The organism is Pseudomonas sp. V98_8 (assembly GCF_029967975.1).
Classification (GTDB): Bacteria; Pseudomonadota; Gammaproteobacteria; order Pseudomonadales; family Pseudomonadaceae; genus Aquipseudomonas; species Aquipseudomonas umsongensis.
Genome location: NZ_JASCAE010000086.1, coordinates 56725 through 112849 on the forward strand (window position 1 = coordinate 56725; position 56125 = coordinate 112849).

Here is a 56125-nt window from a genome sequence, read left to right on the forward strand (position 1 = left end):
GCTACCCGCGGTTGGTCGCAGCAGAATATTTTCCTGCCTCAGGATCTGACCCGAGCGCTGGCGGCTGAGTGCCGTAAACGTGCGGCCGAAGGTGAGTTGGCCCCGGCTGCCGTGGGTCGAGGGCCTTCATCGGAGATTCGCGAGGGGATTCGCGGCGATCATATCCAGTGGATCGAGCCCGGCCAGGCTGAGGTCTGTGACAGCTATCTGGGGTTGATGGACAGCCTGCGTGAGGCGCTCAACCGTGGCCTGTTCCTGGGGTTGGAGGATTTCGAGAGTCATTTCGCGATGTACCCGCCTGGCGCTTTCTACCTCAAGCATGTCGACCGTTTCCGTGACGACGACCGGCGCATGGTGTCGGCGGTGGTCTATCTCAACGATGCCTGGCTGCCTGAGCAGGGTGGTCAGTTGCGCATGTACCTGGACGAAGGTGCGCAATACGATGTAGTACCCATCGGTGGATGCCTGGTGGTATTCCTGTCGGGAGAGGTCCCCCATGAAGTCCTGCCTGCGAGCCGTGAGCGCCTGTCGTTGACCGGCTGGTTCCGGCGTCGAGGCAATGAGCCATTCTGATCATGCAAAAGATACTGGTAAGCCGCTGCCTGCTGGGTCACCGCGTACGCTATGACGGCGGGGCCGGCGGGCCTTTCGATCAGTTGCAACGGTGGATCGACGAAGGTCGGGTGGTGCCGTTGTGTCCGGAAGTTGCCGGTGGCCTGCCGACGCCACGGGCGGCGGCGGAAATTCCCGGCGGGCAGGGCGGTGATGTACTCGATGGCCAAGCGGCGGTGATCACCATCGAAGGCGAGGATGTCAGTGCGCAGTTTCTGTCAGGGGCTTATCAAGCCCTGGAGCTGGTGCAACAACACGACATACGCATTGCCGTGCTCAAGGCCAATAGCCCCTCGTGCGGCAATCTGTTGACCTATGACGGGACGTTCAGCGGAGTGAAAGTCACGGGCGAAGGGGTCACGGCGGCGCTGCTCAGGCGCCATGGGGTGCGGGTCTTCAGTGAGCTGGAACTCGCCGAAGCGGCTCGGTCACTGGCAGAACTCAATTAACGACCCACACAAAACCACTGTGGGAGCGAGCCTGCTCGCGAAAGTGGTGTGTCAAACAACACTAGCGTCGACTGACACTGCGCATTCGCGAGCAGGCTCGCTCCCACAGGTTTGGCTTGCGACTCAGGGGTTCGGTGCCACTCCGGCATCCGGCCCCAGCCACTTCTTCTCCAGCGCCTCCAGCCGCCCATCCGCCTTGATCCGTTGCAGCGCGCTTTCCAGGCTGGCGTGAAACGCCGGGTTACCCTTCTGGAATGGAATCGACAAGTTCACTGCCTGGATGGCTTTCGGCTTTTGGTCTGTCAACGACTGCACCAGCAATATCGAGCGCGGCTCTTCTTTCTGCGCGATCAATTGCGCATTGGCCTTGATGTAAGGCTCGCTGAAATCGAAACGATCCGACAGCGCCGGGGTCTGTGCAATGTGGTTGATGGCGATGTCGTATTTGCCACTTTCCACGCCGGCCAGCAAATCACTGGCATCTGTCACGACAAAGTCGGCGCGAACCTCCAGTTCGTTGGCCAGCAGTTGGCCCAACTCGACTTCGAAGCCCTTTAGATTGCCGTCCTCCTTGAAACTGAAGGGGGGTGTATTAGCCTCAAGGGCAATACGCAATTCACCGCGATCATTCACGTCGTCAATCAGTTCGGCATGAGCCAACGGGCTCAAAAGGGGTAGCAGGCAGATCAGGCCAGGCAGAAAACGCATGGTCACTCCTTTGAAATCATTATCGCGACGCTCTGGATCAGGCTCGCTTTGCTATGGTTGTCGAGTGCCTTTCGACAACGATTGACCATGAAGTTGTGATGGTCACGCGAATTTTACGTAAAAACTGGAGAAGAGAATGAAAACCTTTATGTCACGTGCTGCTCTGGCTGGTCTGCTGATGGGCGTTTCAGTGTTGGCCAGTGCAGCAACGCCAGCCCCGAAAGGTGCTGAAGTGTCCATTGTTTCTCCCAAAGATGGTGCCACGGTTCCGCAGACGTTCGTGGTGAAGTTCGCTGTCGAGAACATCGCGTTGGCGCCAGCTGGCGATGTCACCAAAAACACGGGCCACCATCACCTGCTGATTGACGTGGACAAACTGCCGGCGGCCGGCCAGCCAATCCCGAACGATGCCAACCACCTGCACTTCGGAAAGGCGCAGACCCAGGCTGAAGTAACGCTGCCGCCGGGCAAGCATACCTTGCAGCTGGAGTTGGGCGACAGCGGTCACATGCCGTTCGACCCACCGATCGTCTCGGAGAAGATCACGGTAAACGTCAAATAAAAAAGGGAGCCCCTTCGCAGGGGCTCCCTTTTTAATGCCGCACGCTGCTCTTAGAACAGAACGCGGCTACGAATGGTGCCGTTGACGTGTTGCAGTTTCTGTTGCGCCAGGTCCGAGTACTCGGCGTCTACGTCGATCACCACGTAGCCGACTTTCTCGTTGGTCTGCAGGAACTGACCGGAAATGTTGATGCCGTTTTCGGCGAAGACCTTGTTGATCTCGCTCATCACGCCCGGAATGTTCTCGTGGATGTGCAGCAGGCGGTGCTTGCCAGGGTGAGCCGGCAGGGCTACTTCCGGGAAGTTCACGGACGATACCGAAGTACCGTTGTCGCTGTACTTGACCAGTTTTTCTGCCACTTCCAGGCCGATGTTGGCCTGCGCTTCGGCGGTGGAACCACCGATGTGCGGCGTCAGGATCACGTTGTCCAGGCCACGCAGCGGGCTTTCGAACTCTTCGTCGTTGGAGCGTGGCTCCACCGGGAACACGTCGATGGCCGCGCCGATCAGGTGCTTGTCCTTGATCGCGTCCGCCAGGGCGTCCAGCTCGACCACGGTGCCGCGAGCGGCGTTGATCAGGATGCCGCCCTTCTTGATGGCGCGGATTTCCTTCTCGCCGATCATCCACTGGGTGGCAGCGGTTTCCGGTACGTGCAGGGTCACGATGTCGGACATGCCCAGCAGTTCGTGCAGGTTGCCGACCTGGGTGGCGTTACCCAGTGGCAGCTTGGTCACGGTGTCATAGAAGTACACCTGCATCCCCAAGCCTTCGGCCAGGACCGACAGTTGAGTACCGATCGAGCCGTAACCGACGATGCCCAGCTTCTTGCCGCGGATCTCGAAGGAGTTGGCCGCGCTCTTGATCCAGCCACCACGGTGGCAGGAAGCGTTCTTCTCAGGGATACCGCGCAGCAACAGGATCGCTTCGGCCAGCACCAGCTCGGCAACGGAGCGGGTGTTGGAGTACGGCGCGTTGAACACGGCGATGCCGCGTTCGCGGGCAGCGCTCAGGTCGACCTGGTTGGTGCCGATGCAGAAACACCCTACAGCCACGAGCTTCTTCGCGTGATCGAAGATCTCTTCGGTCAGTTGAGTGCGCGAGCGAATGCCGATGAAGTGAGCATCAGCGATCTTTTCCTTGAGCTGGGCTTCCGGCAGAGAACCTGTGAGGTACTCGATGCTGGTGTAGCCCGCCGCCTTGAGGACGTCGACAGCCGATTGGTGGACGCCTTCGAGAAGAAGGAACTTGATCTTGCTCTTATCGAGAGAAGTCTTGCTCATCTGCGTAAACCTGTATCCCGGAGAAAAATGGCAGGAAGTGGTCAACAGATGCTGACCCGGACGGCAACTAAACCGTCACCGCAGAACAGCCGTTGGGCACTATGCTGCGGGGTCGGTATGCTAGCATATGCACCCCGCTAAACACTCATTCCTGCGACGTGAAGCGTTCTCAGGATGACCATGAATTGTTCGAGAGTTCTGTCGATGACCAATCCTGCCCTGATTGATGAGCTGAAGACCCTGGTTGAGCCTGGCAAGGTGCTGACCGATGCCGACTCCCTGAATGCTTACGGTAAGGATTGGACCAAGCATTTCGCTCCGGCCCCGACCGCCATCGTGTTCCCCAAGACCACCGAACAGGTCCAGGCCATCGTCCTGTGGGCCAACAAACACAAGGTGGCACTGGTGCCTTCCGGTGGCCGCACCGGCCTTTCCGCCGCTGCAGTGGCAGCTAATGGCGAAGTGGTCGTGTCCTTCGATTACATGAACCAGATCCTCGACGTGAACCTCACCGACCGCACCGCTGTTTGCCAGCCGGGCGTGGTCACCGAACATCTGCAGAACGTGGCCGAAGAAAAGGGCCTGTACTACCCGGTGGACTTCGCTTCGGCAGGTTCGAGCCAGATTGGCGGCAATATCGGCACCAATGCCGGCGGTATCAAGGTGATTCGCTACGGCATGACCCGTAACTGGGTGGCCGGCATGAAAGTCGTCACCGGCAAGGGCGACGTGCTGGAGCTGAACCGCGACCTGATCAAGAACGCCACCGGCTACGACATGCGCCAGCTCTTCATCGGCGCCGAAGGCACCCTCGGTTTCGTGGTGGAAGCGACCATGCGCCTGGATCGCGCGCCGAAAAACCTGACTGCCATGGTCCTCGGCACCGCTGATTTCGACTCGATCATGCCGGTGCTGCATGCCTTCCAGGGCAAGCTCGACCTGACCGCTTTCGAATTCTTCTCCGACAAGGCCCTGGCCAAGGTCATGGGCCGTGGTGATGTGCCGGCTCCGTTCGAAACCGATTGCCCGTTCTACGCGCTGCTGGAATTCGAAGCGACCACCGAAGAAGTGGCCAACCACGCCCTGGAAACGTTCGAGCACTGTGTCGAGCAGGGCTGGGTCCTGGACGGTGTGATGAGCCAGAGCGAAACCCAGTTGCAGAACCTGTGGAAACTGCGCGAATACATCTCCGAAACCATTTCCCACTGGACGCCGTACAAGAACGACATTTCGGTGACCGTGTCGAAAGTGCCGGCATTCCTCAAGGAAATCGACGCGATCGTCGGCGAACACTACCCGGACTTCGAGATTGTCTGGTTTGGTCACATCGGCGACGGCAACCTGCACTTGAACATTCTCAAGCCGGATAACTTGAGCAAGGACGAGTTCTTCGCCAAGTGCGCAACCGTTAACAAGTGGGTGTTCGAAACCGTCGAGAAGTACAACGGCTCGATTTCCGCCGAACACGGCGTGGGCATGACCAAGCGTGATTACCTGACCTACAGCCGTTCCCCGGTTGAGATCGAGTACATGAAAGCGGTCAAGGCGGTGTTCGACCCGAACGGGATCATGAACCCGGGCAAGATTTTCGCTGTTTGACTTTAAAAGCTACGAACTAGGAGTCGGTCCATGAGCTATCAGCACCAGTATGTCGACGGTACGCGTATTCACTTCCCGCTGGGGAAAGTGGTGTGCATCGGCCGTAACTACGCCGAACACGCCAAGGAACTGGACAACCCGGTGCCGACCGAGCCGCTGCTGTTCATCAAGCCGGGCAGTTGTGTGGTGCCGCTGGAAGGCGGCTTCAGCATTCCAACCGAGCGTGGTTCGGTGCATTACGAAGCGGAAATCGCGGTGCTGATTGGCAAGCCGTTGTCGACCAAGCCCAGCGTTGAAGAAGTGCTGGACGCCATCTCCGGCTTCGCCCCGGCCCTGGACCTGACCCTGCGCGACAAGCAGGCCGAGCTGAAATCCAAGGGCCTGCCCTGGGAAATCGCCAAGTCCTTCGACGGCGCAGCAGTGATTGCCCCGTTCGTTTCCGGCAGCACCTTCGCCGACCTGACCGACATCGGCATCCGCCTGACCATCAACGGCGAAGTGCGCCAGGATGGCAACAGCAGTGCGATGCTCAACCCGATCGTGCCGATGATCCAGCACATGGCCGGTTGCTTTTCGCTGCAGGCCGGTGACGTGATCCTCACTGGCACACCGGTGGGCGTAGGCCCGCTGAATGTTGGCGACGAGATCGTCCTGGAACTGCCGGGCGCGAGCCGCTTCACCAGCAGCGTTCGCTAAGGAACACAAACCCTTGTAGGCGCTGGCTTGCCAGCGATAGTGGTCTAACAGCCAACATGGGCGTTGAATGTTAGGGCCTCATCGCTGGCAAGCCAGCTCCTACAGGGTTAGCTGTGCCCATACAGCGTGGTCTCGCCATTTCCCGTTTTTTTCACATCAGGTCTGCATAATTCCACGGCTTTCGGCATCTGAGCCGGGCCCAATTGTGCTATTACCCCAAGCCTGAATTTCTGGAACGCATGCCCTGATGGCCACTCAACCAATCTCGTCGCTCAAACCTGCCCGTCGCTCGCGCTTTGCCTTGCGTTGGTATTCCTGGCTGTTGCTGCTGGTCGCCGCCGCCTACGGTTTGGCGTTTGCCATGCATTGGGATGACCGCGGCGTGCTCTGGGTGCTGGAGCGTTTTGAAAGCCCGGCCGAACGTCAGGGCAGCGTCTGGCTGCCGGACTATCATGCGGTGATCGACGCCAAGCCACTTCCGGGCATGGAAAAGGACGAAGCGTCGGACGTCACCTACGATGCCCAGACCAAAACCCTGTTTTCGGTAATGGGTAAGAACCCGTTCCTGGTCGAGTTGTCGCTGCAAGGCGATGTGCTGCGCAAAATGCCCTTGGTAGGCTGGAGCAATCCTGAAGGGGTAACAGCGCTGGGCAATGGAGTGCTGGCCATTGTCGATGAGCGTGACCACCAGATCTCCCTCGTCAAGGTCGATGCCGGCACTCGCGAGCTGAACATCGCTGATTTCCCCAAGTACGACCTTGGCCCTTCGAAAGACCAGAACAAGGCGTTTGAGGCGGTCGTATGGGATGCACGCAATCAGCAATTGCTGCTCGGCGAAGAGCGTCCACCCGCGCTGTTTGCCTGGAAAGGCGACGGCAAGACGCTCAGCGGCGACAAGCAAAAGCTGGTCAGTGACGAGTTGGACATCCGCAACCTGTCTGCCCTTGCCATCGATCCGCGCACGGGCCACACCCTGGTGTTGTCCGCTGACTCCCACCTGTTGCTGGAGCTGGACGAGAAAGGCGAACAGGTCAGCTTCATGACCTTGCTCGGTGGCTTCAACGGCTTGAAAAAAACCATACCTCGGGCTGAAGGCGTGACCATGGACGAGGCCGGCACGATGTACATCGTGAGTGAGCCAAACCTGTTTTACCGTTTCGAAAAACGGTAGGAGCTGCCGCAGGCTGCGATCTTTTGACTTTGCTTTTAAAAAACAAGATCAAAAGATCGCAGCCTGCGGCAGCTCCTACATTGTCCTACGGGGCCAATGGCCATTAAGCTTCAGTTCAGGCAGGCGTGATATTTCATCCGCCTGTCCTGAAGCCGAGCCCGCCTGAATGCGCCGATTAGCCCGCCCCAAACCTCTGCTGTTGCTCCTGTCGGTGATTGCCCTGAGCGTATTGATCGCATTCGGGCAGCATTTACGCCTGTTCGAGCGCACCTGGTTCAACCTGCGCACGCTCTGGCAGCCGATGAGCACCCAGTCCATCGGCCTGGATCAGTATCGGGTGGTGCTGGAGGGGCGGGTCATTGAAGGGCTGGACGATGATGTTTCAGCCTTGACGTACGACCCGGTGCGCAAAAGCCTGTTCACGGTCACCAATCAAAACTCCGAATTGATCGAGCTGTCGCTCGAGGGCAGGATCTTGCGGCGCATCGCGTTGGTCGGTTTTGGTGATCCTGAAGCTGTCGAGTTCATCAGCGCCGACACCTACGTGATCACGGACGAGCGCCAGCAGCGCCTGATCAAGATCCATCTGGAGCATGACACCACCTTTCTCGACGCGGCGGACGCGGAACAGATGACCCTCGGTGTGCACATGAGCGGCAACAAGGGATTCGAAGGCTTGGCTTACGATTCGGTAGGCAAGCGCTTGTTTGTCGCCAAGGAGCGCGACCCGATGCTGATCTACGAAGTGCACGGCTTTCCGCATTTCAATCCGGAAAAGTCCTACGCGGTACATGTGGTCAACAATCCCAAGCGCGACGCCGGGATGTTTGTGCGGGATTTGTCGAGCCTGCAATACGACGAGCGTAGCGGGCACTTGCTGGCGCTGTCCGACGAGTCGCGGCTGATTCTGGAGCTGGATGTGGATGGGCGACCGCTGAGCACCATGTCACTGAACAAGGGCCGGCAAGGTCTGCAAAAGACCGTGCCGCAAGCGGAAGGTATCGCCATGGACGACGACGGTACGATGTACCTGGTGAGTGAACCGAATCTGTTCTACGTCTTCAAAAAGCCAACACAGCCCTGAGCCACGAACACGAACCTGTAGGAGCTGGCTTGCCAGCGATAGCGGCAGATCATTCAACATCAATGTTGGATTTGATGGCCTAATCGCTGGCAAGCCAGCTCCTACAAGGATTGTGCGTGTTCTTACTGGGCGCGCAGGGTCTTCACACCTTCGCTCGTGCCCAGCAACAGCAGGTCTGCCGGGCGCGCCGCGAACAAGCCGTTGGTGACCACGCCGACGATCGCATTGATCTGCGACTCCAGTTCCACCGGATTGGTGATCTGCAGGTTGTACACGTCGAGGATGATGTTGCCGTTGTCGGTGACTACACCTTCACGGTAGACCGGATCACCGCCGAGTTTCACCAGCTGGCGGGCCACGTGGCTGCGGGCCATCGGGATCACTTCCACGGGCAGCGGGAAGGCGCCGAGGACGGGCACCAGTTTGCTGGCGTCGGCGATGCAGATGAAGGTCTTGGCCACGGCCGCGACGATTTTCTCACGGGTCAGGGCTGCGCCGCCGCCCTTGATCAGGTTCAGGTGCTCGTCGCTCTCGTCGGCGCCGTCGACGTAGAACTCCAGGTCGCTGACCGTATTGAGCTCATAGACCGGGATCCCGTGGCCCTTGAGGCGTGCGGCGGTGGCTTCGGAGCTGGCGACCGCGCCATCGAACGCGCCCTTGTGCTTGGCCAGGGCATCGATGAAGCAGTTGGCGGTGGAGCCGGTGCCGACCCCAACGATGCTCTTGTCGTCGAGTTTCGGGAGGATGAAGTCGACGGCGGCCTGGGCTACTGCCTGTTTGAGTTGATCCTGGGTCATGCGGGCTCCGAAGTGCCGAAGAGAGAACGAAAGGCTGGCATTATAGGCCTCGGGGCAGGGAAGGTCATTGTCCGATTGGCGGTCCGTGACTGTACCCTGTAGGAGCGAGCATGCTCGCGATGGTCGTGAACGATAACGCGTGAAACCAGGCACCCCGCAGCGCCTTTGGGTTTCTCGCGAGCATGCTCGCTCCTACAACAGGTGGTCGTGCGGCTAAAAGCCGGGTTAGACTCCTTGATCCTGCCCAACCCGCTCAGTGATGCTTTCCGATGCTTGAACAGTACGTCAAAAAGATCCTCACCTCGCGCGTTTATGACGTTGCCGTAGAAACCCCATTGCAGACTGCTCGCCAGCTCTCCGAGCGGCTGGGCAACGAGATTTTGCTCAAGCGTGAAGACTTGCAGCCCGTGTTCTCTTTCAAGATTCGCGGCGCCTACAACAAGCTGACGCAGCTGAGCGATGAAGAGCGCGCTCGCGGCGTGGTTACCGCTTCGGCGGGCAATCACGCGCAAGGCCTGGCCCTGGCGGCCAAGGTCCTGGGCGTGAAAGCCACCATCGTCATGCCCAAGACCACGCCCGAGATCAAGGTCGAAGGCGTGCGTTCGCGCGGTGGCAAAGTGGTGCTGCACGGCGATTCGTTTCCGGAGGCCCTGGCCTACTCGCTGAAACTGGTCGACGAAAAAGGCTACGTCTACATTCACCCCTATGACGATCCCCACACCATTGCCGGGCAGGGCACAGTGGCGATGGAGATCTTGCGCCAACACCCGGCGCCCCTGGATGCGATCTTCGTTCCAGTCGGTGGTGGCGGCCTGATCGCCGGTATCGCGGCGTACGTGAAGTACCTGCGGCCGGACATCAAGGTCATCGGCGTCGAGCCGGACGACTCCAATTGCCTGCAAGCCGCCATGGCGGCGGGTGAGCGTGTGGTATTGCCGACCGTGGGCATCTTCGCCGATGGCGTCGCGGTGGCCCAGATCGGCCAGCACACTTTTGATATCTGCAAAGACTACGTCGACGAAGTCATCACCGTCAGTACCGACGAAATCTGTGCGGCGATCAAGGACATCTACGACGATACCCGTTCGATCACCGAACCTGCCGGCGCCTTGGGCGTGGCCGGGATCAAGAAGTACGTCGAGTCCCGCGGCGTCACTGGCCAGACCTTCGTGGCCATCGACTCCGGGGCCAACGTCAATTTCGACCGCCTGCGCCATGTCGCCGAGCGCGCTGAACTGGGCGAAGGCCGTGAAGCCATCATCGCCGTGACCATCCCTGAGCAGCCGGGGAGTTTCAAGGCGTTCTGCGAAGCCATCGGCAAGCGCCAGATCACCGAATTCAACTACCGCTATAACACTGGCAGCGAAGCGCACATCTTTGTCGGGGTTCAGACTCATCCGGAAACCGACCCACGTCGCGCGCTGATCGCCAGCCTGGGCGAGCAGGGCTTTCCGGTCGTCGACCTGACCGACAACGAACTGGCCAAGTTGCACATCCGCCACATGGTCGGCGGTCGCGCGGCGCATGTGGTCGATGAAGTGATCCTGCGCTTCGAATTCCCGGAGCGTCCGGGCGCGTTGTTTAACTTCCTCAACAAGCTCGGCGGGCGCTGGAACATTTCCATGTTCCACTATCGTAACCACGGTGCGGCCGATGGTCGTGTGGTCGCGGGCCTGCAGGTGCCTCACGAGGAGCGTCATTTGGTGCCGGCAGCGCTGGAAGAAATCGGCTACCCGTACTGGGACGAAACCGACAATCCGGCCTATCAGTTGTTTCTCGGCTGAGCGGCTACGCTGATGGGCACGCCCTAAGGAAATCGAACCATGGAAACGTTGACGGCCCTGAAAGCGGCGCACACGGTGGCGACGGTGGTGTTGCTGGTCTGTGCGCTGGGCCTGGGGATCTGGGTCTGGCGGACCCGGCGTAACGGCGACGTGACTGCGGGCAGCCGTACGCTGCAACGGCCTCGGGTGTTCGTCTGGCTGTTGATGGGGCTGGCTTTGCTGAGCATGCCGATTACCGGTTGGTGGATGGTGCACCTGGTGGGCTGGCCGTTGGGGCAGACCTGGTTGCTGGCTTCCAGTGTGCTTTACACCGTTGCGGCGTTGTCGTGGTTCTGGTTGTTGGTAAGGCTGAACAAGGTGCGCAAGACGCCGGGTGGGGTGGGCAGATTTACCTTTGCACTGGCGTTGTTCAGTTTTGTCTGCTTTGTGGCGATTGCGGGATTAATGGGCGCCAAGCCGGTTTAACCGGTTAAACCGTGTTGCCCCATTCGCGAGCCGGCTCGCTCCCACAAGGAAATTGTGTCGTTCACACATCCACTGTGGGAGCGAGCCTGCTCGCGAAAGCAATATCAGCCGCGCAGACTGATGACTGGCCAGCCCCGCTTCTCGGCCTCGGCGCGCAAGTTCGGATCCGGATCGACCGCCACCGGGTTCGCCACCTGCTCCAGCAACGCCAGGTCATTCATCGAGTCGCTATAAAAGTAGCTGTCCTCGAGGTTGTACCCGGTTTCTTCCAGCCAGCGATTGAGCCTTGTCACCTTGCCTTCACGGAAGCACGGTACATCGGTACTGCGCCCGGTGTAGCGGCCGTCCTGCATTTCGCATTCGGTGGCGATCAGGGTCTCGACGCCCAGGCGCGCGGCAATCGGGCCGGTCACGAAGCGGTTGGTGGCGGTGATGATCACCAGTTTGTCACCGGCATCGCGGTGTTGGGCCAGCAACTCGATCGCCTTGGGCAGCAGGATCGGTTCGATGCAGTCGCGCATGTAGTCGCTGTGCCATAGGTCCAGGGTGGCCATCTCGGTACGGCCGAGCACTTCCAGGCAGAAGTTCAGGTAGGCGTCGTTATCGAGCTTGCCAGCCAGGTAGTCCTGGTAGAACTCGTCGTTACGGGCCTTGTAGGCGACGGCGTCGAGGAAGCCGCGTTCACAAAGGTAATCGCCCCAGGCATGGTCACTGTCGCCGCCCAGAAGCGTGTTGTCCAAGTCGAATAAAGCCAGCCGCATCGCAGTTACTCGCTGAAAAGTCTGTAGAAAGGCGTCCAGAATACGGACTTTTCACAAGAGTGCACATAACGTAGGCCGGCGCGTTGCTGCCTTAACAACCTTTGTGGAACAATGCGATGACATGCGTTTGCGAGGTTGTTGCCGTGATCGACCCCGATGGTTTCCGTCCTAATGTCGGGATCATTCTCACGAATGATGCCGGCCAGGTGCTATGGGCTCGCCGTATCAATCAAGATGCCTGGCAGTTTCCTCAAGGCGGGATCAACCCCCAGGAGACGCCGGAAGACGCCTTGTACCGCGAGCTGAACGAAGAAGTGGGCCTGGAGCGCGAAGATGTTGAAATACTCGCCTGCACTCGGGGCTGGTTGCGCTATCGTTTGCCGCAACGTCTGGTCAGGACGCACAGCCAACCGCTGTGCATCGGCCAGAAGCAGAAATGGTTTCTCCTGCGCCTGATCTCCAATGAGCAGCGGGTGCGGATGGATTTGACCGGTAAACCGGAATTCGATGGCTGGCGCTGGGTCAGTTATTGGTATCCGTTGGGCCAGGTGGTGACATTCAAGCGCGAGGTGTATCGACGCGCCCTCAAAGAGCTTGCCCCGCGCCTTTTAGCGCGCGACTGACGACGGAGTTCGACCCCGAGCCATGCTCAATACGCTGCGCAAGATCGTCCAGGAAGTTAACTCCGCCAAGGATCTCAAGGCGGCGTTGGGGATTATTGTGTTGCGCGTCAAAGAGGCCATGGGCAGCCAGGTCTGCTCGGTCTACCTGCTTGACCCCGAGACCAACCGCTTTGTGCTGATGGCCACCGAGGGCTTGAACAAGCGCTCGATTGGCAAGGTCAGCATGGCGCCCAATGAAGGTCTGGTGGGTCTGGTCGGCACGCGTGAAGAACCCCTGAACCTCGAAAACGCCGCGGATCACCCGCGCTACCGCTACTTCGCCGAAACCGGTGAAGAGCGCTACGCTTCGTTCCTCGGGGCGCCAATCATCCACCACCGACGTGTCGTCGGTGTGTTGGTCATCCAGCAAAAAGAGCGCCGCCAGTTCGATGAAGGCGAAGAAGCCTTCCTCGTGACCATGAGCGCGCAACTCGCCGGGGTTATCGCCCACGCCGAGGCCACCGGTTCGATCCGTGGCCTGGGCCGGCAGGGCAAGGGTATCCAGGAAGCCAAGTTCATCGGCGTGCCGGGCTCGCCCGGCGCGGCGGTCGGTACGGCGGTGGTCATGCTGCCGCCGGCCGACCTGGACGTGGTGCCCGACAAGACCATTATCGACATCGAAGCGGAACTGGGGCTGTTCAAGACCGCCATCGAAGGTGTGCGAGCGGACATGCGTGCGTTGTCCGCCAAGCTCGCCACGCAGTTGCGCCCGGAAGAGCGCGCGTTGTTCGACGTCTACCTGATGATGCTCGACGATGCGGCGCTGGGCAGCGAAGTGACCACCGTGATCAAGACCGGGCAGTGGGCCCAGGGCGCGTTGCGCCAAGTGGTCACCGATCACGTCAACCGCTTCGAATTGATGGACGACGCCTACTTGCGTGAGCGTGCGTCGGACGTCAAGGACCTCGGTCGTCGCCTGCTCGCTTATTTGCAGGAAGAGCGCCAGCAAACCCTGGTCTATCCCGACAACACCATCCTGGTCAGCGAGGAACTGACGCCGGCCATGCTCGGCGAGGTTCCGGAAAACAAGCTGGTGGGCCTGGTTTCGGTGCTTGGCTCCGGTAACTCCCACGTTGCGATCCTTGCCCGGGCCATGGGCATTCCAACGGTGATGGGCCTGGTGGACCTGCCGTATTCCAAGGTCGACGGCATTGGCATGATCGTCGACGGTCACCGCGGCGAGGTCTACACCAACCCCAGCGACGTGCTGCGCAAGCAGTTCGCCGAGGTGGTCGAAGAAGAAAAGCAACTGGCCCTCGGGCTGGATGCGCTGCGCGATCTGCCGTGCATCACGGTCGATGGCCATCGCATGCCGCTCTGGGTCAACACCGGCCTGTTGGCGGACGTCGCGCGCGCGCAAAAGCGCGGGGCCGAAGGCGTCGGCCTGTACCGTACCGAAGTGCCGTTCATGATCAACCAGCGCTTCCCGAGTGAAAAGGAACAGCTGGCGATCTACCGCGAGCAGCTGGCCGCGTTTCACCCACAGCCAGTGACCATGCGTACCCTGGACATTGGTGGCGACAAGTCGCTGTCGTACTTCCCGATCAAGGAAGACAACCCGTTCCTCGGCTGGCGCGGCATTCGCGTCACCCTCGACCACCCGGAAATCTTCCTGGTGCAGACCCGCGCCATGCTCAAGGCCAGTGAAGGCTTGAACAACCTGCGGATTCTGCTGCCGATGATCTCCGGCACCCATGAGCTGGAAGAAGCCCTGCACCTGATCCACCGGGCCTGGGGCGAGGTTCGCGACGAAGGTTGCGACGTGCCGATGCCACCGATTGGCGTGATGATCGAGATTCCGGCAGCGGTGTACCAGACCAAGGAACTGGCGCGACAGGTGGACTTCCTGTCGGTTGGTTCCAACGACCTGACCCAATATCTGTTGGCCGTGGACCGTAACAACCCGCGAGTAGCCGACCTGTACGACTACCTGCACCCGGCGGTGCTGCAAGCCCTGCAAACCGTAGTGCGAGACGCCCATGCCGAAGGCAAGCCAGTGAGTATCTGCGGCGAAATGGCCGGTGACCCGGCGGCGGCGGTGCTCTTGATGGCGATGGGTTTCGACAGCTTGTCGATGAACGCCACCAACTTGCCGAAGGTGAAGTGGATGCTGCGCCAGATCAACTTGAGCAAGGCCAAGCAACTGCTCGCCGAACTGATGACCATCGACAACCCGCAGGTTATCCACAGTTCGCTGCAGTTGGCGCTGAAGAACCTTGGGTTGGCACGGATGATCAATCCGGCGGCGATCAAGCCTCTCTGAATTTGCGACACCCCCTTCGCGAGCAGGCTCGCTCCCACATTTAAACGCATTTCAAATGTGGGAGCGGGCTTGCTCGCGAAGAGGGTCGAACGAACAACGCAACACTAAAGCCGAATATCCACTTCCCCAAGATGTCCGCCAAACGGCCCGAAACTCCGTTCGACCAAATGCCGCGAGCCATCCGCCTGCACAATCAACGCCGTACTCGCCCGCGTCCCATAACTCTGGCTGGCAATAAACACACTCGACAGCAGCGTCTCGGTGGCCAACCCCACTCCGGTGTCCGGCAGGTCTGCAAACGGCGCTTGCTGTGAGTCGCCGAGCAAGGCCAGCAAAGACTGCGGTTGCGGATCATCCAGTACCTCGCCCAGTGCCGCCTTGGCCCTGAGCAGTTTCGGCCACGGTGTATCGAGCCCGGCGTTCGACAGGCCGTAGATCCCCGGCGGTAGCATCACCGCTTCCGATTCCCGCGCATTGAAATGCCACAACTCATTGGCGTTGCCGATCAGTAAGTTAAATCCGCCATATTCCGGCGAACGGGCGACAACGTCGTCTAAATAGTCATCAATTGGCACATCTTTGGTGAGGAATCCCGCCACTAACTCACCGCGCGACCGGCGCCCTGGCGGTCGATGCGGGTCGCGGATGTTGGTCAGCGCCGCAAAGCGCCCGTTGGCGCCGAGACCGAGCCAGGTTCCTCCCGCCTCCAGGTCTCGCCCGGCGTGCACCTGGGGGGCCTCGGGCCATTGCGCCAGTGGCAGGCTGGGGCGGGCATAAAATTCGTCGCGGTTAGCCGCCACTATCAGCGGTTGGGCGTGGCCCGGTCGCCAAGCGAAAACAATCAGGCACATAAGGTGATCCTTGTGTGTTTTTTCCCCCACTCTACGCAGTCATCGTGCGGGTATCCATCGCCATCCAGTGGAGCCCGAGGCCATGCATCCGTTACCATGCCGCTCCGATTTTGGGGTTGGGAGGGGAAAAGCATGGAATTTCTGCTCTATCTGGCGCTCGGCGCCTGTGCCGGAGTGCTGGCCGGGCTGTTCGGCGTGGGGGGCGGAATCATCATCGTCCCGGTGCTGGTATTCAGCTTCAAGGCCCAGGGGTTCGATCCGTCGATCCTCACGCACCTGGCCGTAGGCACCTCGCTGGCGACGATTATCTTTACCTCGGTCAACGCCATTCGGGAGCACCATCGCCGTGGAGCGGTACGCTGGCCAATTTTTGCGTGGATGACCCTGGGCATTCTGATCGGTGCGGGTTTTGGCGCGCTGACTGCCGAAGCGATCTCCGGGCCCAACCTGCAAAAGATCATCGGCGTGTTTGCCTTGGTCATTGCTGCGCAGCTGGCGTTGGACCTCAAGCCCAAGGCCAGCCGAACGGTGCCGGGTAAACTCGGTCTGACCGTAGCCGGCAGCGTAATTGGCTGGGCTTCAGCGATTTTCGGGATTGGCGGCGGGTCTTTGACCGTGCCGTTCCTGACCTGGCGCAGCGTGCCGATGCAGCAAGCGGTCGCCACGTCCTCTGCCTGCGGCCTGCCGATTGCGCTGTCCAGTGCATTATTTTTCATGATTCTGGGCTGGCACGATCCGTTGCTTCCGGCCCATAGTCTCGGTTTCATTTATTTGCCGGCGCTGCTGGGCATTGCCCTGACCAGCATGGTCTTCGCCCGGTTCGGCGCGCGACTGGCGCACAATCTGTCGCCAAGGTTGCTCAAAAGACTGTTTGCCGCTTTGCTGTTTGGCGTTGGCCTGAACTTTCTAGTCTGAAGCATCTGCTCTGACGCACGACACAATCCTGGCTTAATCCTGAGGTGACAGCGTCGCCCGGGAATTGATTTGAACTCATGAGGAGTCGCAATGCTGCCTTACCCGCAGATCGACCCGGTGGCCTTGGCCATCGGTCCGCTGAAAATCCACTGGTACGGGTTGATGTACCTGATCGGCATCGGCGGCGCCTGGCTGCTGGCGTCGCGCCGGCTGAACCGTTTCGACCCGACCTGGACCAAGGAGAAGCTCTCCGACATGGTGTTCTGGATGTCGATGGGGGTGATTGTCGGTGGTCGCCTGGGTTATGTGCTGTTCTACGATTTGAGTGCTTATATCGCCAATCCGCTGTTGATCTTTGAAGTGTGGAAGGGCGGGATGTCGTTCCACGGCGGGTTCATCGGCGTGATGTTGGCAGCGTTGTGGTTCGGTAAAAAGAACAACAAGTCGTTTTTCCAGCTGATGGACTTCGTCGCGCCGATGGTGCCGATCGGCCTGGGCGCCGGGCGTATCGGTAACTTCATCAACGCCGAGTTGTGGGGCAAGGCTACCGATGTGCCGTGGGCGATGGTCTTCCCGACTGATCCGGCACAACTGGCACGTCACCCGTCGCAGTTGTATCAGTTTGCGCTCGAAGGCGTCGCGCTGTTCCTGATCCTGTGGCTGTTCTCGCGCAAACCACGGCCGACCATGGCGGTATCGGGGATGTTCGCGCTGTTCTATGGCATCTTCCGTTTCATTGTCGAGTTCGTCCGCGTACCGGATGCGCAACTGGGCTATCTGGCCTGGAACTGGCTAACCATGGGCCAGGTGCTCTGCGTGCCGATGATCGTCGGCGGGCTGTTCCTGATCTGGCTGGCGTATCACCGCGCCCCGGCGACTCCAGCGGCAGCCGTATAAATTTCGAACTCCGCAGCGATGCTGCGGGTTTCAAGGACACAGGTAATTCATGAAGCAATATCTCGAACTGGTCGCCCACGTCATCAAGAACGGCACCAAACAGGCCAACCGCACTGGCGTGAACACCATCAGCTTTCCGGGCGCCATGCTGCGTTACGACCTGCAGGAAGGTTTCCCGGCGATCACCACGCGCAAGATGGCCTTCAAATCCGCCATCGGCGAGATGTGCGGGTTTCTGCGTGGCGTGAACAACGCCGCGCAATTCCGTGCGTTGGGCTGCAAGGTCTGGGACCAGAACGCCAATGAAAACGCCCAGTGGCTGGCCAACCCGTTCCGCCAGGGTGAAGACGACCTCGGCGAGATCTACGGCGTGCAGTGGCGTAAATGGCCGGCGTACAAGCAAATCCCGGTCAGCAACCCGGCCGCCATCGAGCAAACCCTGAAGCAGGGTTATCGCCAGATTGCCGAAGGTGAAGAAGATGGACAGGCCTATGTGGTGTTGTACAAGGCCATCGATCAGGTTCGCCAGTGCGTCGACACCATCATCAAGGACCCGGGCAGCCGCCGTATCCTGTTTCACGGCTGGAACGTCGCGCAGCTCGATGAAATGGCCCTGCCGCCTTGCCACCTGCTGTACCAGTTCCACCCGAATGTCGAGACCCGGGAGATTTCCCTGACCCTCTACATCCGTTCGAACGACTTGGGCCTGGGCACGCCGTTCAACCTCACCGAAGGCGCCGCGCTGCTAAGCCTGATCGGTCGCCTGACCGGCTACACGCCGCGCTGGTTCACCTATTTCATCGGCGACGCCCACGTCTATGAAAACCACCTGGACATGCTCAACGAACAGCTCAAGCGCGAGCCGTTCCCGATGCCCAAGCTGGTGATTTCCGACCGCGTACCGGAGTTTGCCAAGACGGGTGTTTACCAGCCGGAGTGGCTGGAGCTGGTGGAACCGAGTGATTTTTCGCTGGAAGGCTATGAGCACCATGCGCCAATGACCGCGCCAATGGCGGTCTGATTCCTGACGCTTAACCAATGTGGGAGCGGGCTTGCTCGCGAAGGCGGTGTATCAGTCGACATCTCTAATGACTGACACACCGCCTTCGCGAGCAAGCCCGCTCCCACTTTTGGCGTTGCAGTGCTTTCAGTGACCGTGGCTACGGCCCACATGCGAATGCTCAACCTCCGTCGCCACAACCCCGCCACTCACTTCCAGCCTCTGCAAAATCCCGCATTGATCGACATCTGGTCCTTCGCCACAACGCTGGCGCAGGTCGAGCAGTTGCGCCTGCAGGGCCAGCAGCCCATCGATCCGCGCCTTGACGTGATGGATGTGCTCGTCGATCAGCGCATTCACGCTTTCACATTGATCCTGCGGACTGTCGCGAAAGGCCAACAGGCTGCGAATTTCTTCCAGGGTCATGTCGAGGGTGCGGCAGTTGCGGATGAAGGTCAGGCGTTCGGCGTGGGCCTGGGTGTAGACCCGGTAGTTGCCGTCGCTGCGGGCCGGTTCCGGCAGCAGGTTCTCGCGTTCGTAGTAGCGGATGGTTTCCACGGCGCAGTCGGTGAGTTTGGCCAGCTCTCCAATCTTCATGACGGCAATCTCCAAATAGGTGCTTGACCCTATAGTGGCTACAGGGTCTTTACTTGGCAACAGGCACCTTCAAGGACGCGACCCGATGAGCGACTCCCTTCACACCCACAAACCCGAGGCTGATCACGATCACAGCCATAAACTCAAGCCTGTGCACAAACATGCGCATGGCGGCCCCGGGGATTCCTGCTGTTGCGCCAAAGTGGCGGCGCCGTCGCTGATCAAGTTGAACGAAATGCCGACCGCCAACGCGCGGTTGAGCACTTTCCGCATCGAGGCCATGGATTGCCCGACCGAGCAAACGCTGATCCAGAACAAACTCGGCAAGCTGGCGGGTGTGCAGCAGTTGGAATTCAACCTGATCAACCGTGTGCTCGGCGTAACCTACGACCTGCCAGGCACTGCACCGATCATCGACGCCATCAAGTCCCTCGGCATGCAGGCCGAGCCGCTGGAGCAGGGTGTTGAAGCGCCCGCCCCGGCGCCGGTGAAAAAGCCCTGGTGGCCATTGGCGTTGTCGGGTCTGGGTGCGCTGGTGGCCGAAGTGATTCACTTCACCAGTGCTGCACCGAATTGGGTGGTGGCGGTCATCGCTCTGGTCTCGATCCTCAGTGGCGGCCTCGCAACCTACAAGAAGGGCTGGATTGCCCTGAAGAACCTCAACCTGAACATCAACGCCTTGATGAGCATTGCGGTGACCGGTGCAATCCTGATCGGGCAATGGCCGGAAGCGGCGATGGTGATGTTCCTGTTTACCGTGGCCGAGCTGATCGAGGCCAAGTCGCTGGACCGGGCGCGCAATGCAATCAGCGGCCTGATGCAGATGGCGCCGGAGCAGGCCACGGTGTTGCAAGCCGATGGCCGCTGGATTGCGCAAAACGTCAAGTCCATCGAACTCGGCGCGCGGGTGCGGGTACGCCCCGGTGAGCGGATTGGCCTGGACGGTGAAGTGGTGTCCGGCAGTTCGACCATCGATCAGGCACCGATTACGGGTGAAAGCCTGCCGGTGGAGAAAACCGTTGGCGACAAGGTATTCGCAGGCACCATCAATCAGGCCGGCTCCCTGGAATATGCCGTGACTGCTGAAGCGAACCATTCGACGCTGGCGCGGATCATTCACGCCGTCGAACAGGCTCAAGGCGCGCGGGCGCCGACCCAGCGCTTCGTTGACCGCTTCTCGAAAATCTACACCCCGGCGGTGTTTGTCCTGGCCCTGGCGGTGGCGGTGATTCCACCGCTGTTCATGAATGCGCTGTGGTTTGACTGGATCTACCGCGCGCTGGTCCTGCTGGTTGTCGCCTGTCCTTGTGCCTTGGTGATTTCCACGCCGGTGACCATCGTCAGCGGCCTCGCGGCGGCGGCGCGCAAAGGCATTCTGGTGAAGGGCGGTGTCTATCTGGAGGGTGGCTACAAGCTCGACTATCTGGCGCTGGACAAGACCGGCACGATTACCCACGGCAAGCCGGTGCAGACTGATTATCTGGAGCTTGATCCGAAGGCCGATGCCGCGGTGCCGGCAATTGCCGCAGCACTGGCCGGTCGTTCGGATCACCCGGTGTCGTTGGCCATCGCCAATGCCGCTGTGGATAAACAACACCCGCTGATGGTTGTGGATAACTTCGAGGCGCTGGCTGGACGTGGAGTGCGCGGTGACATCAACGGCCAAACCTATCACTTGGGCAACCATCGGCTGGTCGAAGACCTGAACCTGTGCTCGCCGGAGCTGGAAGAGACGCTGTTCGCGCTGGAAAAACAGGGTAAATCCGTAGTGCTGCTACTCGATTCATCCGGCCCATTGGCGCTGTTTGCCGTGGCCGACACAGTGAAGGAGTCCAGTCGCGAAGCGATCCAGCAGCTACATGACCTGGGCATCAAGACCCTGATGCTGACCGGCGACAATTTCTACACCGCCGAGGCGATTGCCGCGCAGGTTGGCATCGACCAGGCACAAGGGGATCTGCTGCCCTCTGATAAGTTGCAAGCCATCGAAGCACTTTATGCTCAGGGCCATAACGTTGGCATGGTCGGTGACGGCATCAACGATGCGCCCGCACTGGCTCGCGCCGAAATTGGTTTCGCCATGGCTGCCGCTGGCACAGACACGGCAATCGAAACCGCCGATGTCGCCCTGATGGACGACGATCTGCGCAAAATTCCGACGTTCATTCGCCTGTCGCGACAAACCTCGAGCATCCTCAAGCAGAACATTGCCCTGGCATTGATCATCAAGGCGATCTTTCTTGGGGTAACCTTCGCCGGACTCGCCACCATGTGGATGGCGGTGTTCGCTGACATGGGCGTGAGCCTGTTGGTGGTGTTCAATGGCTTGCGCCTGCTGCGCAAATAAACGATGAGGGACAGTTGTGCTGAGTGCCGAGCTGAAGGCGTTTTACATGGTCGCCCGCCTGGGCAGCATCACCCTGGCAGCGAAAAAGCTCGGTTTGAGCCAACCCACGGTGACCACCCAGATTCGCAACCTGGAAAGCCAGTACTCAGTTGAGTTGTTCTACCGGGGCGGCCGCCGCCTGAGCGTCAGCGATGAGGGCGCGCGGCTGTTGCCGATGGTCAAGGGACTGCTGCAACAGGAAGCCGACATCGAGTTCTTCCTGCGTAACAGCGGGCAGGTCCAAGGAATGTTGCGCATCGCCGCTACGGCGCCGTACTACATCCTCGACTTGGTGAAAACCTTCCGCGAACGCCTGCCGCAGGTAGAGGTGTCGGTTGAAATCGGCAACTCCCAGCAGGTGCTCGAAGCGTTGGAGGAGTACCGGGTGGATGTCGCGGCATCCTCGCAGTTGCTGGAGGATGCGCGGCTGATTCGACGGGTGCTGGGCAGCGATCCGCTGGTGCTGGCGGTGCATCGCAATCATCCATTGGCGGTATACGATCACGTGCCGCTGGGCGCATTGGCAGGGCACACATTGTTGATGCGAGAGCCGGGTTCGACCACCCGGCGTTTGACCGAAGAGTTGCTCGCCAGCGCCGGTGTCGGTTTCGGGCCGCTGCTGGAGATTGGCAGCCGCGAATCGATCCGTGAGGCGGTGTTGCGCAATATCGGCATCAGCATTATTGCCCGCCAGGAAGTGCCGCATGATCCGCAACTGCGCGTGCTGACCATCGAGAATGCGCCGCAGATTCCGGAGTACCTGTATTGCCTCAAGGAGCGAAAAAACGCGCGGTTGCCGGCGGCGTTTCTGGGATTGGCGCAGGAAATGTCCCCGGCCTGAGATTAGCGGTGACAGTACCGGCCCCTTCGCGAGCAAGCCCGCTCCCACATTGAGTCTGCGTCGAACACAAAATTTGAGTTCACTGAAGATCTAATGTGGGAGCGGGCTTGCTCGCGAAGAGGCCAGACAAGGCACAACAGATCGTGCAGCCTCAACCAAAAATCCCGAATACCACTATCGGCGGTTTTTGCCTCACTGCCACATGACGGACGCATTACAACCCTAGGATGGCCCCATCTGCCAGATGAGGTCCGTCCATGAACAACTCGATCACAACTGCCCTGACCAACCCCGGCGCACCGATGAAGGTGCGCGGTGTACAGAAGCGCTTTGGCGCGTTTACTGCGCTGGATAACGTTTCCCTCGACGTGGCGGCCGGTGAGCTGGTGTGTTTGTTGGGCCCGTCGGGCTGCGGCAAGACCACCTTGCTGCGTTGCATCGCCGGGCTGGAGAAGCAGGACAGCGGCGAGCTCTATCTAGGCGATCGCGACGTTTCCCACCTGGCGCCCCAAGCGCGGGACTACGGCATTCTGTTTCAGTCCTACGCACTGTTTCCCAATCTCACCGTCGAAGCGAACATTGCCTACGGCCTGGCCGGCAGTGGCCGCGAAGAGGTGCGTCAGCGTGTCGGTCAGATGCTGGAACTGGTTGGCCTGAGCGGCAGTGAGAAAAAGTACCCGGGCCAGTTGTCCGGTGGACAGCAGCAACGCGTAGCGCTGGCTCGCGCCTTGGCCCCGGCACCTTCGTTGTTGTTGCTGGACGAACCGATGTCGGCACTCGATGCCCGCGTCCGTGAGCACCTGTGCACCGAACTGCGCCAGCTGCAACGCAGCCTCGGCATCACCACCCTGATGGTTACCCACAACCAGGACGAGGCCATGCTGATGGCCGACCGCATTGCCGTGATGAACAACGGCCAAGTCGAGCAGTACGCCACGCCGCAGGAAATCTACAACCGTCCGGCCACGCCGTTCGTGGCGGAGTTCGTCGGCCAGGGCAACTGGCTGCCTTTCAGCCGCAACAGCGACAGCCACGCCCAAGTCGGCGGGATGAACCTGCGCCTGGCCGACGGCAGCGCAAAAAATGCCTCGGGTCGTTTGTTCTGTCGCCCGGAAGCGATCAACGTCAATCCGCCGGTGCATGAAGAAAACCTGTTTCCGGCCAGGGTTCGTGAAATCACCTTCCTGGGTAATCGCTGTCGGATGAGCTTCGAGCTCGACCATTTGCCTGGCCACGCACTGCTGGCCGAGCTGGCACCCGAAGCCATGCCGCGTCTTGGCGCGCAGCAGATCATGGTGGCCTTGCCGCCACAGAGCTTGCAGGTGTTTGCCTGATGAATTCGAACATCGCGCTGCCGCTGACGCACAAGCAGGTGCGGAAGTATTCCCGTGCCGAACTGGGCGACCGCCTGTTCGTGGTCGGCGGCAAAGTCCTTTTGCTGGTGCTGCTTGGCGTCGCGGTACTGATGCCGTTGCTGGCCATCTTCTGGCGCGGCTTCAGTGCCGAAGCCGGGCAGGGCGGAGGCTGGCTGGCTGCTCAAGAATTGATCGGCAATGCCAATTTTCATTGGTTGCTGGGCAACAGCCTGAAGGTATCTCTCAGCGTCGCCGCCATTGTCGTACCACTGGCCTACCTGTTTGCCTACGCCCTGCAACGCACCCTGATTCCCGGCAAGGGCATCTGGCGGGGGATTTCATTGTTGCCGCTGATGGCGCCTTCGATGCTGCCGGGGATTGCCCTGGTTTATCTGTTCGGCAACCAGGGCCTGTTACGCAGCTTGCTCTCGGATAACATCTACGGCTTCTGGGGCATCGTTCTGGGTGAGGTCATCTACACCTTCCCACATGCCTTGATGATTTTGCTGTCAGCGCTTTCCCTGGCGGATGCGCGCCTGTTCGATGCCGCCTCGAGTATGGGCGCCAGTCCGGCAAAAGCCTTTCGCAGCATCACCTGGCCGGCGACCCGTCAGGCGGTATTTGCTGCGTTCTGTCTGGTGTTCACTCTGACCATCACTGACTTCGGTGTACCCGTGGTCGTCGGTGGCGACTATCAAGTGCTGGCACTGGAAGCCTACAAGGCGGTGGTCGGCCAGCAACAGTTCGGTCGCGGCGCGTTGATCGGCATGGTGCTGTTGCTGCCGGCGCTGTTCAGTTTCGGGGTCGATGCCTGGTTGCGTCGGCGTCATGGCGATTCCATGAGCGGTCGGGCGCAAGTCTTTAAACCAGCGCCGTCGAAGCTGCGCGACGGCTGCTACCTGATGGTGGTTCTGCTGATCTGCGCCGCGTTGCTAATGGTGTTCGGCATGGCGGTGTTTTCATCGCTGGTGAAATTCTGGCCGTACAACCTGTCGCTGTCGCTCAACCACTACCAGTTCAACGACACCGCGGGTGGCGGCTGGCTGGCCTACGGCAACAGCGTGAAGATGGCGTTATGCACGGCGCTGATCGGCAGCCTGTTGATCTTCACCAGTGCCTACCTGATGGAAAAAACCAAGGGCCAGCGTGGGCTGAACCTGACGTTGCGCATGCTCAGTTTCGTACCGATGGCGGTGCCGGGCCTGGTGCTGGGCCTGGGTTACGTTTTCTTTTTCAACCTCACCGGCAACCCGCTGCACGTGCTCTACGGGACCATGACCTTGCTGGTGGTCTGCACCATTGCGCATTATTTGACCACCGCGCAAATGACCGCCACCACCGCGCTTCGCCAACTCGATGCCGAGTTCGAAGCCGCCGCTCTGTCACTCAAGGCGCCGCTTTATCGGCATTACTTGCGGGTCACCGTGCCGATTTGCCTGCCGGCGCTGCTGGATATCGTGCGCTACCTGTTCGTCTCGGCCATGACCACCGTCTCGGCAGCGATCTTCCTCTATAGCCCCGACACCATTCTCGCGGCGGTCGCGGTGCTGAACATGGACGATGCCGGCAATGTCGGTGGTGCGGCGGCGATGTCGACCCTGATTCTGTTCACCTCGGCGGGCGTGTCCTTGCTGCTGGCCTGGGCTTCGCGCGGTTTGCTGCGTCGCTCGCAAGCCTGGCGGCAGACCGCGCCTGGTCACTGATTCACCCTCTCAACTCAACTACAGGAAAAGATCATGTTCAAGCCTATGGCCCTGGCCGCTGCTGTCCTCACCGCTTTCAGCCTGAACGCCTTTGCGGCGAAAACCGAGTTGACGGTGTACACCGCCCTCGAAGCCGAGCAACTCAAGACCTACAAGCAGGCGTTCGAAAAAGCCAACCCGGACGTCGAGATCAAATGGGTGCGCGACTCCACCGGCATCATCACCGCCAAATTGCTCGCCGAAAAAGACCGCCCACAAGCTGACGCCGTATGGGGCTTGGCCGCATCGAGCCTGGCGATCCTCGACCAGCAAGGCATGCTGCAAAGCTACGCGCCCAAAGACCTTGGCAAGATTGGCGGCAACTACCGCGACGCCGCCAACCCGCCAGCCTGGGTCGGCATGGACGTGTGGGCCGCGACCATTTGCTTCAACACCGTCGAAGCCCAAAAGCAGGGCCTGAGCAAGCCTGTGAGCTGGCAAGACCTGACCAAGCCCGAGTACAAAGGCAAGATCGTCATGCCCAACCCGGCGTCTTCCGGCACCGGTTTCCTCGACGTCAGCGCGTGGCTGCAAACCTTCGGCGAGAAGCAGGGCTGGGCCTACATGGACGGCCTGCACCAGAACATCGGCCAGTACGTTCACTCCGGTTCCAAGCCCTGCAAACTGGCGGCGGCGGGTGAGTTCCCGATCGGTATTTCCTTTGAATACCCGGCTGTGCAGCTCAAACGCCAGGGTGCGCCACTGGACATCATCCTGCCGAAGGAAGGCCTGGGCTGGGAGATCGAAGCCACGGCCGTGATCAAGGGTACCCAACATGAAGACGCCGCGAAGAAACTCGCGGACTTCTCGGCCAGCCCCGAGGCGATGGAGCTTTATAAAGAAAACTTCGCCGTACTCGCACAGCCTGGTATCGCCAAGCCGCAGACCGAGTTGCCGGCTGACTATGAGCAGCGTTTGATCAAGAACGACTTCGCTTGGGCGTCGAAGAATCGCGACGAGATTTTGACCGAATGGCGCAAGCGTTATGACGGCAAGTCCGAGAAGGTGGCGGCCAAGTAAATCTTCGCAGCCTGAAAGGGCCTCTTCGCGAGCAGGCTCGCTCCCACCAGGATCGTTGGTGTTCACAGAGTTTGTGTCTCACCCGAAAATCTGTGGGAGCGAGCCTGCTCGCGAAGACGGTCTACTATTCAACGCCAATCCACTTCATCGCGAGACTTCTGATGTGCCCAAACGAACAAGCAGTCGCCAAGGTTTTCGCCCTCTACGAGCGCTTCGGCGATGCCGACTACATCGGCGAGCCGGTGTCGCAGATCGAGCACATGTCCCAGGCGGCGCAGTGCGCGATGGCCGAGGGCTTTGATGACGAAGTGGTGCTCGCCGCTTTTTTCCACGACATCGGGCACATCTGCGCCGAGGGCGCCGAGAACATGGGCGGCTTTGGTGTGGTCAGCCATGAACGGCTGGGCGCCGATTACCTGCGCAGTGTTGGTTTCAGCGAACGCATGGCGCGGTTGGTGGAGTATCACGTGCAGGCCAAGCGTTATCTGACGCTCAAGGAGCCGGGGTACTACGAGCGCTTGAGCGAGGCCAGTCGCCGGACACTGGAGTATCAGGGCGGGGTGATGACGGAAGCCGAGGCGCAAGCTTTTGAGCAGGACCCTTTGTGTGAAGTCAGTTTGCGCATGCGCCAGTGGGATGAGCAGGCCAAGGAGATGCAGGTGCCGGTCATGGACCTGGGTCTTTTGAAGGATAAGGCGTTGCGATTGCTCGCCGCTTAAAACGGGTCAACTGTAGGAGCGAGCCTGCTCGCGATGGACGTCAACGATAACGCTGGCAGCCTGACACCCCGCGACGCTCTCAGATTCATCGCGAGCAGGCTCGCTCCTACAGTTGCTGCGCCAGTTCTTCGATTTGCTCTTGCCGCTCCGCCTGATTCAACTTCGCATGTGCGTTGAGCGACGACCACTGTGGATGCGCCCGGGCCTTGTTCAAGGCTTCGGGGAGTTTGCCTTCGCGCCAGCTCTTGTCCTGGGGTGTAGCCAGCTGAATGCTGTCCATTGCGGCGTGCCCGCGGGCATTGAGCGCTTGCAGCAGTTGGCGCTGGCGCAGGGCCAACAGTCGCAGCACATTGTCATCGACCGTCAGCTCTCGCTGGCCCTTGAGCTTGCCGAGCAAGCGGCTGCCATAACTGCGGGCGGTTTGCAGGGCGCCGCCGGCGATGGCACCGGCCAGTGCGGCCGCACCCAAGGTAATACCGCCGACCAGTAGATCGACGCCGGCGCCGGCGGCAGCACCCGCGGCGATGCCTCCTCCGACCCGCACGCCCAGTTGCTTGAGGGTCTCCGGATTGAACAGGTCATCGCCCCAACGACCGTCGAGCAGCGGCAAATCACTCGCTGTGGCGTCCTGCAGGCGGAAGGCATAAAGCCTGAGCAGGGACTCGACGCAGCGCTGCTCTCGCTGTCGCACGGCTTTGCGCAGTTCGTTGATCGCTTGCCGCTCTTGCTCAGCATCGCTGACCACACTGCGTCGGCAGGCTGCGCAATCGATCAAGAGCTCGGCGATCAAGCGAGCCGCGCTTTGCTCGCGGGCCAGGCGCTGGGCTTGCTGGTCGGCGATCAGTCGTTGCAGTTGCGGCCGGGCATTTTCCAGCAGCAGCGCGAGGCTTTCATAAAGCCGGCGTTCGCCATCCTCCGGCGGTGCGACGCTGTCGAAGCGCACCAGCGCATGCAAACCCAAACGCGCCAGCGCTTCACGCCACGCCGGCTCACGGTGGTTGTCGCTGCTGACAAAATTCAGCACCGGCAGCAGCGGTTTGCCACAACTGGCCAGCACTTCCAGCTCATCGCGATACTTGGCGAGAACCGGTTCCCGGGCGTCGATCACATAGAGCCCGGCGTCCGACGCCAGCAACTGGCGCAACACCTTGGCTTCCTGTTCGAAGCGCTGCCGTGCTTCGCTGCCCTCAAGAAAACGTGCCAGCCGTGCCGGGCCGTCCAGCCGCTCGCCGGGGCGCTCCAGGCGTTCGAGGTAATCGAGCAGGGCGATGGCGTCTTCCAGTCCGGGTGTGTCGTACAGATCAAGCAAAGGTTCGCCATCCACCGACAGTCGCGCGCCTTCGACGTGCCGCGTGGTGCTGGGGCGGTGGGACACTTCGCCGAAACCGACATCACGAGTCAGGGTGCGCAACAACGAGGTTTTGCCGACGTTGGTGTGGCCGACAACCGCGAGTTTCAGAGGCTGCTTCCTGGTGTCAGTCATGGCCCGTCTCCAGCCAGTTCATCGGTGCGCAATCGGCGAACGGCAGCTCAAGCTGTTGCAGCGCCACGTGCCAATCGCCGAGGCGTTCGGCATCCAGCGCTTCACCCGGCGGCGCTTGCAGCAACCAGATGCGGGTCGCGCTGGCGCTGCGGGCCAGTTCGGCAATCAGTGCCAGGCTGCCGCGATCCGGCGAGCGCCGTGGATCGCAAGCGATTGCCAGGCGCGCAGGCGGAAAGCGGCTCAGTTGTTCGAGGAGTTTGTGTCGCGATTCGCGGCTGTCGAGGATGCCGGCGTTGCTGACGTTCTTGGGCAGTTGTGGCGGCCACGGGCGGTCGTCGTCCAATTCGATCGCGACCAATAGCGCGCCATCGCTTTGTTGTTCACTGACGCCGCTTTCCACTCGATGAAGTTGAGCCGGTGCGGCATCGCTGACACCCAGGCGTTCACTGGTAGGCATCAGGCGTTCGCGCAGTTGCGCATAGCCGGGCAGGTTCAAGTCCAGGCGTAAGGCAGACCTGCCGGTTTTCCAGCGCCACAGGCAAAACACTGCAAGCAGCAGGCGCGGCACGACGCCGTAGACCAGCAGTACGCCCACCAGCCAAGCAGCCCAGGCCTGACGGGCGCTTTCGATATTCAGTGCAGCGTCGCCACTGGCGCGGATCATCTGTTCAGTCGGCACACTGAAACCAAGCAAGGCTGGGAGCGCACCCAGGGCCTGGGTCACGGCAATGAATGTGTCGGCACTGAGGATCGTGGTTTCCCAAACGAAGCCGTAGCGCCGGGTTGCCATCAACGTCAGCAGAATCACCAAGGCACTGAGCATCGCCAACAACCACAGGCCATTGACCACAACACCGATGGCCCAGCGATTGAGTTTCTGGCGTTGCAGCAACAGCAGCAGGGCCGGCGCCAGTTGTGCGGCCTTGGCGTCCCGGGCGAGTTTTTCGCTTAGCCACAACCACAAGCGGCCGAGGCTGGCGCCGTGTTCGCCAGCAAACACCAGGCCCAAGGCCCAGCTCAACAATAGGATCAGGTTGATCCCGAGCAGACTGCCCAGCGCCCAGAACACATTCACCGGGTGCAGGCCGTCGCCCATCGCGGCAAAGGCCAAGCCGGCGCCGCTGATCACGGCCAGCACCGCCAATACGATCAGCGCCAATCGTGCGCCCTGCAGCCAGTGTTTGAGTGCCTCGCTCAAGCCATCGCGTTCGGCCAGCCACAGGGCGCGACGTTGAATGCGTGCCGGCAGATCGCCGCCGGCGCTGCGGGCCAGCCGATTGGCTTCCAGATCTTCCAGGGGGCCGGCATGTTCTTCGCGCAGGCGGATGGTTTCTGTCAGCCAGAGATTATTCAGTTCAGTCACGCGGCATCCCGTCGCTTAATTGAACTGTGAGCATAACCGCTGTGGCGCTTATCCGGGTAAGCGCGGCTCTGGTATCCTCGCCGGCATGACTAAATCACTCCCCCTCAGCCTGATCGCAGCCCTCGGTGAAAACCGCGTGATCGGCATCGACAACAGCATGCCCTGGCACCTGCCGGGGGACTTCAAATACTTCAAGGCCACCACCCTGGGCAAGCCGATCATCATGGGGCGCAAGACCTGGGATTCCCTCGGTCGCCCATTGCCAGGTCGCTTGAACATCGTGGTCAGTCGTCAGGCGGATCTGGTGCTCGAAGGCGCGGAGGTCTACCCCTCGCTGGAGGCGGCCGTGGTTCGCGCTGAAGAATGGGCCAAAGAGCAGGGCGTCGATGAGCTGATGCTGATCGGCGGGGCGCAGTTGTATGCGCAGGGGTTGGCGCAGGCAGATCGGCTGTACCTGACCCGTGTGGCACTGAGCCCGGAAGGGGATGCGTGGTTTCCGGAGTTTGATTCGGGGCAGTGGAAGCTGGTGTCCAACATCGAAAACCCGGCTGTGGATGACAAGCCGGCATACAACTTCGAAGTTTGGGAGAAAGGCTAAGAGCTTCGCGAGCAGGCTCGCTCCCACAATGGGTTTGTGTCGCTCACAGATCCAGTGTGGGAGCGAGCCTGCTCGCGAAGAGGCCCGCTCAGCCGCTGAAAGACTTAAGCGTGAGCCAACTCAGAATGCTCATCCGCATCCAGCAATTCTTTATCCGTCTGCTGCATCACCTGGCTGGTAATCGCCCCGGCCGTGATCGAACCACTGACATTCAACGCCGTGCGCCCCATATCAATCAGCGGCTCGACCGAAATCAGCAACGCCACCAATGACACCGGCAAGCCCATCGCCGGCAGCACGATCAACGCGGCAAACGTCGCGCCACCGCCAACGCCAGCCACACCCGCCGAACTCAACGTAACAATTGCCACCAGCGTCGCGATCCACAGCGGGTCCAGCGGGTTGATGCCAACGGTCGGCGCCACCATCACCGCCAACATCGCCGGATACAATCCGGCGCACCCGTTCTGGCCAATGGTCGCGCCGAACGAGGCGGCGAAGCTGGCGATGGATTGCGGGATACCCAGGCGGCTGGTTTGTGCTTCGATGCTCAACGGGATCGTTGCAGCGCTCGAACGGCTGGTGAAGGCAAACGTAAGCACCGGCCAGATCTTGCGGAAGAACCTCAACGGGTTGATCCCGGCGGCAGACACCAGCACGCCATGCACCACAAACATCAAGCCCAGGCCGATGTAGGACACCACCACGAAACTGCCGAGCTTGATGATGTCTTGCAGGTTGGAGCCAGCGACCACTTTGGTCATCAGCGCCAACACACCGTAGGGGGTCAGCTTCATCACCAGGCGCACCAGACGCATCACCCAGGCTTGCAGGGTGTCGATGGCATTGATCACTTTCCGACCTTTTTCCACGTCATCCTTCAGCAGTTGCAGCGCTGCAACCCCGAGGAACGCGGCAAAGATCACCACGCTGATGATCGACGTCGGCTTGGCCCGCGCCAGGTCGGCGAACGGGTTTTGCGGAATGAACGACAGCAGCAACTGCGGCACATTCAGGTCGGCGACCTTGCCGGCATAGTCGCTCTGGATGGTTTGCAGGCGCGCCATTTCCTGGGTGCCGGCCACCAGGCCCTCGGCGGTCAGGCCGAACAGGTTGGTCAGGCCGATGCCGATCAACGCCGCTATGGCGGTGGTGAACAGCAGCGTGCCAATGGTCAGGAAGCTGATTTTGCCCAACGACGAGGCATTGTGCAGACGGGCCACGGCGCTGAGGATCGAAGCAAACACCAGCGGGATCACGATCATTTGCAGCAGCTGCACGTAACCGTTGCCCACCAGATCGAACCAGCCGATCGAGGCTTTCAACACCGGGTTGCCGGCACCGTAGACAGTGTGCAACGCCACACCGAACACCACGCCCAGCACCAGTGCGAGCAGGACTTTTTTCGCCAGGCTAAATGTTGTGTGGCGGGTTTGTGCCAAGCCCAGCAGCAGGGCGAGGAACACCAGCAGATTGAGAATCAGCGGCAGATTCATTGGAACTCCCATTAGACAGGTGCGAACTGCCTTCCGGGGCAGTTGCGAACCGGCAAGCCTAACAGCTTGAAATCTAATGATTTAATATCAAAAACGTCTTGAAAGTGTCGTTTTTGGAATAAGCGCATGTCGCTTTTGAGAATGTGACTGGCGCGAAAGGTACGTTGACGGTCGCTGACGGATGAGGACTGTCACAGGTATTTGTTAGCGTCGATGTCTTTCAATCAGGGAGATATGAGGATGAAGTTCGCACCGAAATTACTGGCTGCAGCTCTTTGCCTTGGCCTCGCCGGCCAGGTATTCGCCACGGATCTGAAACACTGGCCCGCCGATCAGGCCAAGGCACTGGATGCCATGATTGCCGCCAATGCCAACAAAGGTAACTACGCGGTGTTCGACATGGACAACACCAGTTACCGCTACGACCTCGAAGAGTCGTTGCTGCCGTTCATGGAAAACAAAGGCCTGATCACCCGCGACAAACTCGACCCCTCCCTGAAACTGATGCCGTTCAAGGACACCGCCGACCACAAGGAAAGCCTGTTCAGCTACTACTACCGTCTCTGCGAAGTCGACGACATGGTTTGCTATCCATGGGTCGCCCAGGTGTTCTCCGGTTTCACCCTCCAGGAGCTCAAGGGCTACGTGGATGAGTTGATGGCCTCCGGCAAACCGGTGCCCGCCACCTATTACGAAGGCGACGTGGTCAAGAAACTCGACGTCAACCCGCCGAAAATCTTCACCGGCCAGCAAGAGCTCTACAACAAGCTGATGGAGAATGGCATCGAGGTCTATGTGATGACCGCCGCCTCGGAAGAGCTGGTGCGCATGGTCGCGGCCGATCCGAAGTACGGCTACAACGTCAAACCGCAGAACGTGATCGGCGTGTCGATGCTGCTCAAGGACCAGAAGACCGGCGAATTGACCACCGCACGCAAGCAGATCACCGCTGGCAAATATGACGAGAAGGCCAACCTCGGCCTGGAACTGACGCCATACCTGTGGACCCCGGCGACTTGGATGGCCGGCAAGCACGCGGCGATCCTGACCTACATCGATGAGTGGAAAAAACCGGTACTGGTCGGTGGCGATACCCCGACCAGCGACGGCTACATGCTGTTCCACGGCGTTGACGTGGCCAAGGGCGGCATCCACCTGTGGGTCAACCGCAAGGACAAGTACATGACCCAGATCCAAGGCATGATGGCCAAGAACGCCGCGGCCCAGGCCAAGGAAGGGCTGCCGGTGACGGCGGACAAAAATTGGGTGGTCGTCACACCGCAAGAGATTCAGTAAGGACTTTGATTCACTGTAGGAGCGAGCATGCTCGCGATGGTCGTTAACGATGACACGTGCGTTCTGATTTGACGCGGTGTCCTTAAATCCATCGCGAGCAGGCTCGCTCCCATAGTTTGATTGGTGTTGTCCTCCAATCCAGTGTGCAAAGCTGATCCATTGTGGGAGCGAGCCTGCTCGCGATGAGCCAGTCGGTACAATGAAAGCCTCTGATCGATCCACTTCTTCCTACAGTCGAAACCTGCACGTTCTTGCGTAAGGGACTACGATTGATCGTTCCCACGCATGGGAACGATCAGATCAGAAACAAAAAAATACCCCGCACTTGGCGGGGTATTTTTCCTTCAACGCTTAAGCCTTACAGCCCATCAAGCATCGCCTTGTTACGCACAGCACCCTTGTCGGCACTGGTCGCCAGCAGGGCGTAGGCTTTCAAGGCAGTGGTCACTTTACGTGGACGCACTTCCACCGGTTTCCAGCCTTTCTTGTCCTGCTCGACGCGGCGCGCGGCCAGTTCTTCGTCGCTGACCAACAGGTTGATCGAGCGGTTCGGAATGTCGATCAGCACTTTGTCGCCGTCCTGCACCAGGCCGATGGCGCCACCGGCAGCCGCTTCAGGCGAAGCGTGGCCGATGGACAGGCCTGAGGTGCCGCCGGAGAAGCGGCCGTCGGTGAGCAGGGCGCAGGCTTTGCCCAGGCCTTTGGATTTCAGGTACGAAGTCGGGTAGAGCATTTCCTGCATGCCGGGGCCGCCTTTCGGGCCTTCGTAGCGAATGATGACGATGTCGCCTTCCTTCACTTCGTCAGCGAGGATGCCGCGTACGGCGCTGTCCTGGCTTTCGAAGATCTTCGCGTTGCCTTCGAACACGTGGATCGATTCGTCGACACCGGCGGTTTTCACCACGCAGCCGTCCAGGGCGATGTTGCCGTAGAGAACGGCCAGGCCGCCTTCTTGCGAGTAGGCGTGCTCGACGCTGCGGATGCAGCCGTTTTCACGGTCGTCGTCCAGGGTATCCCAACGGGTCGACTGGCTGAACGCGGTTTGCGTCGGGATGCCCGCAGGACCCGCCTTGAAGAAGTGATGCACCGCTTCGTCGTTGGTCTGGGTGATGTCCCACTTGGCGATGGCTTCTTCCATGCTGCGGCTGTGCACGGTCGGCAGCTGGGTGTGCAGCAGGCCGCCACGGGCCAGCGAGCCGAGGATGCTGAAGATCCCGCCGGCGCGGTGCACGTCTTCCATGTGGTATTTCTGGATGTTCGGCGCGACCTTGCACAGTTGCGGCACGTGACGGGACAGGCGGTCGATGTCGCGCAGGTCGAAATCGATCTCGGCTTCCTGGGCCGCGGCCAGCAAGTGCAGGATGGTGTTGGTGGAACCGCCCATGGCGATGTCCAGGGTCATGGCGTTTTCGAACGCCTGGAAGTTGGCGATGTTGCGCGGCAACACCGACTCATCGTTCTCGCCGTAGTAACGCTTGCACAGCTCGACGATGGTGCGGCCGGCCTGCAGGAACAACTGCTCGCGGTCGCTGTGGGTGGCCAGGGTCGAACCGTTGCCCGGCAGTGCCAGGCCCAGGGCTTCGACCAGGCAGTTCATCGAGTTGGCGGTGAACATGCCGGAGCACGAACCGCAGGTAGGGCAGGCGCTACGCTCGTACTCGGCAACCTTCTCGTCAGAAGCGCTGGAGTCGGCGGCGATCACCATGGCGTCGACCAGGTCGAGACCGTGGCTGGCCAGCTTGGTCTTGCCGGCTTCCATTGGGCCGCCGGACACGAAGATCACCGGGATGTTCAGGCGCAGGGACGCCATCAACATGCCAGGAGTGATCTTGTCGCAGTTGGAAATGCAGACGATGGCGTCGGCGCAGTGGGCATTGACCATGTACTCGACGGAGTCGGCGATGATCTCGCGGCTCGGCAGCGAATAGAGCATGCCGTCGTGGCCCATGGCGATGCCGTCGTCGACGGCGATGGTGTTGAATTCTTTTGCCACGCCGCCAGCGCGTTCGATTTCGCGGGCGACCAGTTGCCCCAGATCTTTCAGGTGCACGTGGCCCGGCACGAACTGGGTAAACGAGTTGGCAATGGCGATGATCGGCTTCTTGAAGTCGTCATCTTTCATCCCCGTTGCGCGCCACAGTGCGCGGGCGCCGGCCATGTTGCGGCCATGGGTGGATGTTTTCGAGCGGTAATCAGGCATGAAGCACTCCGGGCGGCTAATCAGGTATCAAAAGGGAAGTGAGCTTCTATTGACGTCTGGAACACTCAGAAATGGCCGGGTGTCCGGAAGTTGCCGATAACTTTGCGGGATCGCCGCGCGCTTCAGCTTGAGCTCATAAACCCGCCGGGGATGACTGGCGATGAATGTTCGCGATTCTACACGGCTGGCGGCTGGAGGGAATGCCTGCACGCATGCAGTCAGCATCCACAAGACGCACGGACAGCCCCTGTAGGAGCGAGCATGCTCGCGAAAAACCTGAGAGCGCTGCTGGCAATGGGGCGGGCAATCGTAGTGCCAGCGGTACAAATCAGCATCGGTATCAGCACGGCTGTGGCAGTGAGCCCGAACTGGCTGGCCAGCCACAGCATGACCAACCCCGATAGCGCGATCAGCCCCAGGCCGACGATGATCTGTGTATTGGCCTGCAGGTGCCGATGCAGAACGCTGGCGACTATCCCGCCAACTATGTAGGCGGCACCGTACAGCAACATGACCCAGGCGAATTCGTAGGGCGTAAGTGCCAGGCGCTCCATGAAAATGATCGGCGAGATGACGATGAACGAGAAATGGCAGGCGAAGGCGAGGGCGGAAATCAGCCAATAGCCCATGAAGCGTGGGTCGGAGCACAGGTGCCAGTAGGCACTGAATAAACGACTGGGGGCCGGGTCGCGAATGCGCGGGGTTTCCTTGAGCAACACGCCAGCCTTTATCCAGACAATGACCGCCAGCCCGATAAAGACATAGAAGCTGCCCTCCCAGCCCAGATGTAATTGCAGCCATGTTCCCAGTAGTGGTGATAGGGAAATGAAGACGCCGCCTGCGGTGGTCATCCAGATTCTCAGGCGCTCCTGTTCCCTGCCGACGAATAGATCCTGAATCAGCGCCTGCGATAGCACGAAGGAACCGCAGCCAACTGCCTGGACAACGCGAAACACCAGGAACCAGCCGTAATCCGGAGTCATCACGCAGCCCGCTGCACCGATTACCGAGATGGCGATACCGATCAGTAGAAGCTGCCTGCGCCCCCATAAATCCGACAGCGGTCCGACCAGCACCACGGATATCCCCAGGCCGATGGCGAACAGGCTGACAGAAAGGGCAATGTCGGACGCTGAGGTCTGGAAGTAGTCAGACAGGGCGGGAAAAGACGGCAGGACGACGTCCAGCGGAAATACGCCCAATAGCGTCATGGTCATCAACAGCAGGATGAGCGACGATTTTTTTGAGGTGTGCGGGGAGGGGCTCATCAACAACGCGCTCGATCCGTGAGGGACGGTCGAGAGTCGACTTGATGTGGGGGGAAGTCAATTGCAGGAGGCGTAGGACAGTTCTGAATCTCTTGTAGGAGTGAGTATGCTCGCGAAAAGCTCGAAAACGCCGCGGGGTGTCAGGCTTCCCGCGTAATCGTTGACGCCCATCGCGAGCATAGCTCGCTCCTACAAGGGATTTGGGTTAGCTGTTTGGCAGCAACCGGCAGGTGATGCTCTTGATGTAGCGGGTTTCCGGGATGGCCGGGTGCACTGGATGATCCGGGCCCTGGCCGCCACGCTCGAGCATCTGGATATTGCGATCCAGGTGGCGGGCGCTGGTCAGCAGGATGTTTTGCAGGTCATCTTCCGGCAGGTGCATCGAGCAGGAGGCGCTGAACAGGATGCCGTCCTTGGTGAGCAGGCGCATGGCTTGTTCGTTCAGGCGGCGGTAGGCGCCTTCGCCGTTTTTCATGTCTTTCTTGCGTTTGATGAAGGCGGGCGGGTCGGCCACGATGACATCGAAGCGCTCTTCGCTGGCCTTGAGCTCTTTCAGGGCATCGAAGACGTCGCCTTCGATGCAGGTCATTTTCTCGGCAAAGCCGTTCAGCGCGGCATTGCGCTCGACGCCGTCGAGGGCGAAGTTCGAGGCGTCGACGCAGAACACTTCGCTGGCGCCGAACGCAGCCGCTTGCACACCCCAGCCGCCGATGTAGCTGTACAGGTCGAGCACGCGCTTGCCCTTGGCGTAGGGTGCCAGGCGTGCGCGGTTCATGCGGTGGTCGTAGAACCAGCCGGTTTTCTGGCCCTGGATGACCGGTGCTTCGAATTTCACCCCGTTCTCTTCCAGCGCAACCCATTCCGGCACCAGGCCGAAGACGGTTTCGACATAGCGGTTGAGGCCTTCCGCATCTCGAGCGGCGGAGTCGTTCTTGAACAGGATGCCGCTTGGCTTGAGCACCTGGGTCAGCGCTGCGATCACGTCGTCTTTATGGGCTTCCATGGTCGCCGAGGCGATCTGCACCACCAGGATGTCGCCGAAACGGTCGACCACCAGGCCTGGCAGCAAGTCGGAATCGCCGTAGACCAGGCGATAGAACGGCTTGTCGAACAGGCGCTCGCGCAGCGACAGGGCTACGTTCAGGCGATGCACCAGCAGCGACTTGTCGAGAGGCAGCTTGATGTCGCGCGACAGCAGGCGCGCGCAGATCAGGTTGTTCGGGCTCATGGCGACGATGCCCAGCGGCTTGCCACCGGCGGCTTCGAGGATCGCCTGGTCGCCGGCCTTGAAACCGTGCAAAGGTGTAGCGGCTACATCGATTTCGTTGCTGTAGACCCACAAGTGGCCGTTGCGCAGGCGACGGTCGGCATTGGCTTTGAGGCGCAGGCTAGGCAGGGACATGACGTCGCTCCGGAAAAAAGAGCGGGAGTATAGCGTGTTCAGTCTCGGGACGGTTCTGCGGGCGATGAAACGTGGAGCAAGCCGCGCTCCCACAGGTTTTGCGTCGTTCACAGGATTGTATTTCAACTTAATCCTGTGGGAGCGTGGCTTGCCCGCGATGGCGATTCTCGGTTACGCAGACAACAGTTCAATCAACTCACGATTGAACGCCGGAATGTCATCCGGCTGGCGGCTGCTGACAAGTATTCCATCTGTAACCACCTCCTTGTCGACCCAATTGGCACCGGCATTGACCAGGTCATCCTTCAGGGTCTTGTAGCTGGTCATGGTCTTGCCGTTGACCAGTCCGGCCGAAATCAACAGCCAACCGCCATGACAGATGACTGCGATCGGCTTGCCGGCAGAAGCGCCCATCTTGACCAGGTGTTGGGCATCCTGGTCGATGCGGATGGTGTCGGAATTCTGCACGCCGCCAGGCAAGACCACGGCATCGTATTCTTCGATACTGGCCGAACGGAAAGTCCGGTCAACCTTGAAGTCGTCCGCCGGTTTATCGTGGTTCCAGCCTTTGACCTGACCTTCCTTCGCCGAAAGTATGTCGACCTGGGCGCCAACCTGTTCCAGCGCTTCTTTCGGTCCGGTCAGTTCGACCTGCTCGAAACCATTGGTCACCAGTATCGCAACGCGTTTGCCATTCAGGGAATTGGACATGAAAAAGCTCCTGACTTGAGAGAATGATTTGCCCGAGAGCGTTATCAAGTCCGAAGCCAGGGCTTGAATGAAAGTTCCTGCGATGTGCTCGCTGGTATGTCGGATCCAACTTTATAAAGGGTAGAATCTGCGCCTGTCCCCGAGTGTGTACTTATGTCCCAAGAGCTGACGCCCGAACAAATCCAGCAATCCCTGCAAGGCATCAGTGTGCCGGCCCAACCGCAGATCATGGTGGATCTGCAGATGGAGCAGTACATGCCCGACCCGGATCTGGATGTGATCGCGAAGCTGATTTCCCAGGACCCGGGCCTCTCTGGCTCCCTGCTGAAAATCGTCAACTCGCCGTATTACGGTCTGAGCAACAAGATCGCCTCGATCCAGCGTGCGGTGAATCTGCTGGGCAGTCGCTCGATCATCAACCTGATCAATGCGCAGTCGATCAAGGGCGAGATGAACGATGACACCATCGTTACCTTGAACCGGTTCTGGGATACTGCCCAGGACGTGGCGATGACCTGCCTGACCCTGGCCAAGCGCATTGGCGCCCAGGCCGGCGATGAAGCCTATGCCCTGGGACTGTTCCACGACTGCGGCGTGCCGTTGATGCTGCAGCGGTTTCCCAACTATATGAGCGTGCTGGAACAGGCCTATGCCAACGCCGGCCCCGAATGCCGGGTAGTGGACACCGAGAACCAGGCATTCAACACCAACCATGCAGTGGTCGGGTACTACACGGCCAAATCCTGGCGCCTGCCGGATCACGTGTCTGCCGCGATCGCCAATCATCACAATGCCCTGGCGATATTCAGCGACGAGTCGTCACGCCATAGCGCCCTGAAGAACCTGCTGGCGATCCTGAAAATGGCTGAGCACATTTGTGCGTCCTACCGGGTGCTGGGCAGCCAGCCCGAAGACCACGAGTGGAACAGCATCGGGCATTTGGTGCTCGATTACGTGGGTCTCTCGGATTACGATTTCGAAACCCTCAAGCAAACGATTCGCGACCTCGGCACTCACCGCTGAACGGCGAACCTCTTCTCACCGAGCGCCTGATCCGAGAGCACCATGCCTGAACTCCCAGAAGTCGAAACCACCCGCCGCGGGATTGCGCCGCACCTGGAAGGCCAGCGTGTCAGTCGGGTGATCGTGCGCGATCGCCGTCTGCGCTGGCCGATCCCCGAAGACCTCGATGTGCGCTTGTCCGGTCAGCGCATCGTGCTGGTGGAGCGGCGCGCCAAGTATCTGTTGATCAATGCCGAGGTCGGCACCTTGATCAGCCACTTGGGGATGTCGGGAAATTTGCGCCTGGTGGAAGCCGGCTTGCCGGCGGCCAAGCATGAGCATGTGGATATCGAACTGGAATCGGGCCTGGCCTTGCGCTACACCGACCCGCGACGGTTCGGTGCGATGCTGTGGAGCCTCGATCCGCTCAATCATGAGCTGTTGATTCGCCTGGGACCGGAGCCGTTGACCGACCTGTTCGATGGCGAGCGGCTGTTCCAGCTGTCCCGCGGGCGCTCGATGGCGGTCAAGCCGTTCATCATGGACAACGCGGTGGTGGTTGGCGTTGGCAATATCTATGCGACCGAAGCGTTGTTCGCCGCCGGTATCGACCCACGTCGCGAAGCCAAGAGTATCTCCCGGGCGCGGTACTTGAAGCTGGCGATCGAGATCAAGCGCATCCTGGCGGCTGCCATCGAGCGCGGCGGCACCACATTGCGCGACTTTATCGGCGGGGACGGGCAGCCGGGCTACTTCCAGCAGGAGCTGTTCGTTTACGGCCGCGGCGGTGAGCACTGCAAAGTCTGTGGGACGGGCCTGCGGGAAGTGAAACTCGGACAGCGCGCCAGCGTCTTTTGCCCGCGGTGTCAGACCTGAAAAGCAAAAGATCGCAGCCTTCGGCAGCTCCTACAGGGGAATGCGATCTCTGTAGGAGCTGCCGGAGGCTGCGATCTTTCAAGCCTTCCCGGTAATCTTGCGGTACTTCTCCATCAACTGCTCTTCAGTCTCTGGATGGGCTTCGTCCAGAGGAATGCAATCTACCGGGCAGACCTGCTGGCACTGGGGTTCGTCGTAGTGGCCGACACACTGAGTGCACAGGTTCGGGTCGATCACATAGATTTCTTCGCCCTGGGAAATGGCGGCGTTGGGGCACTCAGGTTCGCAGACGTCGCAGTTGATGCAATCGTCGGTGATGATCAGGGACATGCTAACTCCAGCCGGGGCGGCAGGCCCGGGCGCAATAAATCAATGCGCTAATTGTGCCGCATTGGCGTCTGCGGTGCACGCAACTACGACGTACTGCAGGAGCCGGCTTGCTGGCGAAGGCGGTGCATCAGGTGCACCGCGTTGTATTGAGCGCCAGCAAGCTCGCTCCTACGGATCAGGATTATTTCTTGAAGCGCTGTGTGAGGGCGTCCGCCACTATCGGGTGTACGAACTTGGTGATATCACCGCCCAAGGCTGCGATTTCACGAACCAGCGTCGAGGAAATGAACGAATAACGCTCGGATGGGGTAAGGAACAGGCTTTCCACATCCGGGGCCAACTGGCGGTTCATGTTGGCCAGCTGGAATTCGTATTCGAAGTCTGACACTGCGCGCAAGCCACGCAGGAACACATTGGCGTTCGTCTCTTTGGCAAAATGCGCCAGCAGCGTCGAGAAACCGACCACTTCAACGTTCGGCAGATGTTTGGTGACTTCGCGGGCCAGCTCCACACGCTGTTCCAGGGGAAACAACGGGTTTTTCTTCGGGCTGGCGGCGACGGCAATGATCACGTGATCGAACAGGCGCGAGGCGCGTTCGACCAGATCGCCATGGCCCTTGGTAATAGGGTCGAAGGTACCTGGGTACAACACTCGGTTCATCGCGTCGTCCTGGCGGGAGTGCGTTGGGGATTCGGATGGTATCGCAGCCTAACCGGTCGGCCAAGTCGCCTGTTGGGTAAGAAAGCACTATAGACGATGGAAATATGCCAATCCTTCCCCCGTCTTTTTCTCGGTTTGCTGCCAAATACACTGCCGTAGCCCCCTAAAAACCCGCGATCGACAAATGTTCATAGGTCAGTGGGATCGTTGAAATCAATAGGCTTCAAACGTAGCGTCAGAGCGTCGCTGCGTTGAATTTGGGGCGCCTGTGCCAGTAGAACCGACAAGTTGTCATGCGCCGTGAGGTAGCGGCCGTTGAGGGCATCGAAGTGTCCGGTGGCCAGTTCAAGTACGCGGTGCGCGCAGGCCGACGGGGCGACCGAGTGGCCGGCCTGTCGTTGTTGTTCTACCCAGTCCAGCAGATTGGCAAGGTCGGAGCCCGGGACCTTTGGGTGTTCGCTCAACTCGCTGACCAGCCCTGCTCCGATGACGATGCCCGGATGCAGCGAGAACAGCTTGACCTGAGTGGATTTGGCTTCCACGGCGACGTTCTCGGTGAATTTGATCATTGCCGCCTTGGCGACTGAGTAAGCGGACGCTGCCGGCCAGCGATAGACGCCTGCGTGGCTGACAATATTAATGATGCGCCCCCGACGGTTTCGGGCCATCACTTTGAGCGCCGCGCTGGCGCAAAGAAAGCTGCCGAGCAGATGCGTCTCAAGCGTGTTCCACCATTGCGTTGGCTCCACTTCCCAGGTTTTACCCAATGGTCCCATGTTGCCGGCGTTGTTCACCAACAGGTCAATGGTGTGAAACTGTTCGGTGATTTGTTCGAAGCGCCGTTTTACCGCGGCGGCGTCGGTCACATCCAGCGTCATGCTTGATGCCCGGCCGCCGCTGTCGTGGATTTTCTGCACTGTAGCGTCCAGATGCACTGCCGAACGCCCCATTAATACGACGGTGGCGCCTGCGTGCGCCAACGTCCGGGCGATCACTTCACCGATGCCTCGGCCGGCTCCGGTAACTACCGCAATTTGGCCGTCTAGCGTGCTGAAGTCCGGATTCATGTCGTGGCGCTCCGCGTGTTCGAAAGTATTCTTTGCCCGACATGGCGCGAAGGCCGTTGGCCGGTATTTTTCGAAGCTACGCCTCACGACCTGATTGATCTACTGTCAGAAATAACAGGTCAGCTACGCGGGTTCTGGGGATTCAAGTGCTTTTCAATCGTTCGGCCAAGGCAGTTGCCAGTTGTGCCGTCAGCCCGTAGACCGACAGCTGTGGGTTCGCGCCAATGCTGGTGGGGAACAGCGAGCCGTCATGAATCGATAGATTGGCCAGTTGATGATGCCGGCCGAGGCTGTCGGTGACGGCACTTTTCGGATTTTCGCCCATGGCACATCCGCCCATCACATGGGCGCTGCCCAGGCGTGTCCGATATAGCTCAAGGCTCAAACCGTCGATCAGCGTGCGCGCTTCGCCAAACGTTTTCACGTATCGAGCGTCGGCGTGCATTGGCATTACGGCCTTGGCGCCCCCGGCAAACTGGATCTCGGCCATGCTGTGGAAAGCCCGGCGCAAACCGTCCCAGACGTAGGGTGAAACCTGGTAGTCGAGCGCCGGCGTACCGTCGCTGCGCAGTTGAACGCTGCCACCGGGACTGTCCGGGTGGAATCCGTCGCGCAGCAACGCCAGCATGGCGTGAGTGTGCGGCAGGTCAGCCATGTGCCGTGCATTTTCCTGGCCGAAGCCGCCCAGCAGGGTGGCGGCCAGCGCCGGGTGCAGCGGCGGAACCTCCAGTTTGTAACCAATCTTGCCGGTGGTGCCATCCTGCCATTGGAAGTGGTCGGAGTAGATCGACTGTGGCGCGCCATAGAACGGGTTGATGACTTCGTCGAACAAGCCGGCGGACATGTTCACCAGATGCAAAAAGGTGCGTGTGCCCAGCCGCTTGTGCGGGTCGGGCGCGTCGGAGCGCAGCAGCAGCGCCGGGCTATTGATTCCGCCGCCGGCCAATACGTAATGCCTGGCCTTGACCCTGATACTGCGTCCGGTGGGCTCGACACAGCGCTCGTCCATCGCCACGCAGTGCAGCCCGGTAACGGTCTCGCCGCTGATGATGAGTTTTTCCGCTCGGGCCAGATAGAGCAGTTCGCCGCCGTTTTCCAGGGTGGCCGGAATAGTCGTGACCATCATCGATTGCTTGGCGTTGGTCGGGCAGCCCATGCCGCAGTAGCCGAGGTTCCAGCAGCCGCGCACATTGCGCGGGATGACATGCCAGCTGTAACCGAGGTTTTCGCAGCCCTTGCGGATCACATCGTTGTTCGCGTTGGGCGGGACCATCCACGGGGCGACGCCCAAGCGCTGTTCCATTTTTACGAACCAGGGCGCCATTTCAGCAGGGGAGTGTCCCTTTACGTCGTGTTCCTTGGCCCAGTGTTCCAGGGTCGGCTCCGGCGTGCGGAAACTGGAGGTCCAATTGATCAGCGTGGTGCCGCCCACCGCCCGGCCCTGGAGGATGGTGATCGCGCCATCCTTGCTCATGCGGCCGATGCCTTCCTGGTAAAGGCTGGCGTAGGCCTGGTCTTCGAGCAACTTGAAGTCACTGCTGGTCTTGAGCGGGCCTTCCTCGATCAGCAGCACTTTGTAGCCGGCCGCACTGAGGATTTCGGCCGTGGTCCCGCCACCGGCACCGCTGCCGATGATCGCCACATCCGCTTCGAGGGTCAGGTCCTGGGTCAGTTGCGAGCCGTCATGGGTTTTCCAGCCGCGGGCCATGCCTTCGCGGAACGGGTCGGGTACGGGCATCTTCGGGTTCTCTTTTTATTGTTGGATGAAGTGGTGAAGCAGCTGGCGCCTTCGCGAGCAGGCTCGTTCCCACATGGGGACGCTATCTCTGTGGGAGCGAGCCTGCTCGCGAAAGCGTCGACGCGGTCTCAAACCGCTGGTGGCCCCGGATACCCGCAATGCGCCCAGGATTCCTTGCGCCCATACCAGGCCATCATCACCAGTTGCAGCAAAGAACTGTGGCCCATGCGCAGCAGGCCCAACGAGCTGTTTTCCCAGCGATCGAGGAAGTGCTGGATATCCTCGGCACTGGCGTTTTCCCAGCTGCCCCAGATCCCGGTCAGCGGCCCGCGAGTCACGGCCATACCCAGCACATCGAACAATTGTCGAGTGAGCTTGAGCATTTCCGGGGACAGGTGATCGAGGTTGTAATCGAGGCTTTTCAGGGTGCCCTCGACAGCGTCCGGCATGCTTGCGGTCGTGACTGCACCGTCGAGCATCGCCGGGACCAGGGCTCGTAGAAACAGCAGGTCGCTATTGCGCAGTGCCGTGAAGCCACTGGCAGGCACGCTCGATGAGCAGCCACTGAGGCCGGCCCCCAACCCGGCAGTGGCAAGAAAGGCGCTGGCGCCGAGGCTGAATTTGAGCAGGCCGCGCCGCGACAGCGCGGGTGTTTCGGACAGGCTTGGGTGCATTATTGTTATTACCCGGCGGTGGCTATCGTTAGCGGATAAACAGCTTCTGGATCAGTTTCTGAATGGCTTTGCCATAGGGCGGATAGATCAGCTTTGCCGCGTTGAAGCGCTGCTTGACCAGCACACCTTTGGCCTTGCTGAAGGTCAGGAAGCCTTCGTGCCCGTGGTAATGGCCCATGCCCGAAGGACCGATACCGCCGAACGGCATGTCATCCTGAGCCACGTGCAGCAGGGTGTCGTTGAGGCAGACGCCTCCGGAATGGGTCTCGTTGAGCACACGGTTTTGCTCGCGCTTGTCGTAGCCAAAGTAGTACAGCGCCAGTGGGCGAGGCCGCTGGTTGATATAGGCAAAGGCCTCGTCCAGATGCTTGTACGGAACGATCGGCAACAGTGGGCCGAAGATTTCGTCCTGCATCACCGTCATCTCGTCGTTGACGTTAAGCAGCAGGCTATGCGCCATGCGACGGCCCTGGCCTTGCTCGAACACTGGAATCAGCAGGGCACCCTTGCTGGTGGCATCGCTGACATAGCCCTTGAGCCGCGCCAGTTGTCGGTCATTGATGATCGCGGTGTAGTCCGGGTTGTCGGCGAGGGTCGGATAAAAACCGCGAACCGCCTGTCGATAGGCCTCCACGAACGCGCCGACACGATCTTCCGGCACCAGCACGTAATCCGGGGCCACGCAGGTCTGGCCGGCATTGAGGGTCTTGCCGAAAGCGATGCGTTCAGCGGCATCCTTGAGCGGTACGTCATGGGAAACAATGGCCGGGGATTTGCCGCCCAGTTCCAGCGTGACCGGCGTCAGGTTTTCCGCCGCCGCGCGCATCACGTGTTTGCCAATGCTGGTGGCGCCGGTGAACAGCAGGTGATCGAAGGGCAGGCGTGAAAACGCCACGCCGATATCGGCTTCGCCCAGCACCACGCAAACCAGGTCCTCGGGGAAGATTCGCGCGAACAATGCCTTGATCACCAAACCGGTGGCCGGGGTCGATTCGCTGAGTTTGAGCATCACCCGGTTACCTGCCGATAACGCGCCGACCAAAGGCCCGACGGCCAGGTACAGCGGATAGTTCCACGGCACGATGACCCCGACCACGCCCAGTGGCTGGTAGACCACCTTCGCCGAAGCCGGCTGGAACGCGACACCGACCTTGCGCCGCGACGCGCGCATCCAGCCCTTGAGGTGGCGGCTGGCGTGATGAATGCCGTGCAGGCTGGGCATCAGTTCGGCGAGCAGGGTTTCATCGGCACTGCGGTTGCTGAAATCCTGGCTGATCGCATCGATCAAGGCCTGGCGTTCGTTGTCCAGCAAATCACGTAGGGCCTTGAGCCATTGCTGGCGCTGGGCCGCGGGCGGCATCGGGTTGGCAGCATAGGCCGCGCGCTGTGCGTCGAACAGGCTCTGAAGCTCTTGCAGGGGCTGCTGGAGATTTTGCAGGTAGGAAATGTCAGCAGTCATGGTCGGCTCCGGATTTTTTGTAGTGAGCGCATTTTTAGAGTCTATACTCTAAAAAGTCAAATACCGTCCTCGGCACCGCTTTGTTTTATCGCTCGCGGATAGGCCGTAAGATGCTCTCATCGCACTCTGAATTTAAGCTCAAGCCATGGCCCCAAGGATAAAAACCAGCGAGCGCATCGTGCAGAACAGCCTGGAGCTGTTCAACCAGCAGGGCGAGCGCAGCATCAGCACCAACCACATCGCCGCCCACATGGAGATTTCTCCGGGCAACCTGTACTACCACTTTCCTAATAAGCAGGCGATCATCGCCGTGCTGTTCGGTGAGTATGAGAGCCTGGTGGACAGCTTCCTGCGTCCGCCACAGGGGCGCGCCGCCACGGTGCAAGACAAGCGTTTCTACCTCAAGGAGCTGTTGTCAGCCATGTGGCGCTACCGGTTCCTGCACCGGGACCTGGAGCACTTGCTCGACAGTGACCCGGAACTGGCGGCCCGCTACCGGCGCTTTTCCCAGCGCTGCGTGATTCAGGGCGCCGCCATCTACGAGGGTTTTGTCGCCGCCGGCATCCTGAAGATGGATCGGGTGCAGATCGAGTCCCTGACGATCAATGCCTGGATCATCCTCACCTCCTGGGTGCGTTTTTTGTGCACCACGCGGGAAAACTCCAGCCACCTCAGCGAACAAGCCATCAAGCGCGGCGTGTACCAGGTGTTGGTGCTGGAGGCGGGTTTCGTCACGGATCAGGCTCGCGATGCGGTCGATGCGCTGTTTGAAGAGTTTTACGTGCCGTTGGCCCAGGCATTGGAAGAAGTATGAAATAACGAATGCAGCAGGATCGAAAACAGCCCATCACAGGAGCCCGTTATGCCCATTGCGCAACTGATCAGCCCGCAAGCACTGGACCTGAAAAAGGACCAGCCAGGGTTGGTGATTCTTGATTGTCGTTTTGCTCTCGAAGACCCGGATTACGGCCAGCGCAGCTACGCACAAGGGCACATCGCCGGCTCGTCTTTTGCCGATCTTGAGCGCGACCTGAGTGGCAAAGTGGTCAAGGGCGTGACCGGGCGCCATCCATTGCCCGAGCCGGCGGACTTGATCGAACGCCTGCAGGCGTGGGGCATCAACGCCGACAGCGAAGTGGTCTTGTACGACGACGGTCCGGGTGCCTTTGCAGCGCGGGCCTGGTGGTTGCTGGCCTGGTTGGGCAAGCGTGACGGCGTGTTTATCCTCGACGGCGGGCTTAAGGCCTGGCACGCGGCGGGCTTGCCCCTGAGCCTGGACCCACCGTCGAGCAGCCGCGGCACATTTACCGGTGTACCGGACAGCGCGCTGATCCTCAGTGCCGAGCAGTTGCAGAAACGCCTGGGCCAACCCGCGCTGACCTTGCTCGATGCCCGTGCCTTGCCGCGCTTCAAGGGCGAGGTTGAACCGATCGACCCGATTGCCGGCCACATTCCTGGTGCGCAATGTGCGGCCTTCACCGACAACTTGGGCAGGGACGGGCGTTTCCTGCCAGCCGAACAGCTCAAGCAGCGGTTTGCCGAGAAGTTGGGTGATCGCTCGCCGACAGATCTGGTCGCGTACTGCGGGTCTGGCGTGACGGCTTGCCATAACCTGTTCGCGTTGTGCTTGGCGGGTTATCCGTTGGGAGCGTTGTATGCCGGGTCGTGGAGCGAGTGGATCAATGATCCTGCGCGGGGCGTTGCCACCGGCGAATAAGCCCTACCCCCCCCCTGTGGGAGCGAGCCTGCTCGCGAAAGCGAAATATCCGCCGACTGATAAGTTGACACACCGCTTTCGCGAGCAGGCTCGCTCCCACAGGGGTAACTGGTTTTCTTGAGCGTTAATAAAGGCGCGCGCTGCGATACGCCCCAGGTCCAACGCCATACACCTGCTTGAACTGCCGGCTCAAATGACTCTGGTCGGCAAACCCCAATTGCGTCGCAACCTCCAGCGGCAAGCATCCCCCCTGCAATAATGCCCGCGCCCGAGCGATGCGTTGCTGCATCAGCCACGTGTGCGGCGGCATGCCGGTGGCGCGGCGGAACACCCGTGCGAAGTGGAAAGGCGACAAATTCACCGCCGCCGCCAGTTCTTCCAGCGAAGGCGGCGCCGTCAATTGTGCCTGCAGCAGCTCCTTGGCCAATTTTACTGCCCGGTGCTCCTTGCCCGGTTTGCCGGCAACGGGAACCGCTGCGTGACGTTGCAGCAGTGACAGCATCAGCTCCCGCCAGGCAGTCTGCTGTTGAAGGGCTGTGGCCGGGCTTTCCAGCAAGCGATGCAACTGACAGAAGCCATTTACCAGATCCTGGTCGCGATACAGCGTGGCGCCGAACGCCGGCAGGTTATGAGTCGGCAGCTCCAGCTCGGCCAGCAGGGAAAGAATCTGCCCGCTGTCGGGATAAAACGCCCGGTACAACCAGCCGTCTTCCGTACCCTTGTGGCCTGTGTGCAGTTCATCAGGGTTGATCAGCACCAGTGTGCCACTGCCTGCCAGGTGTTCGGCGCCGCGATAGCGGTAACGCTGGGCGCCGGCCATGATCATGCCGATCACATAGCCATCATGCACATGGGGGGCGAAACGGTGATCGATGTAGCGTGCCGACAACAGCTCGATCCCGGCCAACGGCGCCGTTTGCCAGAAGTGGATGGACTCGCCCTGGGTGTTGCCCATGGCCTAGCCGCGTCCCACGGTAGTCAGCCACTGCGGAATGCGCCGCTCCAGGTAGTACCCTGGTTGGCGGAACGAGCCATCGACAAATCCGACATGCCCGCCCCGGGCCTGCAATTCGAATTGCGTGCAGGCTGACAATTCGTCAGCCTGCGGCAGGCTGTGGGGAAAAACGAAGGGGTCATCGGCAGCCTGAATGATCAGGGTGGGCGTGCAGATTTCGCCGAGGAAGTAGCGGCTCGATGCGCGGCGATAGTAGTCCTGGGCATCCGCGAAACCATTGAGGGGCGCGGTCACCCGGCCATCGAAATCCCAGAACGTGCGCATGTTTTCCAGCGAGCCCAGCGCAGCGAGTGCCGCGAGACCCTCCTCGCGCCCATCATGCTGAAACTGGCGTTGCTTGTTCTTGATGTAGGCCAGCATCTCGCGCATGAAATGCGCCTGATAGACCTTGGAGAAGCCCTGGCCGATGCGGTCGGCGCACTGGTCCAGGCGAAACGGCACCGATACCGCCACCGCGCCGAGCACGCCGCTGGCACTGCCGGTCTCGCCCAGATGCTTGAGCAGCACATTGCCGCCCAGGGAATAACCGACGGCATACAGCGGTGCGAGTGGACGCTTTGCCCGCAGGTGCCTGATGGTTTCGGCCAGGTCTTCACTGGCGCCGGAATGATAGCTGCGCGGCAACAGATTGGGTTCGCCGGAGCAACCGCGCCAGTTCAGCGCGACACTGGCCCAGCCCTGGTCGCCCAGCGCTTTCTGTATGCCGGCAACATAAGGTGAATTCGACGAACCGGTCAGTCCGTGCAGCACCAGGACCAGAGGCGCATCGACAGTGTGCGGGCCATGCCAGTCAAGGTCGAGGAAGTCGCCATCTTCAAGCCACAGGCGTTCACGCTCACGTTGCAGGTGGGTGGTTTTGCGCCACAGTGGGCCCCACAAGGTCTGCAAGTGCGGATTGCCGAGGCCGAAGGCTGGGGTGAAGCGTTCTGGCGGATGGGACACGATTCGTCTCGATGCAGTGGTGCACGCCTGCATGGAGGCGCGCCCCTTGTACAGGCCGGTCGATTAACCGGCGATCTCTGCCATACGTTGCCATAACGAATAATAGACCCGTCCGGATTTTTGCTCCCGGTGCAGGCGCCAGTTGCCCGGCAAGCCGAGGGTCGAGGGTGCGCTTTCGCTTTCGGTGTACACCCAGGCATCTTCGGCCAGCCACTGGCGCTCTTCGAGCAGCGTGCAAACGGCAGGCAGCAGGTTCTGGTTGAACGGCGGGTCGAGGAACACCAGGTCGTAGGCAATCGCTGGCTGAGTTTCCAGATAACGCAGGGCATCGGCGGTCTGGACCTGGCCGGTGGTGCAGCGCAGCGTGCCCAGGTGCTCCTTGAGGCTGGACACCGCAAGGCTGCTGGCATCCAGCGCTTGGCCCATGGCTGCGCCACGGGACAAGGCTTCGAGAAACAGCGCGCCGCTGCCGGTGAATGGATCGAGCACCTTGGCGCCCGGGACGTAGGGTGCGAGCCAGTTGAACAGGGTTTCACGCACCCGGTCGGGCGTCGGGCGCAGGCCTGGAGCGTCGGGGAAGCTCAGTTTGCGGCTGCGCCATTCGCCGCCGATGATGCGCAGCTGGTTCACACCGTTATGCACGTTGTGGACAGGTTTTTTCGGGCGAGAAGTGGCCATTAATGCTCCGGAACCCCGAGCGGTTGCTCGGTGGGTTTATCAGTAGGGGCCGGCAACGGCTTTTGCGGCACGGTGGGGCCAGCGCTGACGATGACCAGCTTGTCCGTACTGAGGTGTTTGTTCATTGCTGCCTTGACCTGCTCGACGGTCAGGTTCTGCGACTGCTGCATGAAGTCTTCCAGGTGGCTGAGTGGCAAGCCATAGAAGCCAATCGCGCCCAGCTGGCCGACGATATCGGCGTTGCTGGCGGTGGACAGCGGGAAGCTGCCGGCCAGTTCGCGCTTGGCGTCGTCGAGCTCTTTTTCGGTCGGACCGGTCTTGAGGTAGTCGGCGAGTACATCCTGCACCAGTTTCAGGGTGCCTTCGCTCATTTCGGCGCGGGTCTGCAGGTTGATCATGAACGGGCCACGTGCCTGCATCGGGCTGAAACCTGAGTAAACACCATACGCCAGGCCACGCTTTTCGCGTACTTCGCTCATCAGTCGAGTGCCAAAACCGCCACCACCGAGGATCTGGTTGCCCATGGACAGTGCCGCGTAATCCGGATCGTCGCGGTCGATGCCCAGCTGCGCCAGCATCAGGTTGGTTTGCTTGGACGGGAACTCGATATGGCCGATGCTGGCCTTGGGTTCGGCGGGTTGCTCGATCTTCGGCAGGGCCGGACCTTTGGGCAGGGCGGCCGATACCTGCGCGGCAATGGCTTCGGCTTCGGCGCGGGACAGGTCGCCGACCAGCGCGATCACCACGTTGCCTGCGGCATAGGCTTTCTGGTGGAACGCGCGCAGTTGCGCAAGGGTGACGGCCGGAACGGTATGCGCCGTGCCATCACTGGCGTGCGCGTAGGGGTGATTGCCGTACAAACGGTTCATCAACTCGAGGCTGGCGAGTTTGCCGGGGTTCTGTTTCTGGTATTCGAAACCGGCGAGCATCTGGTTCTTGATGCGGGTAAACGAGTCGGCGGGGAAGGTCGGTTTACCGACCACTTCGGCGAACAGCTTCAAGGCGGGTTCACGTTTGTCCGCGGCGCTGAGACTACGCAGTGAGGCAACCGCCATGTCTTTGTAGGCACCGTTACCGAAATCGGCGCCCAGGCCTTCGAAGCCCTGGGCAATGGCGCTGACATCCTTGCCAGCCACGCCTTCATTGAGCATGGCGTTGGTCAGTAGCGCCAGGCCAGGAGCGTCACCGTCCTGGCTGCTGCCGGCGGCAAAGATCAGGCGCATGTCGAACATCGGTAGCTCACGGGCTTCGACGAACAACACCTTGGCGCCTTCTGCAGTGTTCCAGGTCTGCACATCGAGCTTACGGTGGCTCGGGGCCTTGCCGTTGAGTTCAGTCAACGACTGCAGCTTCTGGCTGGCCTTGGCCTTGTCCAGCGCTTCACTGGCAACGGAGTCATTGGTCCTGGAAAAATAGAACGCGGCCGACCCGATCAGGGCGACTGCGATCAGGCCGAGCAGGGCCAGGCGCGGTTTTTTATGTTCACTCATGAGTCGTCTCCTCCGGCAGAACATGGGCGACGCTGAGACGTTCGCGGGTGAAATACAGCTTGGCGGCGTTCTGGATGTCTTGCGGTGTCACGCTTTCCAGTTCGGCGAGTTCGGTGTCCATCAGTTTCCACGACAGGCCGACGGTTTCCAGCTGGCCGATGGCGGTGGCCTGGCTGGTGATCGAGTCGCGCTCGTACACCAGCCCGGCGATGACCTGCGCCCTTACGCGTTCCAGTTCTTCGGCGGTCGGCGCGGTGGTTTTCAGTTGCTCAAGCAGCTTCCACAAGCCGGCTTCGGCCTGGGCGATGGTCTTGTTCTTCTGGCTGTTGGGCGTTGCCGACAGGGTGAACAGGCTGTCGCCGCGGGTGTAGGCGTCGTAGCTCGACGAGCCACCGGACACCAGTTCTTCGCCACGCTCCAATTGAGTCGGGATGCGTCCGCTGTAGCCGCCGTCGAGCAGGGCCGAGATCAGCCGCAGGGCATTGACCAGGCGCTTGTCGTCAGTGGTGGCGATGCTTGGCACGTTGAAGGCCAGCATCAGGCTGGGCAATTGGGTCTTCACATGCAGGGTGATCTTGCGTTCGCCGGGCTCGGCCAGTTCCAGCGGAATCTTCGCCGACGGCACCTCACGCCGGGCGATCGGACCGAAGTAGCGCTGGGCCAGGGTCTTGACCTCGTCCGGCGTCACGTCGCCGACCACCACCAGCGTGGCGTTGTTGGGCACGTACCAGGATTGGTACCAGTGACGCAGCTCTTCGACTTTCATGCGGTCCAGGTCTGCCATCCAGCCAATGGTCGGCGTGTGATAGCCGCTGGCCGGGTAAGCCATGGCCTTGAAGCGCTCGTAAGCCTTGGACATGGGTTTGTCGTCTGTGCGCAGGCGCCGCTCTTCCTTGATGACTTCGATCTCGCGAGCGAACTCGTCGGGCGGCAGCCGCAGACTGGCCATGCGATCGGCCTCCAGCTCGAAGGCCACGCCCAGGCGGTCGCGGGCCAGGACCTGGTAATAGGCCGTGAAATCGTCGCTGGTGAAGGCGTTTTCTTCTGCGCCGAGGTCGCGCAGGATCAGCGACGCTTCGCCAGGGCCGACTTTTTCGCTGCCCTTGAACATCATGTGTTCCAGGGCATGGGACAGGCCGGTCTGGCCGGGCGTCTCGTAGCTGGAGCCAACCTTGTACCAGACTTGGGAAACCACCACCGGGGCGCGATGGTCTTCGCGCACGACGACCTTCAAGCCATTGTCGAGGGTGAATTCGTGGGTCGGTTGCGGGTCGGCCGCCAGGGCCGAAAGGGGCAGGCAAAGTGTGCTGATCAGCAGGCCTGCAGCGCGGCGGGCTAGGGCATTCATTCGTTTTTAAACCTTTGGGGCTGCCCGCTTGTTCTTAGCTTCAGCGGGCGAGAGGGTGCTAGGATACTGATCCGTTTTACTGGCGGCCACGCCTATCAGGCCTTTACGTTTGATCAGGTTGTTTGGGTTTGCGGCAGTAAGCTGTGGTTTATCAGCTAAACTCTGCTTTTTCGCCGATTTTCCGCCATCAGTCCTTAGTGAAATCGTTTTTGCAGGGTGCCTTTTGCACCTCGACAAAATGTTGCGCATGAACAAGCTGGGTCAATCGCAGTCTGTTCTGCATCGAATATTCATTTGCCGGGGCGCCCGTTGGCGCGTCGCTACCGTGAGATAGCCGTCCTCCATGTTTGGTTCCAACGACGACAAGAAGACCCCAGCTGCGGCTGGTGAAAAGAAAAGCCTGTTCGGATGGCTGCGCAAAAAGCCGCAGGAACCCGTCGTCGAACAGCCACAACCACTTCCTGAGCCAACGCCCGCGCCGGTAATAAACGCCGAGCCTGCGCCGGTTGTTTCGCCGATCGCCGAGCCGGCGCTGCAACCGCTTGTCGAGGCAGCGACTGAAGTCGTCGCCGAATTGCCGCTGACCCCGGTCACCGAGCCCTGGTTGACCTTGCCGGTGGCGGAAGAGCCGGTGGCGCTGGTCGAAAATGACTTGGCACCGCACGTGACACCTCCGATTCCGGCGCAGGCGGTTTCTGCGCCTGAGCCGGTTAAGGTACCCGTGGTCGAGCCGGTCGTGGCGCCCGTCGTTGAGGCTGCGCCGCCACCGGCGGTCAATGCATTCGTCCCACCGGTTGCACCGATTGTCCAAGCGCCAGAACCTGCACCTGCACCTGCACCTGCACCTGCACCTGCACCTGTTATTGCTCCTGTTGTCGCTGCCCCTATCGAAGTTCCAGTCGAGCCGGTACGCACCGAAGAAACCAAAGCCGGTTTCTTTGCCCGCCTCAAGCAAGGCCTGTCCAAGACCAGTGCCAGCATCGGCGAAGGCATGGCCAGCCTGTTCCTGGGCAGGAAAGCCATCGATGACGAACTGCTCGATGACCTCGAAACCCGCCTGCTGACCGCCGACGTGGGTGTCGAGGCTACGTCAGTGATCATCCAGCGCCTGACCCAGAAGGTCGCGCGCAAGGAGCTGGCCGATGCCGATGCGTTGTACAAATCCCTGCAAGCCGAGCTGGCGGCCATGCTCAAGCCCGTCGAGCAACCGCTGAAAATCACCTCGCAGAACAAGCCTTTCGTGATCCTGGTGGTGGGCGTCAACGGCGCCGGTAAAACCACCACGATCGGCAAGTTGGCGAAGAAACTGCAGCTGGAAGGCAAGAAAGTCATGCTGGCCGCCGGCGACACCTTCCGCGCTGCCGCAGTCGAGCAATTGCAGGTCTGGGGCGAGCGCAACAAGATTCCAGTCATCGCCCAGCACACCGGGGCCGATTCGGCTTCGGTGATTTTCGACGCCGTCCAGGCCGCCAAGGCCCGTGGCATCGATGTGCTGATCGCCGACACCGCCGGTCGCCTGCACACCAAAGACAATCTGATGGAAGAGCTGAAAAAGGTTCGCCGGGTGATCGGCAAGCTCGATGCCGACGCGCCGCACGAGGTGTTGCTGGTGCTCGATGCCGGCACCGGGCAGAACGCCATCAACCAGGCCAAGCAATTCAACCAGACTGTCGAACTGACTGGCCTGGCGCTGACCAAGCTCGACGGGACCGCCAAGGGCGGGGTGATTTTCGCCCTGGCCAAGCAGTTTGGCCTGCCGATCCGCTATATCGGCGTCGGTGAAGGCATCGACGATTTGCGCACTTTTGAAGCTGAACCCTTTGTCCAGGCACTGTTTGCCGAACGGGAGCGTTCATGATTCGTTTCGAACAGGTCGGTAAACGCTACCCGAACGGTCACGTCGGCTTGCATGAGCTGAGCTTTCGAGTCCGTCGGGGCGAATTTTTGTTTGTAACGGGCCATTCCGGTGCCGGCAAGAGCACCTTGCTGCGGCTGTTGCTGGCCATGGAGCGTCCAACCAGCGGCAAGCTGCTGCTGGCCGGGCAAGACCTGAGCACCATCAGCAACGCACAGATCCCCTTCCTGCGTCGGCAGA

At 60.5% G+C, this 56125-nt stretch carries 52 protein-coding genes (2 of these 52 running past the window's edge); 28 read left to right on the forward strand and 24 right to left on the reverse strand.

The window, feature by feature from the left end:
- Together QLG10_RS27255 and QLG10_RS27260 are read left to right on the forward strand one after the other, a co-directional pair.
- Window positions 1-573: the 3' portion of a 2OG-Fe(II) oxygenase gene (locus QLG10_RS27255; RefSeq protein WP_188263416.1), read on the forward strand. The gene continues 60 nt to the left of window position 1, outside the view; the window shows 573 of its 633 coding nt (coding positions 61-633); its start codon lies beyond the left edge, outside the window; it ends in the stop codon at window positions 571-573.
- 2 nt (window positions 574-575) lie between these two features.
- The gene (locus tag QLG10_RS27260) at window positions 576-1061 is read left to right on the forward strand and encodes a DUF523 domain-containing protein (RefSeq protein ID WP_282488332.1); all 486 of its coding nucleotides are present in this window, start codon (window positions 576-578) and stop codon (window positions 1059-1061) included.
- A gap of 123 nt (window positions 1062-1184) precedes the next feature.
- On the opposite strand, the gene QLG10_RS27265 is transcribed toward QLG10_RS27260, so the two are convergent.
- Window positions 1185-1769, reverse strand: a complete 585-nt coding sequence (locus tag QLG10_RS27265; protein WP_110747912.1) for a transporter substrate-binding domain-containing protein — start codon at window positions 1767-1769, stop codon at window positions 1185-1187.
- 136 nt (window positions 1770-1905) lie between these two features.
- On the opposite strand from QLG10_RS27265, the gene QLG10_RS27270 reads away from it, so the two are divergent.
- Entirely contained in the window at window positions 1906-2331 is a 426-nt protein-coding gene (locus QLG10_RS27270; RefSeq protein ID WP_110747909.1) for a DUF4399 domain-containing protein, read from the forward strand.
- 50 nt (window positions 2332-2381) lie between these two features.
- Here the strand turns inward: QLG10_RS27270 and serA are convergent, their stop codons facing one another.
- A complete protein-coding gene (gene serA / locus QLG10_RS27275; protein WP_020797315.1) occupies window positions 2382-3611 on the reverse strand; it encodes a phosphoglycerate dehydrogenase in 1230 nt (409 codons plus the stop codon).
- 204 nt (window positions 3612-3815) lie between these two features.
- Here serA and QLG10_RS27280 point away from each other — a divergent pair, with 204 nt between their 5' ends.
- From QLG10_RS27280 to QLG10_RS27295, 4 genes are all read left to right on the forward strand, one after another.
- A complete protein-coding gene (locus QLG10_RS27280) occupies window positions 3816-5210 on the forward strand; it encodes an FAD-binding oxidoreductase (RefSeq protein ID WP_033041948.1) in 1395 nt (464 codons plus the stop codon).
- A gap of 30 nt (window positions 5211-5240) precedes the next feature.
- On the forward strand, window positions 5241-5906 hold the full coding sequence (locus QLG10_RS27285) for a fumarylacetoacetate hydrolase family protein (protein ID WP_110747904.1): 666 nt from the start codon (window positions 5241-5243) through the stop codon (window positions 5904-5906).
- Between the two features lie 247 nt (window positions 5907-6153).
- Window positions 6154-7077: an SdiA-regulated domain-containing protein gene (locus tag QLG10_RS27290; protein ID WP_110747901.1), complete on the forward strand. Its 924-nt coding sequence runs from the start codon at window positions 6154-6156 to the stop codon at window positions 7075-7077.
- Between the two features lie 166 nt (window positions 7078-7243).
- Window positions 7244-8161: an SdiA-regulated domain-containing protein gene (locus QLG10_RS27295; protein WP_188263418.1), complete on the forward strand. Its 918-nt coding sequence runs from the start codon at window positions 7244-7246 to the stop codon at window positions 8159-8161.
- A 122-nt stretch (window positions 8162-8283) separates the two neighbouring features.
- On the opposite strand, the gene rpiA is transcribed toward QLG10_RS27295, so the two are convergent.
- Window positions 8284-8958, reverse strand: coding sequence for a ribose-5-phosphate isomerase RpiA (rpiA, locus tag QLG10_RS27300; RefSeq protein ID WP_110747895.1), 675 nt, complete (start codon window positions 8956-8958; stop codon window positions 8284-8286).
- 269 nt (window positions 8959-9227) lie between these two features.
- On the opposite strand from rpiA, the gene ilvA reads away from it, so the two are divergent.
- The gene (ilvA, locus tag QLG10_RS27305; protein WP_110747892.1) at window positions 9228-10742 is read left to right on the forward strand and encodes a threonine ammonia-lyase, biosynthetic; all 1515 of its coding nucleotides are present in this window, start codon (window positions 9228-9230) and stop codon (window positions 10740-10742) included.
- 39 nt (window positions 10743-10781) lie between these two features.
- A complete protein-coding gene (locus QLG10_RS27310; RefSeq protein WP_282488333.1) occupies window positions 10782-11207 on the forward strand; it encodes a DUF2269 domain-containing protein in 426 nt (141 codons plus the stop codon).
- A gap of 104 nt (window positions 11208-11311) precedes the next feature.
- Here the strand turns inward: QLG10_RS27310 and QLG10_RS27315 are convergent, their stop codons facing one another.
- Complete coding sequence (locus QLG10_RS27315) at window positions 11312-11968, reverse strand: HAD family hydrolase (protein WP_110747886.1); 657 nt, start codon at window positions 11966-11968, stop codon at window positions 11312-11314.
- Between the two features lie 143 nt (window positions 11969-12111).
- Between QLG10_RS27315 and QLG10_RS27320 the strand changes: the two genes are divergently transcribed.
- Together QLG10_RS27320 and ptsP are read left to right on the forward strand one after the other, a co-directional pair.
- On the forward strand, window positions 12112-12591 hold the full coding sequence (locus tag QLG10_RS27320) for an RNA pyrophosphohydrolase (RefSeq protein WP_007897732.1): 480 nt from the start codon (window positions 12112-12114) through the stop codon (window positions 12589-12591).
- Window positions 12592-12613: 22 nt separating this feature from the next.
- Window positions 12614-14893 (forward strand): phosphoenolpyruvate--protein phosphotransferase, encoded by a 2280-nt coding sequence (gene ptsP, locus QLG10_RS27325; RefSeq protein ID WP_110747883.1) that lies wholly within the window; start codon window positions 12614-12616, stop codon window positions 14891-14893.
- 104 nt (window positions 14894-14997) lie between these two features.
- Here the strand turns inward: ptsP and QLG10_RS27330 are convergent, their stop codons facing one another.
- On the reverse strand, window positions 14998-15744 hold the full coding sequence (locus QLG10_RS27330; RefSeq protein WP_282488334.1) for an NRDE family protein: 747 nt from the start codon (window positions 15742-15744) through the stop codon (window positions 14998-15000).
- Window positions 15745-15876: 132 nt separating this feature from the next.
- Here QLG10_RS27330 and QLG10_RS27335 point away from each other — a divergent pair, with 132 nt between their 5' ends.
- The 3 genes from QLG10_RS27335 (at window position 15877) to QLG10_RS27345 (ending at window position 18577) form a co-directional block, all read left to right on the forward strand.
- Window positions 15877-16659: a sulfite exporter TauE/SafE family protein gene (locus tag QLG10_RS27335; protein WP_110747877.1), complete on the forward strand. Its 783-nt coding sequence runs from the start codon at window positions 15877-15879 to the stop codon at window positions 16657-16659.
- A 90-nt stretch (window positions 16660-16749) separates the two neighbouring features.
- Window positions 16750-17556, forward strand: a complete 807-nt coding sequence (lgt, locus tag QLG10_RS27340; RefSeq protein WP_008064986.1) for a prolipoprotein diacylglyceryl transferase — start codon at window positions 16750-16752, stop codon at window positions 17554-17556.
- Window positions 17557-17605: 49 nt separating this feature from the next.
- Window positions 17606-18577 carry a thymidylate synthase gene (locus tag QLG10_RS27345; RefSeq protein ID WP_020797329.1) on the forward strand — a complete coding sequence of 324 codons (972 nt, stop codon included), beginning with the start codon at window positions 17606-17608 and terminating at the stop codon, window positions 18575-18577.
- A gap of 126 nt (window positions 18578-18703) precedes the next feature.
- Here QLG10_RS27345 and cadR read toward each other — a convergent pair whose 3' ends face one another.
- A complete protein-coding gene (gene cadR / locus QLG10_RS27350) occupies window positions 18704-19153 on the reverse strand; it encodes a Cd(II)/Pb(II)-responsive transcriptional regulator (protein ID WP_110747874.1) in 450 nt (149 codons plus the stop codon).
- Between the two features lie 85 nt (window positions 19154-19238).
- Between cadR and QLG10_RS27355 the strand changes: the two genes are divergently transcribed.
- The 6 genes from QLG10_RS27355 to QLG10_RS27380 all read left to right on the forward strand — a co-directional run bounded on the left by QLG10_RS27355 (window position 19239) and on the right by QLG10_RS27380 (window position 27216).
- Window positions 19239-21500 carry a heavy metal translocating P-type ATPase gene (locus tag QLG10_RS27355; RefSeq protein ID WP_282488335.1) on the forward strand — a complete coding sequence of 754 codons (2262 nt, stop codon included), beginning with the start codon at window positions 19239-19241 and terminating at the stop codon, window positions 21498-21500.
- A 16-nt stretch (window positions 21501-21516) separates the two neighbouring features.
- Window positions 21517-22380 (forward strand): LysR family transcriptional regulator, encoded by an 864-nt coding sequence (locus QLG10_RS27360; protein ID WP_110747869.1) that lies wholly within the window; start codon window positions 21517-21519, stop codon window positions 22378-22380.
- Window positions 22381-22637: 257 nt separating this feature from the next.
- The gene (locus tag QLG10_RS27365; RefSeq protein WP_110750207.1) at window positions 22638-23714 is read left to right on the forward strand and encodes a putative 2-aminoethylphosphonate ABC transporter ATP-binding protein; all 1077 of its coding nucleotides are present in this window, start codon (window positions 22638-22640) and stop codon (window positions 23712-23714) included.
- The gene (locus QLG10_RS27370) at window positions 23714-25438 is read left to right on the forward strand and encodes a putative 2-aminoethylphosphonate ABC transporter permease subunit (RefSeq protein ID WP_282488336.1); all 1725 of its coding nucleotides are present in this window, start codon (window positions 23714-23716) and stop codon (window positions 25436-25438) included. The genes QLG10_RS27365 and QLG10_RS27370 overlap by 1 nt, the downstream gene beginning before the upstream one ends.
- A gap of 33 nt (window positions 25439-25471) precedes the next feature.
- Window positions 25472-26497, forward strand: a complete 1026-nt coding sequence (locus QLG10_RS27375; protein WP_110750211.1) for a putative 2-aminoethylphosphonate ABC transporter substrate-binding protein — start codon at window positions 25472-25474, stop codon at window positions 26495-26497.
- Between the two features lie 161 nt (window positions 26498-26658).
- Window positions 26659-27216, forward strand: coding sequence for a phosphonate degradation HD-domain oxygenase (locus tag QLG10_RS27380; protein ID WP_282488337.1), 558 nt, complete (start codon window positions 26659-26661; stop codon window positions 27214-27216).
- A gap of 106 nt (window positions 27217-27322) precedes the next feature.
- Here QLG10_RS27380 and QLG10_RS27385 read toward each other — a convergent pair whose 3' ends face one another.
- On the reverse strand, window positions 27323-28699 hold the full coding sequence (locus QLG10_RS27385) for a GTPase/DUF3482 domain-containing protein (RefSeq protein WP_110750215.1): 1377 nt from the start codon (window positions 28697-28699) through the stop codon (window positions 27323-27325).
- A complete protein-coding gene (locus QLG10_RS27390; protein WP_282488338.1) occupies window positions 28692-30062 on the reverse strand; it encodes a DUF2868 domain-containing protein in 1371 nt (456 codons plus the stop codon). The genes QLG10_RS27385 and QLG10_RS27390 overlap by 8 nt, the downstream gene beginning before the upstream one ends.
- A gap of 85 nt (window positions 30063-30147) precedes the next feature.
- On the opposite strand from QLG10_RS27390, the gene QLG10_RS27395 reads away from it, so the two are divergent.
- Window positions 30148-30660 (forward strand): dihydrofolate reductase, encoded by a 513-nt coding sequence (locus QLG10_RS27395; RefSeq protein ID WP_188263427.1) that lies wholly within the window; start codon window positions 30148-30150, stop codon window positions 30658-30660.
- 104 nt (window positions 30661-30764) lie between these two features.
- Here QLG10_RS27395 and QLG10_RS27400 read toward each other — a convergent pair whose 3' ends face one another.
- Window positions 30765-32156, reverse strand: a complete 1392-nt coding sequence (locus QLG10_RS27400; RefSeq protein WP_020797341.1) for an L-cystine transporter — start codon at window positions 32154-32156, stop codon at window positions 30765-30767.
- A 240-nt stretch (window positions 32157-32396) separates the two neighbouring features.
- On the opposite strand from QLG10_RS27400, the gene QLG10_RS27405 reads away from it, so the two are divergent.
- Complete coding sequence (locus QLG10_RS27405; RefSeq protein ID WP_110750225.1) at window positions 32397-33452, forward strand: haloacid dehalogenase-like hydrolase; 1056 nt, start codon at window positions 32397-32399, stop codon at window positions 33450-33452.
- Window positions 33453-33810: 358 nt separating this feature from the next.
- Here the strand turns inward: QLG10_RS27405 and ilvD are convergent, their stop codons facing one another.
- The 4 genes from ilvD to QLG10_RS27425 all read right to left on the reverse strand — a co-directional run bounded on the left by ilvD (window position 33811) and on the right by QLG10_RS27425 (window position 39033).
- Entirely contained in the window at window positions 33811-35652 is a 1842-nt protein-coding gene (ilvD, locus tag QLG10_RS27410) for a dihydroxy-acid dehydratase (protein ID WP_020797344.1), read from the reverse strand.
- A 218-nt stretch (window positions 35653-35870) separates the two neighbouring features.
- Window positions 35871-36920 (reverse strand): MFS transporter, encoded by a 1050-nt coding sequence (locus QLG10_RS27415; RefSeq protein ID WP_282488339.1) that lies wholly within the window; start codon window positions 36918-36920, stop codon window positions 35871-35873.
- Window positions 36921-37125: 205 nt separating this feature from the next.
- Complete coding sequence (locus QLG10_RS27420; protein WP_110750229.1) at window positions 37126-38322, reverse strand: class I SAM-dependent rRNA methyltransferase; 1197 nt, start codon at window positions 38320-38322, stop codon at window positions 37126-37128.
- Between the two features lie 171 nt (window positions 38323-38493).
- Window positions 38494-39033, reverse strand: a complete 540-nt coding sequence (locus QLG10_RS27425) for a type 1 glutamine amidotransferase domain-containing protein (protein ID WP_282488340.1) — start codon at window positions 39031-39033, stop codon at window positions 38494-38496.
- A gap of 207 nt (window positions 39034-39240) precedes the next feature.
- On the opposite strand from QLG10_RS27425, the gene QLG10_RS27430 reads away from it, so the two are divergent.
- Both QLG10_RS27430 and mutM read left to right on the forward strand, forming a co-directional pair.
- On the forward strand, window positions 39241-40056 hold the full coding sequence (locus QLG10_RS27430) for an HDOD domain-containing protein (RefSeq protein WP_177411623.1): 816 nt from the start codon (window positions 39241-39243) through the stop codon (window positions 40054-40056).
- 42 nt (window positions 40057-40098) lie between these two features.
- On the forward strand, window positions 40099-40911 hold the full coding sequence (gene mutM, locus QLG10_RS27435; protein WP_188263429.1) for a bifunctional DNA-formamidopyrimidine glycosylase/DNA-(apurinic or apyrimidinic site) lyase: 813 nt from the start codon (window positions 40099-40101) through the stop codon (window positions 40909-40911).
- A gap of 78 nt (window positions 40912-40989) precedes the next feature.
- Here mutM and QLG10_RS27440 read toward each other — a convergent pair whose 3' ends face one another.
- The 6 genes from QLG10_RS27440 to QLG10_RS27465 form a co-directional block, all read right to left on the reverse strand.
- Window positions 40990-41241: a YfhL family 4Fe-4S dicluster ferredoxin gene (locus QLG10_RS27440; protein WP_003195146.1), complete on the reverse strand. Its 252-nt coding sequence runs from the start codon at window positions 41239-41241 to the stop codon at window positions 40990-40992.
- Window positions 41242-41422: 181 nt separating this feature from the next.
- Window positions 41423-41902 (reverse strand): pantetheine-phosphate adenylyltransferase, encoded by a 480-nt coding sequence (gene coaD / locus QLG10_RS27445; protein WP_008065062.1) that lies wholly within the window; start codon window positions 41900-41902, stop codon window positions 41423-41425.
- A 188-nt stretch (window positions 41903-42090) separates the two neighbouring features.
- A complete protein-coding gene (locus QLG10_RS27450) occupies window positions 42091-42969 on the reverse strand; it encodes an SDR family NAD(P)-dependent oxidoreductase (RefSeq protein WP_282488341.1) in 879 nt (292 codons plus the stop codon).
- A gap of 142 nt (window positions 42970-43111) precedes the next feature.
- The gene (locus QLG10_RS27455) at window positions 43112-44707 is read right to left on the reverse strand and encodes a GMC family oxidoreductase (RefSeq protein WP_282488342.1); all 1596 of its coding nucleotides are present in this window, start codon (window positions 44705-44707) and stop codon (window positions 43112-43114) included.
- Between the two features lie 128 nt (window positions 44708-44835).
- Window positions 44836-45381 (reverse strand): twin-arginine translocation pathway signal protein, encoded by a 546-nt coding sequence (locus QLG10_RS27460; RefSeq protein ID WP_282488343.1) that lies wholly within the window; start codon window positions 45379-45381, stop codon window positions 44836-44838.
- Between the two features lie 28 nt (window positions 45382-45409).
- Window positions 45410-46840: a coniferyl aldehyde dehydrogenase gene (locus QLG10_RS27465; RefSeq protein ID WP_282488344.1), complete on the reverse strand. Its 1431-nt coding sequence runs from the start codon at window positions 46838-46840 to the stop codon at window positions 45410-45412.
- Window positions 46841-46985: 145 nt separating this feature from the next.
- Between QLG10_RS27465 and QLG10_RS27470 the strand changes: the two genes are divergently transcribed.
- Both QLG10_RS27470 and QLG10_RS27475 read left to right on the forward strand, forming a co-directional pair.
- Window positions 46986-47654 carry a TetR/AcrR family transcriptional regulator gene (locus QLG10_RS27470; protein ID WP_110750244.1) on the forward strand — a complete coding sequence of 223 codons (669 nt, stop codon included), beginning with the start codon at window positions 46986-46988 and terminating at the stop codon, window positions 47652-47654.
- A gap of 48 nt (window positions 47655-47702) precedes the next feature.
- Window positions 47703-48557, forward strand: coding sequence for a sulfurtransferase (locus QLG10_RS27475; RefSeq protein WP_282488345.1), 855 nt, complete (start codon window positions 47703-47705; stop codon window positions 48555-48557).
- Window positions 48558-48681: 124 nt separating this feature from the next.
- Here QLG10_RS27475 and QLG10_RS27480 read toward each other — a convergent pair whose 3' ends face one another.
- The 5 genes from QLG10_RS27480 to QLG10_RS27500 all read right to left on the reverse strand — a co-directional run bounded on the left by QLG10_RS27480 (window position 48682) and on the right by QLG10_RS27500 (window position 54030).
- On the reverse strand, window positions 48682-49512 hold the full coding sequence (locus QLG10_RS27480; protein WP_282488346.1) for an AraC family transcriptional regulator: 831 nt from the start codon (window positions 49510-49512) through the stop codon (window positions 48682-48684).
- Between the two features lie 3 nt (window positions 49513-49515).
- Complete coding sequence (locus QLG10_RS27485) at window positions 49516-50514, reverse strand: hydrolase (RefSeq protein WP_110750251.1); 999 nt, start codon at window positions 50512-50514, stop codon at window positions 49516-49518.
- Between the two features lie 63 nt (window positions 50515-50577).
- Complete coding sequence (gene rsmD / locus QLG10_RS27490) at window positions 50578-51192, reverse strand: 16S rRNA (guanine(966)-N(2))-methyltransferase RsmD (protein WP_110750253.1); 615 nt, start codon at window positions 51190-51192, stop codon at window positions 50578-50580.
- On the reverse strand, window positions 51192-52682 hold the full coding sequence (locus QLG10_RS27495) for a pitrilysin family protein (protein ID WP_110750255.1): 1491 nt from the start codon (window positions 52680-52682) through the stop codon (window positions 51192-51194). The genes rsmD and QLG10_RS27495 overlap by 1 nt, the downstream gene beginning before the upstream one ends.
- Window positions 52675-54030 carry a pitrilysin family protein gene (locus QLG10_RS27500; protein WP_188263433.1) on the reverse strand — a complete coding sequence of 452 codons (1356 nt, stop codon included), beginning with the start codon at window positions 54028-54030 and terminating at the stop codon, window positions 52675-52677. Before QLG10_RS27500 ends, QLG10_RS27495 begins: the two co-directional genes overlap by 8 nt.
- Before the next feature lie 343 nt (window positions 54031-54373).
- Here QLG10_RS27500 and ftsY point away from each other — a divergent pair, with 343 nt between their 5' ends.
- Window positions 54374-55888: a signal recognition particle-docking protein FtsY gene (gene ftsY / locus QLG10_RS27505; RefSeq protein ID WP_282488347.1), complete on the forward strand. Its 1515-nt coding sequence runs from the start codon at window positions 54374-54376 to the stop codon at window positions 55886-55888.
- Window positions 55885-56125: the 5' portion of a cell division ATP-binding protein FtsE gene (gene ftsE / locus QLG10_RS27510; protein ID WP_008065082.1), read on the forward strand. Its footprint extends 431 nt past the window's final position; the window shows 241 of its 672 coding nt (coding positions 1-241); its start codon is at window positions 55885-55887; its stop codon lies off the right edge, out of view. Before ftsY ends, ftsE begins: the two co-directional genes overlap by 4 nt.

Bases quoted from the DNA above. Each gene is read 5' to 3' on its own strand.
- QLG10_RS27260 (WP_282488332.1), top strand. From the start codon at position 576: ATGCAAAAGATACTGGTAAGCCGCTGCCTGCTGGGTCACCGCGTACGC.
- QLG10_RS27400 (WP_020797341.1), bottom strand. From the start codon at position 32,156: ATGAATCTGCCGCTGATTCTCAATCTGCTGGTGTTCCTCGCCCTGCTG.
- QLG10_RS27330 (WP_282488334.1), bottom strand. From the start codon at position 15,744: ATGTGCCTGATTGTTTTCGCTTGGCGACCGGGCCACGCCCAACCGCTG.
- ilvD (WP_020797344.1), bottom strand. From the start codon at position 35,652: ATGCCTGATTACCGCTCGAAAACATCCACCCATGGCCGCAACATGGCC.
- QLG10_RS27385 (WP_110750215.1), bottom strand. From the start codon at position 28,699: ATGACTGACACCAGGAAGCAGCCTCTGAAACTCGCGGTTGTCGGCCAC.
- lgt (WP_008064986.1), top strand. From the start codon at position 16,750: ATGCTGCCTTACCCGCAGATCGACCCGGTGGCCTTGGCCATCGGTCCG.
- QLG10_RS27265 (WP_110747912.1), bottom strand. From the start codon at position 1,769: ATGCGTTTTCTGCCTGGCCTGATCTGCCTGCTACCCCTTTTGAGCCCG.
- QLG10_RS27295 (WP_188263418.1), top strand. From the start codon at position 7,244: ATGCGCCGATTAGCCCGCCCCAAACCTCTGCTGTTGCTCCTGTCGGTG.
- QLG10_RS27475 (WP_282488345.1), top strand. From the start codon at position 47,703: ATGCCCATTGCGCAACTGATCAGCCCGCAAGCACTGGACCTGAAAAAG.
- QLG10_RS27500 (WP_188263433.1), bottom strand. From the start codon at position 54,030: ATGAATGCCCTAGCCCGCCGCGCTGCAGGCCTGCTGATCAGCACACTT.
- QLG10_RS27405 (WP_110750225.1), top strand. From the start codon at position 32,397: ATGAAGTTCGCACCGAAATTACTGGCTGCAGCTCTTTGCCTTGGCCTC.
- QLG10_RS27460 (WP_282488343.1), bottom strand. From the start codon at position 45,381: ATGCACCCAAGCCTGTCCGAAACACCCGCGCTGTCGCGGCGCGGCCTG.
- serA (WP_020797315.1), bottom strand. From the start codon at position 3,611: ATGAGCAAGACTTCTCTCGATAAGAGCAAGATCAAGTTCCTTCTTCTC.
- QLG10_RS27315 (WP_110747886.1), bottom strand. From the start codon at position 11,968: ATGCGGCTGGCTTTATTCGACTTGGACAACACGCTTCTGGGCGGCGAC.
- QLG10_RS27270 (WP_110747909.1), top strand. From the start codon at position 1,906: ATGAAAACCTTTATGTCACGTGCTGCTCTGGCTGGTCTGCTGATGGGC.
- ilvA (WP_110747892.1), top strand. From the start codon at position 9,228: ATGCTTGAACAGTACGTCAAAAAGATCCTCACCTCGCGCGTTTATGAC.
- cadR (WP_110747874.1), bottom strand. From the start codon at position 19,153: ATGAAGATTGGAGAGCTGGCCAAACTCACCGACTGCGCCGTGGAAACC.
- QLG10_RS27450 (WP_282488341.1), bottom strand. From the start codon at position 42,969: ATGAATCCGGACTTCAGCACGCTAGACGGCCAAATTGCGGTAGTTACC.
- QLG10_RS27355 (WP_282488335.1), top strand. From the start codon at position 19,239: ATGAGCGACTCCCTTCACACCCACAAACCCGAGGCTGATCACGATCAC.
- QLG10_RS27420 (WP_110750229.1), bottom strand. From the start codon at position 38,322: ATGTCCCTGCCTAGCCTGCGCCTCAAAGCCAATGCCGACCGTCGCCTG.
- QLG10_RS27440 (WP_003195146.1), bottom strand. From the start codon at position 41,241: ATGTCCCTGATCATCACCGACGATTGCATCAACTGCGACGTCTGCGAA.
- QLG10_RS27280 (WP_033041948.1), top strand. From the start codon at position 3,816: ATGACCAATCCTGCCCTGATTGATGAGCTGAAGACCCTGGTTGAGCCT.
- QLG10_RS27395 (WP_188263427.1), top strand. From the start codon at position 30,148: ATGACTAAATCACTCCCCCTCAGCCTGATCGCAGCCCTCGGTGAAAAC.
- ftsY (WP_282488347.1), top strand. From the start codon at position 54,374: ATGTTTGGTTCCAACGACGACAAGAAGACCCCAGCTGCGGCTGGTGAA.
- QLG10_RS27310 (WP_282488333.1), top strand. From the start codon at position 10,782: ATGGAAACGTTGACGGCCCTGAAAGCGGCGCACACGGTGGCGACGGTG.
- QLG10_RS27375 (WP_110750211.1), top strand. From the start codon at position 25,472: ATGTTCAAGCCTATGGCCCTGGCCGCTGCTGTCCTCACCGCTTTCAGC.
- QLG10_RS27425 (WP_282488340.1), bottom strand. From the start codon at position 39,033: ATGTCCAATTCCCTGAATGGCAAACGCGTTGCGATACTGGTGACCAAT.
- QLG10_RS27465 (WP_282488344.1), bottom strand. From the start codon at position 46,840: ATGACTGCTGACATTTCCTACCTGCAAAATCTCCAGCAGCCCCTGCAA.
- QLG10_RS27345 (WP_020797329.1), top strand. From the start codon at position 17,606: ATGAAGCAATATCTCGAACTGGTCGCCCACGTCATCAAGAACGGCACC.
- QLG10_RS27470 (WP_110750244.1), top strand. From the start codon at position 46,986: ATGGCCCCAAGGATAAAAACCAGCGAGCGCATCGTGCAGAACAGCCTG.
- QLG10_RS27285 (WP_110747904.1), top strand. From the start codon at position 5,241: ATGAGCTATCAGCACCAGTATGTCGACGGTACGCGTATTCACTTCCCG.
- QLG10_RS27370 (WP_282488336.1), top strand. From the start codon at position 23,714: ATGAATTCGAACATCGCGCTGCCGCTGACGCACAAGCAGGTGCGGAAG.
- rpiA (WP_110747895.1), bottom strand. From the start codon at position 8,958: ATGACCCAGGATCAACTCAAACAGGCAGTAGCCCAGGCCGCCGTCGAC.
- mutM (WP_188263429.1), top strand. From the start codon at position 40,099: ATGCCTGAACTCCCAGAAGTCGAAACCACCCGCCGCGGGATTGCGCCG.
- coaD (WP_008065062.1), bottom strand. From the start codon at position 41,902: ATGAACCGAGTGTTGTACCCAGGTACCTTCGACCCTATTACCAAGGGC.
- QLG10_RS27455 (WP_282488342.1), bottom strand. From the start codon at position 44,707: ATGCCCGTACCCGACCCGTTCCGCGAAGGCATGGCCCGCGGCTGGAAA.
- ptsP (WP_110747883.1), top strand. From the start codon at position 12,614: ATGCTCAATACGCTGCGCAAGATCGTCCAGGAAGTTAACTCCGCCAAG.
- rsmD (WP_110750253.1), bottom strand. From the start codon at position 51,192: ATGGCCACTTCTCGCCCGAAAAAACCTGTCCACAACGTGCATAACGGT.
- QLG10_RS27290 (WP_110747901.1), top strand. From the start codon at position 6,154: ATGGCCACTCAACCAATCTCGTCGCTCAAACCTGCCCGTCGCTCGCGC.
- QLG10_RS27365 (WP_110750207.1), top strand. From the start codon at position 22,638: ATGAACAACTCGATCACAACTGCCCTGACCAACCCCGGCGCACCGATG.
- QLG10_RS27380 (WP_282488337.1), top strand. From the start codon at position 26,659: ATGTGCCCAAACGAACAAGCAGTCGCCAAGGTTTTCGCCCTCTACGAG.
- QLG10_RS27415 (WP_282488339.1), bottom strand. From the start codon at position 36,920: ATGAGCCCCTCCCCGCACACCTCAAAAAAATCGTCGCTCATCCTGCTG.
- QLG10_RS27335 (WP_110747877.1), top strand. From the start codon at position 15,877: ATGGAATTTCTGCTCTATCTGGCGCTCGGCGCCTGTGCCGGAGTGCTG.
- QLG10_RS27480 (WP_282488346.1), bottom strand. From the start codon at position 49,512: ATGGGCAACACCCAGGGCGAGTCCATCCACTTCTGGCAAACGGCGCCG.
- QLG10_RS27495 (WP_110750255.1), bottom strand. From the start codon at position 52,682: ATGAGTGAACATAAAAAACCGCGCCTGGCCCTGCTCGGCCTGATCGCA.